The sequence below is a fragment of the Streptococcus sp. V913 genome, from assembly GCF_054353455.1.
Map to the genome: position 1 here is coordinate 342,652 of NZ_JBTHHX010000002.1, position 57,671 is coordinate 400,322.

58 protein-coding genes, 1 pseudogene and 1 other annotated feature (2 of these 60 only partly in view) are annotated in these 57,671 nt (G+C 41.6%); of the genes and pseudogenes, 55 read left to right on the forward strand and 4 right to left on the reverse strand.

All coding sequences use genetic code 11. The features are described 5' to 3' along the window. The 13 genes and pseudogenes from ACXYSL_RS05670 to ACXYSL_RS05730 all read left to right on the forward strand — a co-directional run. A pseudogene (locus tag ACXYSL_RS05670) lies at nt 1–977 on the forward strand (DNA/RNA non-specific endonuclease) (it extends 44 nt beyond the left edge of the window). Between the two features lie 91 nt (nt 978–1,068). Beyond that, on the forward strand, nt 1,069–1,305 hold the full coding sequence (locus ACXYSL_RS05675; protein WP_000141913.1) for a DUF2829 domain-containing protein: 237 nt from the start codon (nt 1,069–1,071) through the stop codon (nt 1,303–1,305). Then, nucleotides 1,298–1,996, forward strand: coding sequence for a 3-oxoacyl-ACP reductase (locus ACXYSL_RS05680; RefSeq protein WP_458624206.1), 699 nt, complete (start codon nt 1,298–1,300; stop codon nt 1,994–1,996). The genes ACXYSL_RS05675 and ACXYSL_RS05680 overlap by 8 nt, the downstream gene beginning before the upstream one ends. Before the next feature lie 36 nt (nt 1,997–2,032). Then, nucleotides 2,033–2,368, forward strand: a complete 336-nt coding sequence (locus tag ACXYSL_RS05685) for a hypothetical protein (RefSeq protein ID WP_045616953.1) — start codon at nt 2,033–2,035, stop codon at nt 2,366–2,368. Nucleotides 2,369–2,386: 18 nt separating this feature from the next. Beyond that, nucleotides 2,387–2,806: an SMI1/KNR4 family protein gene (locus tag ACXYSL_RS05690; protein ID WP_061588103.1), complete on the forward strand. Its 420-nt coding sequence runs from the start codon at nt 2,387–2,389 to the stop codon at nt 2,804–2,806. A 19-nt stretch (nt 2,807–2,825) separates the two neighbouring features. Next, complete coding sequence (locus ACXYSL_RS05695) at nt 2,826–3,164, forward strand: DUF7716 domain-containing protein (protein ID WP_007521599.1); 339 nt, start codon at nt 2,826–2,828, stop codon at nt 3,162–3,164. 52 nt (nt 3,165–3,216) lie between these two features. Next, nucleotides 3,217–3,588 (forward strand): Imm51 family immunity protein, encoded by a 372-nt coding sequence (locus ACXYSL_RS05700; RefSeq protein WP_007521602.1) that lies wholly within the window; start codon nt 3,217–3,219, stop codon nt 3,586–3,588. Between the two features lie 51 nt (nt 3,589–3,639). Then, nucleotides 3,640–4,245 carry a DUF6707 family protein gene (locus ACXYSL_RS05705; protein WP_007521604.1) on the forward strand — a complete coding sequence of 202 codons (606 nt, stop codon included), beginning with the start codon at nt 3,640–3,642 and terminating at the stop codon, nt 4,243–4,245. Nucleotides 4,246–4,284: 39 nt separating this feature from the next. Beyond that, complete coding sequence (locus ACXYSL_RS05710; protein ID WP_007521606.1) at nt 4,285–4,782, forward strand: NUDIX hydrolase; 498 nt, start codon at nt 4,285–4,287, stop codon at nt 4,780–4,782. Beyond that, nucleotides 4,779–5,219: an ASCH domain-containing protein gene (locus ACXYSL_RS05715; RefSeq protein ID WP_458624207.1), complete on the forward strand. Its 441-nt coding sequence runs from the start codon at nt 4,779–4,781 to the stop codon at nt 5,217–5,219. Before ACXYSL_RS05710 ends, ACXYSL_RS05715 begins: the two co-directional genes overlap by 4 nt. A 122-nt stretch (nt 5,220–5,341) precedes the next feature. Next, on the forward strand, nt 5,342–7,888 hold the full coding sequence (locus ACXYSL_RS05720) for a M1 family metallopeptidase (protein WP_458624208.1): 2,547 nt from the start codon (nt 5,342–5,344) through the stop codon (nt 7,886–7,888). Between the two features lie 109 nt (nt 7,889–7,997). Continuing rightward, nucleotides 7,998–8,672 carry a two-component system response regulator CiaR gene (gene ciaR / locus ACXYSL_RS05725; RefSeq protein ID WP_000590630.1) on the forward strand — a complete coding sequence of 225 codons (675 nt, stop codon included), beginning with the start codon at nt 7,998–8,000 and terminating at the stop codon, nt 8,670–8,672. Beyond that, nucleotides 8,662–9,999, forward strand: coding sequence for a sensor histidine kinase (locus ACXYSL_RS05730; protein WP_007521609.1), 1,338 nt, complete (start codon nt 8,662–8,664; stop codon nt 9,997–9,999). The genes ciaR and ACXYSL_RS05730 overlap by 11 nt, the downstream gene beginning before the upstream one ends. Nucleotides 10,000–10,062: 63 nt before the next feature. Here the strand turns inward: ACXYSL_RS05730 and ACXYSL_RS05735 are convergent, their stop codons facing one another. Further along, nucleotides 10,063–10,347 carry a DUF3270 domain-containing protein gene (locus tag ACXYSL_RS05735; protein ID WP_009730037.1) on the reverse strand — a complete coding sequence of 95 codons (285 nt, stop codon included), beginning with the start codon at nt 10,345–10,347 and terminating at the stop codon, nt 10,063–10,065. A gap of 385 nt (nt 10,348–10,732) precedes the next feature. Between ACXYSL_RS05735 and ACXYSL_RS05740 the strand changes: the two genes are divergently transcribed. The 11 genes from ACXYSL_RS05740 to ACXYSL_RS05790 all read left to right on the forward strand — a co-directional run bounded on the left by ACXYSL_RS05740 (nt 10,733) and on the right by ACXYSL_RS05790 (nt 20,691). Further along, nucleotides 10,733–11,788: an ABC transporter permease gene (locus tag ACXYSL_RS05740; RefSeq protein ID WP_458624209.1), complete on the forward strand. Its 1,056-nt coding sequence runs from the start codon at nt 10,733–10,735 to the stop codon at nt 11,786–11,788. Between the two features lie 13 nt (nt 11,789–11,801). Then, nucleotides 11,802–12,482, forward strand: a complete 681-nt coding sequence (locus ACXYSL_RS05745; protein WP_458624210.1) for an ABC transporter ATP-binding protein — start codon at nt 11,802–11,804, stop codon at nt 12,480–12,482. Nucleotides 12,483–12,607: 125 nt separating this feature from the next. Beyond that, nucleotides 12,608–13,537 carry a peptidase U32 family protein gene (locus ACXYSL_RS05750; RefSeq protein ID WP_458624211.1) on the forward strand — a complete coding sequence of 310 codons (930 nt, stop codon included), beginning with the start codon at nt 12,608–12,610 and terminating at the stop codon, nt 13,535–13,537. A gap of 105 nt (nt 13,538–13,642) precedes the next feature. Further along, complete coding sequence (gene rpiA, locus ACXYSL_RS05755; RefSeq protein WP_458624212.1) at nt 13,643–14,326, forward strand: ribose-5-phosphate isomerase RpiA; 684 nt, start codon at nt 13,643–13,645, stop codon at nt 14,324–14,326. Between the two features lie 20 nt (nt 14,327–14,346). After that, nucleotides 14,347–15,558 (forward strand): phosphopentomutase, encoded by a 1,212-nt coding sequence (locus ACXYSL_RS05760; RefSeq protein WP_000033119.1) that lies wholly within the window; start codon nt 14,347–14,349, stop codon nt 15,556–15,558. 1 nt (nt 15,559) lies between these two features. Beyond that, complete coding sequence (locus tag ACXYSL_RS05765; RefSeq protein WP_458624213.1) at nt 15,560–16,120, forward strand: DUF1697 domain-containing protein; 561 nt, start codon at nt 15,560–15,562, stop codon at nt 16,118–16,120. Continuing rightward, nucleotides 16,117–16,926 carry a purine-nucleoside phosphorylase gene (locus ACXYSL_RS05770; RefSeq protein ID WP_458624214.1) on the forward strand — a complete coding sequence of 270 codons (810 nt, stop codon included), beginning with the start codon at nt 16,117–16,119 and terminating at the stop codon, nt 16,924–16,926. The genes ACXYSL_RS05765 and ACXYSL_RS05770 overlap by 4 nt, the downstream gene beginning before the upstream one ends. Nucleotides 16,927–16,930: 4 nt before the next feature. Further along, nucleotides 16,931–18,166, forward strand: a complete 1,236-nt coding sequence (locus tag ACXYSL_RS05775; protein WP_458624215.1) for a chloride channel protein — start codon at nt 16,931–16,933, stop codon at nt 18,164–18,166. Next, a complete protein-coding gene (locus ACXYSL_RS05780) occupies nt 18,163–18,873 on the forward strand; it encodes a type 1 glutamine amidotransferase (protein WP_268713505.1) in 711 nt (236 codons plus the stop codon). Before ACXYSL_RS05775 ends, ACXYSL_RS05780 begins: the two co-directional genes overlap by 4 nt. 222 nt (nt 18,874–19,095) lie before the next feature. Next, nucleotides 19,096–19,806, forward strand: coding sequence for a purine-nucleoside phosphorylase (gene deoD / locus ACXYSL_RS05785; protein WP_006145774.1), 711 nt, complete (start codon nt 19,096–19,098; stop codon nt 19,804–19,806). A gap of 153 nt (nt 19,807–19,959) precedes the next feature. Next, nucleotides 19,960–20,691, forward strand: coding sequence for an NAD-dependent protein deacylase (locus tag ACXYSL_RS05790; RefSeq protein WP_009730048.1), 732 nt, complete (start codon nt 19,960–19,962; stop codon nt 20,689–20,691). Nucleotides 20,692–20,890: 199 nt separating this feature from the next. On the opposite strand, the gene pavA is transcribed toward ACXYSL_RS05790, so the two are convergent. Further along, a complete protein-coding gene (gene pavA, locus ACXYSL_RS05795) occupies nt 20,891–22,546 on the reverse strand; it encodes an Rqc2 family fibronectin-binding protein PavA (RefSeq protein ID WP_458624216.1) in 1,656 nt (551 codons plus the stop codon). 104 nt (nt 22,547–22,650) lie between these two features. Between pavA and ybeY the strand changes: the two genes are divergently transcribed. The 30 genes from ybeY (at nt 22,651) to ACXYSL_RS05945 (ending at nt 52,266) form a co-directional block, all read left to right on the forward strand. Beyond that, entirely contained in the window at nt 22,651–23,148 is a 498-nt protein-coding gene (ybeY, locus tag ACXYSL_RS05800) for an rRNA maturation RNase YbeY (protein ID WP_000275169.1), read from the forward strand. Then, nucleotides 23,129–23,524 carry a diacylglycerol kinase family protein gene (locus tag ACXYSL_RS05805; RefSeq protein ID WP_000378177.1) on the forward strand — a complete coding sequence of 132 codons (396 nt, stop codon included), beginning with the start codon at nt 23,129–23,131 and terminating at the stop codon, nt 23,522–23,524. The genes ybeY and ACXYSL_RS05805 overlap by 20 nt, the downstream gene beginning before the upstream one ends. A gap of 16 nt (nt 23,525–23,540) precedes the next feature. Further along, nucleotides 23,541–24,440 (forward strand): GTPase Era, encoded by a 900-nt coding sequence (gene era / locus ACXYSL_RS05810; protein ID WP_084938559.1) that lies wholly within the window; start codon nt 23,541–23,543, stop codon nt 24,438–24,440. Between the two features lie 48 nt (nt 24,441–24,488). Continuing rightward, a complete protein-coding gene (gene mutM, locus ACXYSL_RS05815; RefSeq protein ID WP_084938558.1) occupies nt 24,489–25,313 on the forward strand; it encodes a DNA-formamidopyrimidine glycosylase in 825 nt (274 codons plus the stop codon). Continuing rightward, nucleotides 25,313–25,918: a dephospho-CoA kinase gene (gene coaE, locus ACXYSL_RS05820; protein WP_458624217.1), complete on the forward strand. Its 606-nt coding sequence runs from the start codon at nt 25,313–25,315 to the stop codon at nt 25,916–25,918. The genes mutM and coaE overlap by 1 nt, the downstream gene beginning before the upstream one ends. After that, complete coding sequence (locus ACXYSL_RS05825) at nt 25,905–27,104, forward strand: multidrug efflux MFS transporter (RefSeq protein ID WP_458624218.1); 1,200 nt, start codon at nt 25,905–25,907, stop codon at nt 27,102–27,104. The genes coaE and ACXYSL_RS05825 overlap by 14 nt, the downstream gene beginning before the upstream one ends. After that, nucleotides 27,104–27,253, forward strand: a complete 150-nt coding sequence (rpmG, locus tag ACXYSL_RS05830; protein ID WP_007519517.1) for a 50S ribosomal protein L33 — start codon at nt 27,104–27,106, stop codon at nt 27,251–27,253. Before ACXYSL_RS05825 ends, rpmG begins: the two co-directional genes overlap by 1 nt. Before the next feature lie 39 nt (nt 27,254–27,292). Next, on the forward strand, nt 27,293–27,526 hold the full coding sequence (gene secG / locus ACXYSL_RS05835; RefSeq protein WP_000282517.1) for a preprotein translocase subunit SecG: 234 nt from the start codon (nt 27,293–27,295) through the stop codon (nt 27,524–27,526). 94 nt (nt 27,527–27,620) lie between these two features. Continuing rightward, nucleotides 27,621–29,975, forward strand: coding sequence for a ribonuclease R (rnr, locus tag ACXYSL_RS05840; protein ID WP_458624219.1), 2,355 nt, complete (start codon nt 27,621–27,623; stop codon nt 29,973–29,975). Further along, nucleotides 29,938–30,405 (forward strand): SsrA-binding protein SmpB, encoded by a 468-nt coding sequence (gene smpB, locus ACXYSL_RS05845; RefSeq protein ID WP_084938555.1) that lies wholly within the window; start codon nt 29,938–29,940, stop codon nt 30,403–30,405. Before rnr ends, smpB begins: the two co-directional genes overlap by 38 nt. 14 nt (nt 30,406–30,419) lie before the next feature. Continuing rightward, entirely contained in the window at nt 30,420–31,280 is an 861-nt protein-coding gene (gene tehB, locus ACXYSL_RS05850) for an SAM-dependent methyltransferase TehB (RefSeq protein WP_084938554.1), read from the forward strand. Between the two features lie 177 nt (nt 31,281–31,457). After that, nucleotides 31,458–32,606 carry a PDDEXK family nuclease gene (locus ACXYSL_RS05855; RefSeq protein WP_458624220.1) on the forward strand — a complete coding sequence of 383 codons (1,149 nt, stop codon included), beginning with the start codon at nt 31,458–31,460 and terminating at the stop codon, nt 32,604–32,606. 74 nt (nt 32,607–32,680) lie between these two features. Continuing rightward, a complete protein-coding gene (locus tag ACXYSL_RS05860) occupies nt 32,681–33,637 on the forward strand; it encodes a competence protein CoiA (RefSeq protein WP_458624221.1) in 957 nt (318 codons plus the stop codon). A gap of 18 nt (nt 33,638–33,655) precedes the next feature. Further along, complete coding sequence (gene pepF / locus ACXYSL_RS05865) at nt 33,656–35,458, forward strand: oligoendopeptidase F (protein ID WP_458624222.1); 1,803 nt, start codon at nt 33,656–33,658, stop codon at nt 35,456–35,458. Nucleotide 35,459: 1 nt separating this feature from the next. Next, the gene (locus tag ACXYSL_RS05870) at nt 35,460–36,173 is read left to right on the forward strand and encodes an O-methyltransferase (RefSeq protein ID WP_084911026.1); all 714 of its coding nucleotides are present in this window, start codon (nt 35,460–35,462) and stop codon (nt 36,171–36,173) included. 67 nt (nt 36,174–36,240) lie between these two features. Further along, nucleotides 36,241–37,188, forward strand: a complete 948-nt coding sequence (gene prsA / locus ACXYSL_RS05875) for a peptidylprolyl isomerase PrsA (protein ID WP_268699037.1) — start codon at nt 36,241–36,243, stop codon at nt 37,186–37,188. A gap of 188 nt (nt 37,189–37,376) precedes the next feature. Further along, nucleotides 37,377–38,600 carry a cell division peptidoglycan polymerase FtsW gene (ftsW, locus tag ACXYSL_RS05880; RefSeq protein ID WP_458624223.1) on the forward strand — a complete coding sequence of 408 codons (1,224 nt, stop codon included), beginning with the start codon at nt 37,377–37,379 and terminating at the stop codon, nt 38,598–38,600. 24 nt (nt 38,601–38,624) lie between these two features. Next, nucleotides 38,625–41,321 (forward strand): phosphoenolpyruvate carboxylase, encoded by a 2,697-nt coding sequence (gene ppc / locus ACXYSL_RS05885; RefSeq protein WP_458624224.1) that lies wholly within the window; start codon nt 38,625–38,627, stop codon nt 41,319–41,321. 96 nt (nt 41,322–41,417) lie between these two features. After that, nucleotides 41,418–41,633, forward strand: a binding site (T-box leader). Nucleotides 41,634–41,751: 118 nt separating this feature from the next. Continuing rightward, on the forward strand, nt 41,752–42,747 hold the full coding sequence (gene trpX / locus ACXYSL_RS05890) for a tryptophan ABC transporter substrate-binding protein (protein WP_458624225.1): 996 nt from the start codon (nt 41,752–41,754) through the stop codon (nt 42,745–42,747). 65 nt (nt 42,748–42,812) lie between these two features. Beyond that, nucleotides 42,813–43,679: an ABC transporter permease gene (locus ACXYSL_RS05895; protein ID WP_061409118.1), complete on the forward strand. Its 867-nt coding sequence runs from the start codon at nt 42,813–42,815 to the stop codon at nt 43,677–43,679. Further along, on the forward strand, nt 43,676–44,434 hold the full coding sequence (locus ACXYSL_RS05900; RefSeq protein ID WP_000125426.1) for an ABC transporter ATP-binding protein: 759 nt from the start codon (nt 43,676–43,678) through the stop codon (nt 44,432–44,434). The genes ACXYSL_RS05895 and ACXYSL_RS05900 overlap by 4 nt, the downstream gene beginning before the upstream one ends. A 195-nt stretch (nt 44,435–44,629) precedes the next feature. Beyond that, a complete protein-coding gene (dnaG, locus tag ACXYSL_RS05905; RefSeq protein WP_458624226.1) occupies nt 44,630–46,390 on the forward strand; it encodes a DNA primase in 1,761 nt (586 codons plus the stop codon). A 2-nt stretch (nt 46,391–46,392) separates the two neighbouring features. Then, on the forward strand, nt 46,393–47,502 hold the full coding sequence (rpoD, locus tag ACXYSL_RS05910) for an RNA polymerase sigma factor RpoD (protein WP_181186965.1): 1,110 nt from the start codon (nt 46,393–46,395) through the stop codon (nt 47,500–47,502). Nucleotides 47,503–47,515: 13 nt separating this feature from the next. Beyond that, nucleotides 47,516–47,845, forward strand: coding sequence for a metal-sulfur cluster assembly factor (locus ACXYSL_RS05915; RefSeq protein ID WP_000331930.1), 330 nt, complete (start codon nt 47,516–47,518; stop codon nt 47,843–47,845). A gap of 114 nt (nt 47,846–47,959) precedes the next feature. Beyond that, the gene (locus tag ACXYSL_RS05920; RefSeq protein ID WP_458624227.1) at nt 47,960–49,003 is read left to right on the forward strand and encodes a glycosyltransferase family 4 protein; all 1,044 of its coding nucleotides are present in this window, start codon (nt 47,960–47,962) and stop codon (nt 49,001–49,003) included. Between the two features lie 8 nt (nt 49,004–49,011). Next, nucleotides 49,012–50,337, forward strand: coding sequence for a glycosyltransferase family 4 protein (locus ACXYSL_RS05925; RefSeq protein WP_001219470.1), 1,326 nt, complete (start codon nt 49,012–49,014; stop codon nt 50,335–50,337). Nucleotides 50,338–50,357: 20 nt separating this feature from the next. Then, nucleotides 50,358–50,546 (forward strand): PspC domain-containing protein, encoded by a 189-nt coding sequence (locus ACXYSL_RS05930; RefSeq protein ID WP_198014356.1) that lies wholly within the window; start codon nt 50,358–50,360, stop codon nt 50,544–50,546. Nucleotides 50,547–50,576: 30 nt separating this feature from the next. Next, nucleotides 50,577–50,711 (forward strand): DUF4044 domain-containing protein, encoded by a 135-nt coding sequence (locus ACXYSL_RS05935; RefSeq protein ID WP_458624228.1) that lies wholly within the window; start codon nt 50,577–50,579, stop codon nt 50,709–50,711. 70 nt (nt 50,712–50,781) lie between these two features. Beyond that, the gene (gene obgE / locus ACXYSL_RS05940; RefSeq protein ID WP_009730069.1) at nt 50,782–52,092 is read left to right on the forward strand and encodes a GTPase ObgE; all 1,311 of its coding nucleotides are present in this window, start codon (nt 50,782–50,784) and stop codon (nt 52,090–52,092) included. A 9-nt stretch (nt 52,093–52,101) separates the two neighbouring features. After that, entirely contained in the window at nt 52,102–52,266 is a 165-nt protein-coding gene (locus ACXYSL_RS05945; protein WP_000502578.1) for a hypothetical protein, read from the forward strand. Nucleotides 52,267–52,301: 35 nt separating this feature from the next. Here the strand turns inward: ACXYSL_RS05945 and ACXYSL_RS05950 are convergent, their stop codons facing one another. Next, nucleotides 52,302–52,772, reverse strand: coding sequence for an arginine repressor (locus tag ACXYSL_RS05950; protein ID WP_001043015.1), 471 nt, complete (start codon nt 52,770–52,772; stop codon nt 52,302–52,304). Nucleotides 52,773–52,790: 18 nt separating this feature from the next. Further along, complete coding sequence (locus ACXYSL_RS05955) at nt 52,791–55,064, reverse strand: Xaa-Pro dipeptidyl-peptidase (protein ID WP_458624229.1); 2,274 nt, start codon at nt 55,062–55,064, stop codon at nt 52,791–52,793. A 386-nt stretch (nt 55,065–55,450) separates the two neighbouring features. Here ACXYSL_RS05955 and ACXYSL_RS05960 point away from each other — a divergent pair, with 386 nt between their 5' ends. Beyond that, nucleotides 55,451–57,671, forward strand: partial view of a DNA polymerase III subunit alpha gene (locus tag ACXYSL_RS05960; RefSeq protein WP_458624230.1) — the 5' portion only. It continues 881 nt past the right edge of the window; 2,221 of the gene's 3,102 nt are visible here — the first part of the coding sequence; the start codon lies at nt 55,451–55,453; its stop codon lies beyond the right edge, outside the window.

Genomic DNA, 57,671 nt, shown 5'->3' on the forward strand with positions numbered 1-57,671 from the left:
AACACTTGTTGCTTGTTCTGGTCATAAGGTAGAACAAGCGGTTCCAGAAGAAAAAGTCGAACAGAAGCAAGTCAAATTCGATGAAAAATTGTTTAAAGAAGCTGGACTCTTGCCTTTTAAAAATGAAAAGCAGCTAGAACTTGGAGAATTGGATTCCAAATCACGCGCGACGTTTGCTCATATTCAACTCAAGGACAGCGATGAGCCAACTGAGAAGAGAGAGCCTAAGATAAGTTATAACCCAGTTGGTTGGCTTTTACTATGGAGATGGTTCTAAAAAGGCTTGGTTAATGAATCGAGGCCATTTGATTGGGTACCAATTTAGTGGATTGAATGATGAAAAGAAAAACTTGGTTCCGATGACTAACTGGCTCAATGCTGGAAATTATTCTGGAACAGATGACCAAAACCAAAGTGGTATGCTTTATTATGAAAATCGGTTGGACTCTTGGTTGGCCAATCACCCAAACTACTATCTTGACTACAAGGTGACCCCGATTTATCAAAAGGACGAATTGATTCCAAGACAGATTGAGTTGCAGTATGTGGGAATTGATGAAAATGGCAAACTCTTGGAAATCAAGTTAGGTGGTAGTAAGGAAAAGGTTGATCAGTATTCTGTGACGCATGTTATTCTAGACAATGTTTCAGCTAATGCGGAAATCAATTATTTGGATGGTACTGCTAAAAATACAGTTGAAGATGCAAAGATAAAAGAAGAAAAAGAAAAGGCTAAGAAGGAAGCTGAGGAAAAATCCAAGAAAGAGGCTAAAGAAAAAGAAGCAGCTGAAAAGAAAGCGAAAGAGGAAGAAGAAAAAGCACGTCAGGCTGCACAAGAAAAAGAAGAAAGTCAGAAATCAAACTCGCAATCAAAAAATTCAGGTGGCTACTTTAGGGATAGAAACGGAAGATGGCACAGACCAAATGGTAAATTTGCTTCCAAGAAAGAAATTAGAGAAGCCGGATTGCAGTGGTAGGAAGAATTTAGTGGATATACAGTCAAAAAGCCGTTGGAAAACGGTTTTTTGTTATAATTAAATTAAGAATGTAGCATTAAAGGAGAAGAACATGACATTTGAAGAAATCTTGCCTGGATTAAAGGCTAAGAAAAAATATGTACGAACTGGTTGGGGAGGGGCTGAAAACTATGTGCAGCTTTTTGATACCATCGAGCAAAACGGGGTTGCACTTGAAGTGACACCTTATTTCCTCATCAACGTGTCTGGAGAAGGGGAAGGGTTTTCGATGTGGAGTCCGACACCTTGTGATGTTTTGGCGACGGATTGGGTAGAAGTGCATGACTAAACGTGTATTGATTACGGGAGTAAGTTCAGGGATCGGTCTAGCTCAAGTTCGCCTCTTTTTAGAGAATGACTATCAAGTTTATGGTGTAGACCAAAGAGAAAATCCACTCCTACAGGGTGATTTCCACTTTTTACAGAGAGATTTAACTCTTGACTTGGAACCAATTTTTGACTGGTGTCCTCAAGTTGATATTCTTTGTAATACAGCGGGAGTGTTGGATGACTACAAGCCTTTACTAGAACAATCAGCGAAGGAAATTCAAGAGATTTTTGAAATCAACTATGTGACTCCAGTTGAGATGACACGGCATTATTTGACACAAATGTTGGAAAATAAAAAAGGAATCATAATCAATATGTGTTCGATTGCCTCAATCCTAGCAGGAGGTGGTGGTCACGCCTATACTTCCTCTAAGCATGCCCTGGCTGGCTTTACCAAGCAGTTGGCACTAGACTATGCTGAAACTGGGATTCAGGTCTTTGGTATCGCTCCAGGAGCAGTAAAAACTGGAATGACCGCAGCTGACTTTGAGCCAGGTGGACTAGCTGACTGGGTAGCTAGTGAGACACCCATCAAACGTTGGATTGAGCCAAGTGAAATTGCTGAAGTTAGTCTCTTTTTAGCAAGTGGAAAAGCAAGCGCCATGCAGGGACAAATCCTAACGATTGATGGAGGATGGAGCTTGAAGTAGCATAGTTGCTATTCTGTAAATATGTGGAGGTAAACTATGAAAAGAGATGAATTTGGATTTGTCTTGCCCAATCTCTACTATCAGTTTTTAACGGAGTGGAAAGAGATTGACCCCTTTGAAATTGGAGATACAGGTATCTGTTTGTATGCTAAGGAGGATCTTCAAGAGCGTAATGAGACTTATCAGATTGAGGAAGTAGAGCCAGATTATTTTATGATTGGACAGGAAGGAGATTTGGCCTGCTTTATCGAGAAAAATGCTGATGATTGCATTTATGAAAATGACTTGGGTGCTTTTGGCTCCTTGGAAATACAAAAAGTTGCTACAAACGTCTATGACTTTATTGACAAGATTTTAGAGGAAGGATTGTAAAAATGGGAGGGAGAAATCATGTTTAGGGTGCTAGATGCAGATTCGCCGATTTCAAAAGAAGAACTTTTACAATTTGAGGAGTTTCTTGGAAAGAAATTGCCGGAAGCTATGAAGGATTTTTATCTCAAGTACAACGGTGGGCAACCCCAGGTAATAGGTGTCCACGATGACCGTCATCTCTTTCCTTTCAATTCCTTTAATTCAGTAGGGGAGATGAGAAATTCTCTTACATGGTTTGACGATGAGGTTGTGCCTGAAGGATTTAAGGCAATAGACCTTCTCCATTTTGCCTATGATCCTGGATCTGGCAACTATGCTCTTTCCTTAAGGGAAGAGGATTATGGAAAGGTTTACTTCTATGTTTTAGAAGAAAAAGCTGAGTTGTATGGTCAATGGCCATCTTTTGAGGATTTTTTGAATTCCTTTGTTGAAGAGTGATACGAAAAAAGGAGAAGGGATGCGAAAATACCAAGAACTTTCACTAGAGCAGATAATCGAGCAAATGCGCGTGGACGAGTCTTCTTCAGATGATTTTTGCCTCTATGGCAAGGAGGATGGAGAGCTAGCACTAGATAGGCTCTATTTGGTATCAGATTATCCGGATGTCGTAGAAGACCGTGATGTCTACCCGACGGATGTAGTGGAGCAAAGTCTTCAACTAGTCTACTATGGAGAGCAGTTGTTCGATGTTCTCTCGGTTGCACTTGAGGAAAAGCCAGATGCAAGTCTCCAAGACTTGGTTGAGGCTTTGAATTATTATCATCAGCACGATAGTTTCATGCCATTTGAACCCTAGTTACAAACATAGAATGTTGCAGTCCATTGACAATATAAAAAGAAGTTAAGAAATGATAGATTACGAAAACATAAATGAAAAAATTTCCCCCTTTAACTTGCTTGTATATGATGAGGATCCTCAAAATGTTCGCGGATCGCTCATTTATTACCCTGATGGAGAATATAGACAGGAAGTGTTTGACACTCGAGAAGAGGAGGGATTTGAAGGAAATGGCTACGATTGGGCATCCTTGGCTTTGGTATTTTTGGAGGAAAAAATGCCGGAATTAAGCGATGCTATCGACTTTGATCCTGAAGGAAGTATGTTTTGTGCCTATTCTTCCAAGGTAGATGCCTTGTCTAAATTTGCTCAGGGTTTTAAAGAGTTTTGCGATGATATTGAAGCTATGAAAGACTTGTTCAGTAGAGCAGAGTTGGATTAATTAACTAAAATAGTTTTGAAATTTTTGAGAAGATAATAGAAAGGAATTCAGATGAAGCTATCAGAAGTAGTTGAGCTAGTGGAAAATCATCCAGACCTACATCTCTATATAGATAAAATTTTAAAAAAGCATAAAAAGACTCAAGCTGGCTATCTCGAATCACTGAGTCATCTGGCCTATTTACTTTATCTGGATGGTCAAGAGGAAACGGCTAATGAATTATTAGATAGGATCATACAGGTTCCATTTGAAGGGAATCATAACACCTGGACCTTTGTTGACAGTTCTCTGGTTTTATTGGCCTATCTGGAAAGAGAAAAAGAAAATCAGGTACTTGTCTATAAAAAACTTCTTTTATCTCCGCTAGAACAAGGGGAGGAATCCACTCAAAAAATAAGAAGGAGAGTTCATCAGAGATTTTTGAATGGCGATAGCTTAGAGCAAAAGCTTGAAAAAATCGAGCAAGCTCTAAGTCCTGAATCAGAAATGGAACGTCGTCTGCTATACTTGGCAGATTTATTGAAGATTCACCTTTTTATTGATGAGTCAACTTGTGAAGAGACAGATATCCAGACAAAAATCGAAGAGAATATGGAGATACTAAAGAAGTATATCAAGGAGCATGAAATCTATAGCCTCTTTCCTTTTAAAGGATAAGGTGAGGTAGCAATCTTGGATTGTTAGAAAGAGTAGGAAATGGAAATCAAAAAACACTTTGGTGTTTATGGCGTTTGCCTTGAGAATGGGAAATTGCTTTGCATTGAGAAAACAAGAGGACCTTATCAACATCGTTTTGATTTACCTGGTGGTAGTCAAGAACTAGGTGAGGGGTTGACAGAAACTCTCAAGAGAGAAGTTCTGGAAGAGACAGGATATGCTCTTAGCGATTATTCAAACCCTAGAATCTATGATGTGTTGGTTCAAGAAGAAGGGCAAGATTTCGCAGTACACCATATCATGGCTTTTTATGATGTGGTGCTCGATTTCGGGAGCTCTCAAAAATCTCTTCCTCATGAAGTTCTTGATGGAAGTAATGATTCAGTAAATGCAATTTGGCTTCCTATCGAGCAGATGACCGAAGAAAATGCCTCACCCCTAGTATTAAAAGTTAAGGCAGAGTTAGGAGGATTTCCAGAATTGGACAAGACCTCTTACATGAATTGGAAGGTAAAAGAAAAGCAGGAGAAGAAATGACACCGCAAGAAATGTGGAATAAATACAAACAAATCAATCCCTTGATCGGAGATGAAATCGATGCCTGGACTTTTGGAGTGGAAGCCGATCTCTTGGCAGATTTGGTTTTAAAAGGTGAAAAGACGGCAACTGCATCAGCCTATGATCTTTATGCAGTTGATAACGAACTCCTGCCACAAGAAGGGACCTTTGATGTCATTTTAGATAGTCAAGATCGGGCTGTCTGTATTATCGAAATTACAAAGGTTTCCGTTCAGCCTTTTCATCAAGTGTCAGCTGACCATGCCTTCAAGGAAGGGGAAGGTGACAAATCTTTAGCCTATTGGCGTCAGGTTCATGAGGACTGTTTCGTCGAGTGGCTGAGAGAAGCAGGTCTGACTTTTACACCTGATAGTAAGGTTGTATTAGAAGAATTTCGCAAGGTTTACCCTCTGTAGACAGATGGAAGGAAGAAAGTTTTGGAAATCACCGTCCAATCCTTTTTTCTCAAGCAAAACATGATATAATAAGTTTGTTTGAAGAAGAGTAGCAGCTCTTAAACTTAGAATAGGAGAAAACTATGCAAGCAGTTGAACATTTTATTAAGCAATTTGTTCCTGAACATTATGATTTATTTTTAGACTTGAGTCGTGAGACCAAAACGTTTTCTGGTAAGGTGACCATTACTGGTCAAGCACAGAGTGACCGTATTTCCCTTCACCAAAAAGACTTGGAAATCACTTCTGTAGAAGTCGCGGGTCAAGCTCGTCCGTTTACAGTTGACCATGACAATGAAGCCCTTCATATTGAATTGGCTGAGGCTGGTCAAGTTGAACTGGTTATTGCTTTTTCAGGAAAAATCACAGACAACATGACAGGGATTTACCCTTCTTATTACACAGTTGATGGTGTCAAGAAGGAAGTCTTGTCTACTCAGTTCGAGAGCCATTTTGCGCGTGAAGCTTTCCCATGTGTGGATGAGCCCGAAGCCAAAGCAACCTTTGACCTCGCTCTTCGTTTTGACCAAGCGGAAGGTGAAGTGGCCTTGTCGAACATGCCAGAAATCGATGTGGAAAACCGTAAGGAAACAGGCATCTGGAAGTTTGAAACAACACCTCGCATGTCATCTTATTTGTTGGCTTTTGTCGCTGGTGATTTGCAAGGGGTAACCGCTAAAACTAAAAACGGTACCCTCGTAGGTGTCTACTCAACCAAAGCTCATCCACTTTCTAACCTTGATTTCTCACTAGATATTGCCGTTCGCTCAATCGAGTTTTACGAAGATTACTACGGAGTTAAATACCCAATCCCTCAATCTCTTCATATCGCCCTCCCTGACTTCTCAGCAGGTGCTATGGAAAACTGGGGTCTGGTAACCTACCGTGAAGTTTACTTGGTTGTGGATGAGAACTCAACCTTTGCTAGCCGTCAACAAGTTGCCCTAGTTGTAGCACATGAGTTGGCTCACCAATGGTTTGGTAACCTCGTTACTATGAAATGGTGGGATGACCTTTGGCTTAATGAAAGCTTCGCTAACATGATGGAATACGTCTGTGTGGATGCCATCGAACCAAGTTGGAATATCTTTGAAGATTTCCAAACAGGTGGTGTTCCAGCGGCGCTTAAACGCGATGCGACTGATGGCGTTCAGTCTGTTCACGTTGAAGTCAAACACCCAGATGAAATCAATACCCTCTTTGATGGCGCTATCGTCTATGCCAAAGGAAGCCGTCTCATGCACATGCTTCGTCGTTGGCTCGGTGATGCTGATTTTGCTAAAGGTTTGCATGCCTACTTTGAAAAGCACCAGTACAGTAATACCGTCGGTCGTGACCTTTGGAATGCCCTTGGACAAGCATCAGGCCGTGATGTCGCAGCCTTCATGGATTCTTGGTTGGAGCAACCTGGTTACCCAGTCCTTACTGTCAAAGTTGAAAATGATGTCTTGAAGATTTCACAAAAACAATTCTTTATCGGTGAGCACGAAGACAAGAACCGTCTCTGGGTTGTGCCACTCAACAGCAACTGGAAAGGTTTGCCAGATACACTCGAAACTGAAAGTATTGAAATCCCTGGCTACGCAGCTCTTCTTGCTGAAAATAAAGGAGCTCTTCGTCTCAACACTGAAAATACAGCCCACTACATTACCGACTATCAAGGAGACTTGTTAGATGCCGTTCTTGCTGATCTAGAGACACTTGATAACACAAGCAAACTGCAAATCGTTCAAGAACGTCGTTTGTTGGCTGAGGCAGGTCATATTTCTTATGCAGACTTGCTCCCAGTCCTTGATAAACTAGCTAAGGAAGAGTCTTACTTGGTGGTTTCAGCTGTATCTCAAGTGATTGCTGCCCTTGAGCGCTTTATCGATGAAGGAACAGAAACTGAGAAAGCCTTTAACACACTCGTTGCTAAATTGGCTCGTCACAACTATGACCGTCTTGGTTTTGAAGCCAAAGATGGTGAATCAGATGAAGACGAATTGGTCCGTCAGTTGGCTGTTTCTATGATGATTCGCTCAAATGATGCAGAAGCTAGTCAAGTCGCTAGTCAAATCTTTGCAGCTCACAAGGAAAATCTTGCAGGACTTCCAGCAGCAATTCGTGCTCAAGTGCTCATCAATGAAATGAAACACCATGAGACTAAGGACTTGGTCGCAACTTATCTGGACCTCTACACTCATGCGACGGATGCGGTCTTCAAACGCCAGTTGGCAGGAGCTCTTGCATACAGTACAGATGCGGACAATATCCAAACCTTGATCGGCTCATGGAAAGATAAATTTGTGGTGAAACCACAAGACTTGTCTGCTTGGTATTACCAGTTCCTAGATCATCAAACAACTCAAGAAACTGTTTGGGTATGGGCGCGTGAAAACTGGGATTGGATCAAGGCAGCTCTTGGTGGGGACATGAGCTTTGATAGCTTTGTTATCCTACCTGCCCATGTATTTAAGACAGAGCAACGCTTGGCAGAGTACAAGGAATTCTTTGAACCACAACTCTCTGACCTTGCTCTTAGCCGAAACATCCGTATGGGAATCAAGGATATCGCAGCGCGTGTTGACTTGATTAAGCGTGAGAAAGCAGCAGTCGAAACTGTTGTAGCCCAATATGCCAAAGCTTAATTCGTTCAAAATGTAAACAAAAACTCAACTTTCTATCTGAAAAGAAGAGAGAGTTGAGTTTTTTTTAAGGCAATTTTGGTATAATAATCATAATAAGGAGGAGTTTCTGATGATAAAAATCTTATTAGTAGAAGATGACCTAGGTCTGTCAAACTCAGTATTTGACTTTTTAGATGATTTTGCAGATGTCATGCAGGTCTTTGATGGAGAAGAAGGTCTCTACGAAGCTGAAAGTGGCGTCTATGACTTGATTCTGCTTGACCTCATGTTACCTGAAAAAAATGGCTTCCAAGTCTTGAAAGAATTACGTGAAAAAGGAATTACAACCCCTGTCCTTATCATGACCGCTAAGGAAAGTTTGGATGACAAGGGTCATGGATTTGAATTGGGTGCGGATGACTACCTCACCAAACCTTTCTATCTAGAAGAACTCAAAATGCGGATCCAAGCCCTTCTCAAACGTTCAGGTAAGTTTAACGAAAACACCTTGACCTATGGGGATATTGTCGTCAACCTTTCAACGAATGAGGTTAAGGTGGAAGACACGCCTGTGGAACTACTCGGAAAAGAGTTTGAGTTATTGGTTTACTTCCTTCAAAATCAAAATGTTATTCTTCCTAAGACGCAAATTTTTGACCGTCTATGGGGATTTGATAGCGATACGACGATTTCCGTTGTAGAAGTCTATGTTTCAAAAGTTCGTAAGAAATTGAAGGGGACAGCCTTTGCTGAAAATCTTCAAACCTTGCGTAGTGTCGGGTATATATTAAAAGATGTTCAATAAACTAAAAAAAACATGGTATGCGGATGATTTCAGCTATTTCATTCGAAACTTCGGAGTGTTCACCCTGATTTTCTCTGCTATGACCTTGATTATCCTTCAGGTCATGCACTCGAGTCTCTACACCTCTGTAGATGAAAAACTACAAGCCCTTAGTAGTAGTCCTCAAGCGGTTATCCAGTTAGCCCTGAATCGGGCCACCGAAGAGGTCAAGGATATTCAACCCGCAACAGCGGATGCCAGCAAGGCTGAAATCAAGACCAATGTTAGCTCTAATACAGAAGTTTTGCTTTTTGACAAGGATTTTAACCAACTCTTACTGGGCAATCGCTTTTTAGGCTTGGACAAGATCAAGCTGGACAAGAAAGAGTTGAATCACATTCGCCAAATCCAAGTTGTCAATAGCTATGGTCAGGAAGAAACCTACCGAATGGTCTTGATGGAAACCAATTCATCCACTGTTTCAAGTAATGTCAAATATGCGGCGGTTTTAATCAATACCAGCCAGCTTGAGCAAATCAGCCAAAACCACGAGCATTTAATTGTTGTAGTTATGGCTAGTTTCTGGCTCCTGTCTTTAATTGCCAGTGTTTACCTGGCACGTGTCAGTGTCAAACCTCTGCTGGAAAGTATGCAAAAGCAGAAGTCCTTTGTTGAAAATGCGAGTCACGAACTGAGAACGCCTTTGGCCGTTTTACAAAATCGTTTAGAGACTCTCTTTCGAAAACCAGAGGCAACGATTATGGAATCCAGCGAAAGCATTGCTTCTAGTCTTGAAGAAGTTCGCAATATGCGCTTCCTCACGACCAATCTTCTCAACCTTGCACGTCGAGATGATGGAATCAAACCAGAAATAGCAGAAGTTTCTCCACAATTCTTTAAAACAACCTTTGCCAACTATGAGTTGATTGCTTCTGAAAATGATCGTGTTTTCAACTATGAAAATCGAATTTATCGTCCATTCATGACCGATCAGTTGCTCCTAAAACAGCTCATGACCATCTTGTTTGATAATGCCATCAAGTATACCGAAGAAGATGGAAAGATTGAGTTTGTGGTCCATGCTACGGATCGCCACCTCTATCTATCCGTAACGGATAATGGAATTGGGATCTCAGCTGCCGATAAGAAGAAAATCTTTGACCGTTTTTACCGTGTAGACAAGGCGAGAACCCGTCAGAAAGGTGGGTTTGGTCTGGGACTATCTTTGGCCAAGCAGATCGTAGATGCCTTACGAGGAACGATTACCGTTAAAGATAACAAGCCTAGAGGAACAATTTTTGAAGTTAAGATTGCTATTCAATCTCCTCCCAAACGTAAGAATAAATAAAAAGACAGTTTTAAAACTGTCTTTTTTGTTAACTAGAAAAGAGGTTGGTAGTGGTACCAACCTTTATTTTGAAATTTTTCGTTTAATAATCTTTCGTTGGAGTTGGAGGAGTGTCAAGCTTGCCCCCATAGCAGCAACAAACGATAAAGCTGTGTTCAATTTTAAGGCTAAAAAGATAAAACTAAAAAACACCATAAAAATACAAAAACAAGCAATATTTACAAAAAATAAAATCTCTTTTAAATTGGAGCTAACAGGTGCTTCCAGTGTATAGTCTTGATAAAGCGGAGTTTGATTCGATTCGGGAGTTTGTTCAAACTCATAAGCTTCTAATTTTCTTGCGGGCATGATTCTCTCCTTAACAGTACCTAACTATTTTATCATTTTTTATGGAGAGAATTATTACAGAATTATTACAAAACTACTAAAGTCTCTTATCATCTTCTAAGTCACTCTTCTTGACACCCACTGGGGAAAGTGATAGCATGGATGTTACACTTAAAACAGATGATCCGACCTTCTCTATTATAAATTTAATGAGAAAAGAAGAGATAACTTATATAAATTGATAGCAAGCTGAGGCTTTTTCCTAAGATGATTTGTTGAGTTGCTACCTGGATACTTTTGAAGAGTATTGGTAGGAATTGTTTTGAATGGATGGAAGGACAGAGATCCTGTCTATTGGTCTGGGTGGCTTTTAAACTACCTCTGGGAAATGTTAAAGGAGATAAGCATGTATCTTGCTATCAAAGAAATAGTACGAAACAAACTTCGATATAGTTTGATTCTAACTACCATTTTTCTTATCGCTTTTATGGTCTTTTTTATGACCAGTCTAGCTCTTGGCCTTGTGCGAAATAACCGAGCAGCTATTGATAATTGGCAAGCAACGGGTGTCGTTTTATCCGACTACGCAAATGATAATTTGACAGCATCCTTTATTCCTGAAAAGGACTACAAGGATAAGAGTTCTAAAGAGGTTGCTCCACTGGGCTATATGTTCGCTGTGACCAATCTAGTCGATGGTAGTGAAAAGGTCAATGTTTCCATTTTTGCTCAAGACTGGGACGCTTTTATCTCACCTAGTTTGACGGAGGGTCGTTATCCTGAAGGAGATGATGAGGTTGTCGTGGATCAGTCTTTTGAAAACTATGGAATGAAGCTAGGCGATGCCATTCAGCTCAATGGAAGCGATTCAAGTTACAAGATCGTAGGCTTGACTCAAGGAAATAAGTTTTTCACCGAGCCTGTTGTCTTTACGAGTCTGACAACTTATTGGACCTTACAAGGAACCTTGAAAGCCAATCGTTCCGTCTCTGCCTTGGTATTGAAAAATGATATAGAAGTTGTTGGGGATGGACTGAAACAGATTTCCATTCCAAAAATGATATCGAAAATTCCTGGTTACACACCTCAGGTTAATGTATTTTCAGGAATGATTCTTGCTATGATTGTCATTACAGGCTTGATTGTGGGTATTTTTGTTTATATCATTACCATCCAAAAACTAGGACTTTATGGAATAATGCGAGCTCAAGGAATACAGATCAAAACCATTGTATGGTCTCTTTTCTGTCAAATCTTTCTCCTAGCTGGTATGGGGATTGCTTTAGCCTTGCTGGCAATCGGAGGAGTGATTTTGGTTTTACCAGCTACCTTCTTTTTCTACCCAAGCTGGATAGCTTACTCTGTCCTAAGCTTGGTAATTTCCTTGATGGCCCTTCTAGGTGGTGTCATTTCACTTCCACGCTTGCTAAAGGTGGACCCGATTACTGCGATTGCAGAGTGATAAGGAGAATAGTATGACAGCATTGATTGAAATGACTCAAGTTACAAAAACCTACGGGGAAGGAAAGATGAAAGTCGTTGCCCTGCATGAGACGAATTTTCAGCTAAATGCAGGAGAGTTCGTAGCTATTGTTGGGCCTTCAGGCTCTGGAAAGACGACCTTTCTAACAACTCTTGGACAACTTCAGGAAGCATCGAGTGGAAAGATTCTAGTCAAGGGGAAGGAAACAGGTAGTTTGACGGAGAAGGAGAAAACAGACCTCCGTTTTAGAGAGTTTGGCTTCATTCTTCAGGCTTCAAACTTAATTCCTTTTCTAACGGTCAAGGAACAGCTGGATTTGATTGACAGACTAGATAAGGGAAAAAATAGCAAAAGTGACCGAAAAGAGCTCTTTGACTTGTTGGATTTGGAAAAAGTACAAGATCATTATCCCAAGGCTCTATCGGGTGGCGAACGTCAACGTGCGGCGATTGCTAGAGCGCTTTATAATAATCCGAGCATCGTTCTTGCAGATGAGCCGACAGCCAGTCTAGATACCCAGCGTGCTTACCAAGTAACAGAAATGTTGGCTGCCATTGCCCATGAACAAGGTAGAGGAGTTGTCATGATTACACATGATACACGCCTTCTTGATAAGGTCGACCGTATCTATGTTATGAACGATGGCCACCTAGTTGAAGAAACACATGCATAAAATAGAGTGAATGGTACAAGTTACTGTTCACTTTTTTGATTGGGAAAGATAGAAATAAGTTTAACTTTTTGTGAAACTCTCAGTACCCATAGCTGATTTTTGAGAAATGTGGTATAATTTTTCTTATGGAAAAGATTATCATTACAGCAACTGCTGAAAGTATTGAACAAGTTGAACAACTACTCGAAGCTGGCGTAGATCGTATCTATGTTGGTGAGAAAGATTTTGGCCTTCGTCTGCCAACAACCTTTAGTTATGAAGAGTTACGCACCATCGCTAAGCTCGTTCATGATGCGGGTAAGGAATTGATCGTTGCAGTCAACGCCCTCATGCACCAAGATATGATGGACCGTATCAAGCCCTTCCTAGACTTCTTGGAAGAAATCAAGATAGACTATATCACTGTTGGAGATGCAGGTGTCTTTTACGTGGTAAACCGTGATGGCTATTCCTTTAAGACTATCTACGATGCTTCAACCATGGTGACAAGTAGCCGTCAGATTAACTTCTGGGGTCAAAAGGCTGGCGCATCTGAGGCGGTTTTGGCGCGTGAAATTCCATCGGCTGAACTCTTCAAAATGCCAGAGATTTTGGAAATTCCTGCTGAAGTCTTGGTTTATGGAGCTAGTGTTATTCACCATTCTAAGCGTCCGCTTTTACAAAACTACTATAACTTCACGCATATCGATGACGAAAAGACGCGTAAACGTGACCTCTTCTTAGCAGAACCGAGTGACCCTGAGAGCCATTATTCCATCTTTGAAGATAATCATGGTACTCATATTTTTGCCAACAATGACCTTGATCTGATGACTAAATTGACAGAATTGGTAGAGCATGATTTTACTCACTGGAAGCTAGAGGGGCTCTACACACCCGGTCAGAATTTTGTAGAAATTGCCAAACTCTTTGTCCAAGCACGCAGCTTGATTCAAGAGGGGAATTTCAGTCATGACCAAGCCTTCTTATTAGATGAGGAAGTGCGCAAGTTACACCCTAAAAACCGTTTCCTCGATACGGGATTCTATGATTACGATCCTGACATGGTTAAATAGGACATAAAAACCCGAAATAAAAATGTTCGGGTTTTTCAAGTGTATTCATGAAATAAAAACGGATACATGTTATAATAAAAATAGCTCTTTAATGGAGGTGTTTAAGTGGAGAATCTGAAAAAGATGGCAGGTATCAAGGCTGCTGAGTTTGTCAAGGATGGCATGGTAGTCGGACTTGGAACGGGCTCTACTGCCTACTATTTCGTAGAAGAAATCGGTCGTCGGATTAAGGAAGAAGGTTTGCAGATTACTGCTGTGACGACTTCCAGTGTTACTAGTAAACAGGCCGAAGGTCTTAATATCCCGCTCAAGTCGATTGATCAAGTGGACTTTGTCGATGTGACAGTCGATGGAGCGGATGAAGTAGATAGCCAGTTCAACGGGATCAAAGGCGGTGGTGGTGCCCTTCTCATGGAGAAGGTTGTCGCAACGCCCTCAAAAGAATACATTTGGGTGGTAGATGAAAGCAAACTGGTAGAGAAACTAGGTGCTTTTAAATTGCCAGTAGAAGTGGTTCAGTATGGATCAGAACAGGTCTTTCGTCGGTTTGAGCGAGCTGGCTACAAACCAAGTTTCCGTGAAAAAGACGGCCAACGTTTTGTAACCGATATGCAGAATTTTATCATTGACCTAGCCTTGGATGTCATTGAAAATCCAATTGCCTTCGGGCAAGAATTGGATCATGTCGTTGGTGTCGTAGAGCATGGCTTGTTCAACCAAATGGTGGATAAGGTCATCGTAGCGGGACGAAATGGCGTTCAGATTTTAACTTCAACAAAAGGAAAATAGAAAATAAAAGGAGACACACTATGTCAAAATTTAATCGTATTCACTTGGTGGTACTGGATTCTGTGGGAATCGGTGCTGCGCCAGATGCCAATAACTTTGTCAATGCAGGGGTTCCAGATGGAGCTTCTGACACACTAGGACACATTTCAAAAACAGTTGGTTTGAATGTGCCAAACATGGCTAAAATCGGTCTAGGAAATATTCCTCGTGAAACTCCTCTTAAGACTGTACCAGCAGAAAGCAACCCAACAGGTTATGCGACGAAATTGGAAGAAGTATCACTTGGGAAGGATACCATGACTGGACACTGGGAAATCATGGGACTTAACATTACGGAGCCTTTCGATACTTTCTGGAATGGATTCCCGGAAGAAATCTTGACGAAAATCGAAGAATTCTCAGGACGCAAGGTCATTCGTGAAGCCAACAAACCTTACTCAGGTACAGCTGTTATCGATGACTTTGGACCACGTCAGATGGAAACTGGGGAGTTGATTATCTATACTTCAGCTGACCCTGTTTTACAAATTGCTGCCCACGAAGACATTATTCCTTTGGATGAATTGTACCGTATCTGTGAATACGCTCGTTCGATCACCCTTGAACGTCCTGCCCTTCTAGGCCGTATCATTGCCCGTCCTTATGTGGGTGAGCCAGGTAACTTCACTCGTACAGCTAACCGTCGTGACTTGGCTGTATCTCCATTTGCACCAACCGTTTTGGATAAATTGAACGAGGCTGGTATCGATACTTATGCTGTTGGTAAAATCAACGATATCTTTAACGGCGCTGGTATCAATCATGACATGGGCCACAACAAGTCAAATAGTCACGGAATTGATACATTATTGAAGACCATGGGACTTGCTGAGTTTGAAAAAGGATTCTCATTCACAAACTTGGTGGACTTTGATGCCCTTTATGGACACCGCCGCAATGCTCATGGTTACCGTGATTGCTTGCATGAGTTTGATGAACGCTTGCCTGAAATTATCGCTGCCATGAGAGAGAATGACCTTCTCTTGATTACTGCGGACCATGGAAATGACCCAACCTATGCAGGAACAGACCACACTCGCGAATATATTCCACTTTTGGCTTACAGTCCTTCCTTTAAAGGAAATGGTGTCATTCCAGTTGGACATTTTGCAGATATCTCAGCGACTGTTGCCGATAACTTTGGTGTGGAAACTGCTATGATTGGGGAAAGTTTCTTAGATAAATTGGTATAAGATGACGCGGTATGCTTTACTGGTACGAGGCATTAATGTCGGTGGGAAAAATAAGGTTGTCATGGCGCAACTTCGTCAAGAACTGACAGAGTTGGGGCTGGAAAATGTTGAAACCTACATCAACAGTGGCAATGTTTTCTTTACTTCGACAGACTCAAAATCTCAATTGGTTGAAAAGTTAGAGGCTTTCTTTGAAGCCCATTATCCATTTATTCAGAGCTTTTCCTTGCTGAGTCTTGAGGACTTTGAAGCGGAAATTGAAAATCTGCCTGAATGGTGGACCAAAGATCTGGCTCGAAAAGATGTCCTCTTTTATACAGAAGGCTTGGATGTGGATCAAGTCATTGAGAAAGTTGAAAGTTTGGAACTGAAAGATGAAGTGGTTCATTTTGGAAAACATGGGATTTTCTGGGGGAAATTCTCTGAAAAATCCTACTATGCAACTGCCTATCACAAGTACTTGCTCAAGATGTCTTTCTATCGCAACATCACCATTTGCAACGCAAAAACCTTTGACAAAATCGGTCAAATGCTAAAAAATAATAAAGGAGACACACAATGACATTTTTAGATAAGATCCAAGAAACAGCTGCTTTTCTGAAAGATAAAGGAATCCAAGCGCCTGAGTTCGGTTTAATCCTTGGATCAGGACTTGGAGAATTGGCAGAAGAAATCGAAAATCCAGTTGTAGTAGACTATGCTGAGATTCCAAACTGGGGCCGTTCGACAGTCGTCGGACACGCTGGTAAATTGGTATATGGAGAACTTGCAGGTCGAAAAGTCTTGGCTCTTCAAGGTCGTTTCCATTTCTACGAAGGAAATCCTCTTGAAGTCGTGACTTTTCCAGTACGTGTGATGAAAGTTCTCGGATGTGAAGGTGTCATTGTAACCAATGCAGCTGGAGGTATTGGATTTGGTCCTGGTACCTTGATGGCTATCTCAGACCATATCAATATGACGGGGCAAAACCCATTGATGGGTGAAAACTTGGATGATTTTGGTCCACGTTTCCCAGATATGTCTAAAGCCTACACTCCAGAATACCGTGCTACTGCTCATGAAGTGGCTAAAAAACTCGGTATCAAGCTTGATGAAGGTGTCTATATTGGTGTAACCGGTCCGACTTATGAAACACCTGCAGAAATTCGTGCCTATAAGACATTGGGAGCAGATGCAGTTGGTATGTCCACTGTTCCTGAAGTTATTGTGGCAGCCCACTCAGGCTTGAAAGTTCTCGGTATTTCATGTATTACTAACCATGCTGCTGGATTCCAAGAAGAACTTAACCACGAGGAAGTTGTGGAAGTGACAGAGCGTGTCAAAGGTGACTTCAAAGGCTTGGTTAAAACGATTCTTGTAGAATTGTAATCCTATGAAAGCACGACTCCAAAGTCTGCCCTACGGAGTAAGATTACTTCTAGCCACTTTATCATTGGGAATAGGGGCTGGGCTAGTCGGCATTGCCTGCCATTATCTACTAGAAGGTGTGCAATGGCTGGCCTTTGGCCAAACTAGTTCGGATCTGCTCAAGCAATTCCAAGAAGCTGGGGGTCTCCGTAGATTCCTCGTTCTGTGTGTGACAGGGGTCTTGGCAGCTGGCTTCTGGTATATCCTGCAAAGGCGCCATAAAATTTTCTCTATTCGCCAGCAAATTGACCTAGCTGGAGTCAGGAATCCAGCACCCTTAGCCCACCTCCTTCATGCAGGTATGCAGGTTGCGATTGTCGGAGCAGGGGCATCGGTCGGAAAAGAAGGAGCACCACGCGAGGTTGGGGCTCTTCTAGCTGGTCACTTGTCAAAGGGGTTCTCTCTAGCCCTTAAAGAACGGAAGGTGTTGGTTGCCTGTGGGGCAGGAGCTGGTCTAGCTGCGGTCTATCAGGTTCCCTTTGCTAGTAGCTTGTTTGTCTTTGAGATCTTAGGACTTGCCTATAGTTGGCAGAACTTTTTGATGGTTTTGGCTAGTACTTATCTGGCAACCTGGGTGGCTCAGCCCGTTGTTGGTCAGGATGCTATTTATCACCTATCTGCGGTCTCATGGTCGGTCAGCGGTTTCTTACAAGCTATTCTGATTGCGTTATTGGTCACTCCTCTAGCACTGGTTTTTCGATCTTTAGCCAAGCAAGCTAATCGCAAACGGCGCAAGGATGAGACGATCCTTTGGGTTCTTCCTCTAGCCTTTCTAGTGTTGGCGAGCCTTGTATCCTTTTTCCCTATCTTTATGGGAAATGGTCAGGTACTAGCGCAAGCCTTGTTATCTCGCCAGCCGGTTCCCTATCTTCCACTGGCTCTTGTAATGAAGGGGCTTCTGGTTTATCTCCTCTTACGCAATGGTGCCTATGGGGGAACCTTGACACCATCATTTGCCTTAGGGATTGGGTCTGGTTACTTAGTGACCTTGCTTTTGACAGTAGTTGGCGTCCATCTGGATCCAGCTCTAGGAATGCTACTAGGAGCAACAGTCTTTTTAGGGACGACCTTACACGCTCCTCTGACGGCTATTGCCCTAAGTCTTGGATTTACAGGTCAGGATTGGAGTTTGACAATACCGCTTGTACTAGCGGCAGGAATGTCTTATGCGATTCGAAAGAGATGGGAGAGAGGACAATGAAGGTACATTTTGTACTGCATGAAACATTTGAAGTACCGGGTGCTTATCTAAAATGGGCTCTGGAACGAGGTCATCACATTACATCAACAAAGGTTTATGAAAAAGAACCTCTTCCTGAAACAATTGACGGAATTGATTTTCTGATTGTTATGGGTGGTCCTCAATCACCTGATGAGGATAGAGAAAACTTCCCATACTATGATCCAAAGGCTGAGCTTGCTTTTATGAAAGAAGCGATTGCTGCAGATATTTATATTGTTGGTGTCTGTCTTGGTGCGCAGCTCCTGTCTGTTGCCTATGGTGCGAAGTATGAACATAGTCCAGAGCGCGAGATCGGCGTTTATCCTGTGACATTGACGATGCAAGGTCTAACAGATCCTCATGTCAGCTTGTTCGAAAAAACCTTAGAAATCGGCCACTGGCACGGTGATATGCCAGGGCTGACAGAGGATGCTGTCGTCCTGGCGACCAGTCAAGGTTGTCCACGCCAAATTATTCGCTTCAGTCCAAAACATTATGCCTTTCAGGCTCATTTGGAATTTGATCCCGAAGCAGTAGAACTCTTAATTACTGCGGATGGTGAGGAGCAATTAAGAGAGCAAAGTGAAAAGTTCACTTTCGTTCAAACACCAGAAGAATTACGTAGAAACGATTACTCTGAAATGAATGCAAAACTGTATGCATTTTTAGATTCATTGGTAAACTAGGAACTACAGAAAGGCAGAGTATCTGAGTTATAGTCAAACTCGGGCTAACTGTTCTGTGAAATATTTAATTTTAAAATCAAGAAAGAAAGGATGGGTAAACCGTATTCGCTGAACTGAATACGGGCGGAGAACTGTGTAAAAAAGATAAACTGTCTAGCATCTGCGATGCGTCGTCAGTTTCCTATTTTTACTTTGTTCTCTGTCACCCTTTATATCTTAACTATGTCTATCCATATTGCTGCTCAGCAGGGTGAAATTGCTGATAAAATTCTTCTTCCTGGGGATCCTCTTCGTGCGAAATTTATTGCGGAGAATTTCCTTGAAGATGCTGTTTGTTTTAACGAAGTGCGTAACATGTTTGGTTACACTGGTACTTACAAGGGTCACCGTGTATCGGTCATGGGAACTGGGATGGGGATGCCATCCATTTCGATTTATGCGCGTGAGTTGATTGTGGACTACGGTGTGAAGAAATTAATCCGTGTGGGAACTGCGGGTTCTTTGAATGAAGATGTCCACGTTCGTGAATTGGTTTTGGCACAGGCTGCTGCAACCAACTCAAACATCATCCGCAACGACTGGCCACAGTACGATTTCCCACAAATTGCTAGCTTTGATTTGTTAGACAAGGCTTACCACATTGCTAAAGGACTTGGTATGACTACCCACGTTGGGAATGTTTTGTCATCTGATGTCTTTTACTCAAACTACTTTGAAAAGAATATCGAGCTTGGTAAATGGGGAGTCAAGGCTGTAGAAATGGAAGCAGCAGCTCTTTACTATCTTGCTGCCCAACACCACGTTGATGCACTTGCTATCATGACCATTTCTGATAGCTTGGTCAATCCAGATGAAGACACTACTGCAGAAGAACGCCAAAACACCTTCACTGATATGATGAAGGTTGGTTTGGAAACCTTGATTGCAGAGTAAACATCGTATTACTTTGAGATAAGGTTATTTCTAAGATTGATTCAAATGCTTTAATCTCAAATATATCAGTAATGATAAAGGAAGAGTTGAAAATCAGATTGCTGGAGCTATTGGTTTTCAACTTTTTTAGAACCCAGCTTAAGGAGAAATGTGATGGATAAAATTGAACAATTACAAGACTTGATAGATCAAAGCCAACGGATTGTTTTCTTTGGAGGGGCAGGAGTGTCAACCGAGTCTAATATCCCAGATTTTCGTAGTTCAGATGGTGTTTATAGTCATCAGTTAGGCCGTCATTTTACGGCAGAGCAACTCGTTTCTCGAACCATGTTTGAGCGCTATCCAGAAGATTTTTTTGACTTCTATAAAAAATACCTGATTTATCCAGAAGCAAAGCCTAATGCTGCTCACACTTATCTGGCTACTTTGGAAAAGACAGGTAAGCTAAAGGCTGTTGTGACACAAAATATCGATAGTCTTCATGAAATGGCTGGCTCCCAAAAAGTCTTTAAATTGCATGGGAGTGCGGACCGGAATTACTGCCTAGGTTGTCAACATTTCTATGACTTAACTGCTTTTCTTGCCCTCGAGGGACCTGTTCCCCACTGCTTAGACTGTGGCAAGGTGGTCAAGCCTGACGTGACCTTGTATGAAGAATCACTTGACATGGATGTTTTTAGTCAAGCTGCACAAGCTATTCGGCAAGCAGACTTGCTGATTATTGGTGGGACTTCCTTGGTTGTTTATCCTGCAGCTAGCCTAGTAAACTATTTTTCTGGGACAAATCTGGTCCTTATCAATAAAACCAGTATTCCACAAGACAGCCAAGCTACATTGGTCATTGAAGGCAAGATTGGGGAAGTCTTTTCGAAATTGAGACAATAAAAGAATTTTAGAAGATAGCAACAAAACCTTGTTACTTGAAAGAGAAAACTATCTCATTTATTGACCACTATCTCGCTCTTTTAGAGTTATTAAAAACTGGCTGAGAAAATCAAAACACCTTCACTGATATGATGAAGGTTGGTTTGGAAACCTTGATTGCAGAGTAAAATGTAAAAGAAAATCCTGATTTCAAGTAAAATCAGGATTTTTTCATAGATGCGATTTTTTCTGGGTCTGGTGTAACTCGGAGGGTCTTTTGTCCTGTGTAGGTTACAAAACCGGGTTTGCCACCAGTTGGTTTATTGAGTTTTTTCACTTCAATCATATCTACCTGAACTAGATTTGACAAGCGCCCTTTGGAAAAGTAGGCTGCTAGTTCGGCTGCATCTGTCTTAACTTCGTCAGAAGGATTGAGATTTCCTGAGATGACGACGTGGCTTCCAGGGATGTCCTTGGCATGGAACCAAAGTTCCTCCTTGCGGGCCATTTTAAAGGTCAATTCCTCATTTTGAAGATTGTTTCGACCGACATAGATGATAGTTTTGCCATCACTCGCCAGATACTGTTCTGGTTTTTTGCGTTTCTGAATTTTTTCACGTTGGCGTCTACGGATAAATCCTGTTTGGATCAATTCTTCACGGATTTCAGCGATTTCCTCCAGTCCAGCTTGGTTGAGGACGGTTTCCACGCTTTCTAGATAGAGAATGGTAGCCTTGGTTTCTTCGATTAGCTCAGTCAGGTATTTGACAGCTTCTTTAAGTTTCTGATAGCGTTTAAAGTAGCGTTGGGCATTCTGGCTGGGAGTTAGTGCCTTATCAAGAGCAATGGTGATAGGCTGATTCGTGTAGTAATTATCCAAGACTACCTGGTCTTGGTCATTCGGAACTTGGTGGAGGAAGGTTGTCAACAATTCTCCTTTTTGGCGAAATTCCTCAGCATTGTCTGTCGCTAGTAACTCTTTTTCTTGTTTTTTAAGCTTATGGCGATTTTTTTGAAGCTCATTTTCAACACGACGAATGAGTTCACTGGCTTGCTGTTTAACGCGGTCGCGCTCGGCCTTATCCTTATAATAGGTATCTAAGAGATCCGAAAGACTGGCAAAAGGCTCTCCTACACGATTCGCAAAAGGAACTGGACTGAAGGAAGTCTCTGTTAAGCATGGCTTGGTTTCTTGCCTGAAGAAGTTTCGAAAAGTAGACAGTTTATCACTGACAAGAATGTTTTCCAATTCATTTGCCGTATCACGTCCTAGACCTTGAAAGAGACTTTGAAGATTTTTTGCTGTTAGTTCTTGGGTCTGCAGGATTTCAAAGAGCTTTTCATCCTTGACAGTAAAAGGATTGAGAGATTCTGTACTTGGCGGAGCGATATAGCTTGAGCCTGGTAGCAAGGTGCGGTAACTATTTTGTGAAAAGCCGACGTGTTTGATAACTTCGAGGATTTTATGGCTGCTTTTATCAACTAGTAGAATATTGCTGTGTTTGCCCATGATCTCGATAATCAAGGTAGCCTGAATGTGGTCCCCAATCTCGTTTTTATTGGAAACGGTAATTTCCACAATACGGTCGTTTTCCACTTGCTCAATCGACTCAATCACGGCACCCTGCAAATACTTTCTCAAAACCATGATAAAAGTCGAAGGTTGGGCTGGATTTTCAAAAGTCGTTTGGGTTAGCTGGATGCGCCCAAAAACAGGATGGGCAGAGAGGAGCAGGCGATGGCTTTGGCGATTGCTGCGAATTTGCAAGACCAACTCTTGTTCAAAAGGTTGATTGATTTTCTGGATGCGACCATTGACCAACTCGCTTCGCAATTCCTCAATCATGTGGTGTAAAAAAAATCCGTCAAATGACATCGTTCTCTCCTTGTGATTGTGTTCCATAGTATTATATCAAAAAGGTAGAATAAAATCATGGAAATGTGGTATAATAAAGCCAAGTAAAGAGAATCGAGAAGTACATGTATATTGAAATGGTAGATGAAACTGGTCAAGTTTCACAAGAAATCTTACAACAAACCCAAGAAATTTTGGAATTTGCAGCCCAAAAAATAGGAAAAGAAGACAAGGAGATGGCAGTCACTTTTGTGACCAACGAGCGTAGCCACGAACTCAATCTCGAGTACCGTGATACCGATCGTCCGACGGATGTCATCAGCCTTGAGTATAAGCCAGAGTTGGACATTGCCTTTGACGAAGAGGATTTGCTGGAAAATCCAGAATTGGCAGAAATGATGTCTGAGTTTGATGCCTACATTGGGGAGCTTTTTATCTCTATCGATAAAGCGCATGAGCAGGCTGAGGAATACGGTCACAGCTTTGAGCGTGAGATGGGCTTCTTGGCAGTACACGGCTTTTTACACATTAACGGCTATGATCACTACACTCCGGAAGAAGAAGCGGAGATGTTCGGTTTACAAGAAGAAATTTTGACAGCCTATGGACTCACAAGACAATAAACGAAAATGGAAAAATCGTGACCTGGTATCTAGTTTAGAATTTGCTTTGACAGGTATTTTTACCGCTATCAAGGACGAACGTAATATGCGCAAACATGCAGTGACGGCACTAGTAGTCGTCCTTGCAGGTTTTGTTTTTCAGGTGTCACGGATTGAATGGCTCTTTCTCCTAATGAGCATTTTCTTAGTAGTAGCGTTTGAGATTATGAACTCCGCTATCGAAAATGTGGTGGATTTAGCCAGTCATTATCACTTTTCTATGTTGGCAAAGAAAGCCAAGGACATGGCAGCAGGTGCCGTGCTTGTGGTCTCTCTTTTTGCTGCAGTGACAGGTGCACTTATCTTTATCCCACGTATTTGGGATATACTTTTTTAAACAATAAGAGGAAAATATGACATTTAAATCAGGCTTTGTAGCTATTTTGGGACGTCCTAATGTTGGGAAGTCGACCTTTTTGAATCACGTCATGGGGCAAAAGATTGCTATTATGAGTGACAAGGCGCAGACAACGCGCAATAAAATCATGGGGATTTACACCACAGATAAGGAGCAAATCATCTTTATTGACACACCAGGAATTCACAAGCCTAAAACAGCCCTTGGCGATTTTATGGTGGAATCTGCCTACAGCACCCTTCGTGAAGTGGATACTGTTCTATTCATGGTGCCAGCTGATGAGCCACGTGGTAAGGGCGACGACATGATTATCGAGCGTCTGAAAGCTGCCAAGGTTCCTGTGATTCTGGTGGTGAATAAGATTGACAAGGTCCATCCAGACCAACTTCTGGCTCAGATTGATGACTTCCGTAACCAGATGGACTTTAAGGAAATTGTTCCTATCTCAGCCCTTCAGGGAAATAACGTTTCTCGACTAATCGATATTTTGAGTGAAAATCTAGAGGAAGGTTTCCAGTATTTCCCAGCTGATCAAATCACAGATCATCCTGAGCGTTTCTTGGTTTCAGAAATGATTCGTGAGAAGGTTCTTCATTTGACACGTGAAGAGATTCCACACTCAGTTGCCGTAGTGGTTGACTCTATGAAACGGGATGAAGAGACAGACAAGGTTCACATCCGTGCAACCATCATGGTGGAGCGAGATAGCCAAAAAGGCATTATCATCGGAAAAGGTGGCGCTATGCTCAAGAAAATTGGGACTATGGCCCGTCGTGATATCGAACTCATGCTAGGGGATAAGGTTTTCCTAGAAACTTGGGTCAAGGTCAAGAAAAATTGGCGTGATAAAAAGCTAGATTTGGCTGACTTTGGCTATAATGAAAAAGAATACTAAGTAGAGGTGGGCTCATGCCTGCTTCTTGTTTTTACAGAAGGAGGATTTATGCCTGAATTACCTGAGGTTGAAACGGTTCGTCGTGGCTTAGAAAAATTGATTATAGGAAAGAAGATTTCGAGTATAGAAATTCGTTATCCCAAGATGATTAAGACAGATGTGGACGAGTTTCGAAAGGAAGTGCCTGGTCAGATTATCGAGTCAATGGGACGTCGTGGTAAATACTTGCTTTTTTACTTGACAGACAAGGTCTTGATTTCTCATTTGCGGATGGAGGGCAAGTATTTTTACTATCCGGACCAGGTACCTGAACGCAAGCATGCCCATGTTTTCATTCATTTTGAGGATGGCGGCACTCTTGTATATGAGGACGTACGCAAGTTTGGTACTATGGAACTATTGGCACCCGACCTGTTGGATGCCTACTTTATTTCTAAGAAACTAGGTCCTGAGCCAAGAGAGCAGGACTTTGATTTGCAGGTCTTTCAATCTGCCCTAGCCAAGTCTAAAAAGCCTATCAAATCCCATCTCCTAGACCAGACCTTGGTAGCTGGCCTTGGCAATATCTATGTGGATGAGGTTCTCTGGCGAGCTCAGGTTCATCCAGCAAGACCTTCCCAGACTTTAACGTTAGAGGAGGTGTCAGCTATACATAAGCAGACTATTGCTGTTTTGAGTCAGGCTGTTGAAAAAGGGGGTTCAACTATTCGAACCTATACAAATGCCTTTGGGGAAGATGGAACCATGCAGGATTTTCATCAGGTCTATGATAAGACTGGTCAAGCATGTTCACGCTGTGGCGCCATCATTGAGAAATTCCAGCTTGGCGGAAGGGGAACTCATTTTTGTCCTCAGTGTCAAAGGAGGGACTGATGGGAAAAATCATCGGAATCACTGGGGGAATTGCCTCTGGTAAATCAACTGTGACAAATTTTCTAAGAGAGAAAGGCTTTCAAGTGGTGGATGCTGACGCAGTCGTCCATGATCTACAAAAACCTGGGGGTCGTCTTTATCAGCTCTTAGTTCAGCACTTTGGGCAGGAAATCATCCTTGAAATTGGAGAACTCAATCGCCCTCTCCTAGCTAGTCTCATCTTTTCAAATCCTGAGGAGCGAGAATGGTCTAAGCAAACACAAGGAGAGATAATTCGTGAGGAACTGGCTACTTTGAGAGACCAGTTGGCTCAGACAGAAGCAATTTTTTTCATGGATATTCCCCTGCTTTTTGAACAGGACTATAGTGCTTGGTTTGATGAAACGTGGCTGGTCTATGTGGATCGAGCTGTTCAGGTGGAACGTTTCATGAAAAGGGATCAGCTGTCCAAGGATGGAGCTGAATCTCGTCTGGCGGCCCAGTGGTCTTTGGAAGAAAAGAAAAAACTAGCGACTCATATACTAGATAATAATGGCAGTCGTGATCAGCTTGTGAGTCAAGTAGTGAGGTTACTTGAAGGAGGCGATAGCTGTGCAAGAGATTAGTTGGAAAGATAATCTTCGTGTCGCCTGGTTTGGTAGTTTTTTAACGGGAGCCAGTATATCCTTAGTCGTCCCTTTTATGCCTATCTTTGTGGAGCAGTTGGGAATCGAAAGGGATCAAGTTGCTTTCTACGCTGGATTAGCCATCTCAGTTTCAGCTGTTTCCGCAGCTTTAGTTTCTCCAATCTGGGGGATTCTTGCTGACAAGTATGGTCGAAAACCTATGATGATTCGAGCAGGGCTTGCCATGACTATCACTATGGGAGGTTTGGCCTTCGTACCGAATATCTATTGGCTAATCTTTCTTAGATTACTCAATGGTGTATTTACTGGTTTTGTCCCCAATGCAACGGCCTTGATTGCTAGTCAGGTACCTAAAGATAAGTCTGGAGCGGCTCTAGGAACTCTATCTACAGGTGTTGTTGCAGGAACACTGACGGGTCCCTTTGTTGGAGGCTTTATTGCTGAAATTTTTGGCATTCGTAATGTCTTTTTATTGGTAGGTGCTTTCTTATTTTTAGCTGCAATCCTAACCATTTTCTTTATCAAGGAAGATTTTCAGCCAGTGGCTAAGGAGAAGGCTATCCCAACGAAAGAAGTATTTTCTTCTTTCAAGTATCCTAGACTTTTAGTGAATCTATTTTTGACGAGCTTTGTCATTCAATTTTCAGCTCAATCAATTGGTCCCATTCTAGCTCTCTATGTGCGGGACTTAGGGCAGTCCGAAAATCTCCTCCTTGTATCAGGATTAATCGTATCCAGCATGGGATTTTCTAGCATGATGAGTGCTGGAATTCTAGGAAAACTTGGCGATAAGCTAGGGAATCATAGATTGTTGGTCGCGGCGCAGATTTATTCCGTCATCATTTACCTTCTTTGTGCCCACGCAACCAGTCCACTTCAACTTGGCTTGTATCGTTTTCTATTTGGTTTGGGAACAGGTGCTCTCATACCGGGAGTCAATGCCCTTCTCAGCAAAATGACTCCAAAAACCGGAATTTCAAGGATTTTTGCCTTTAACCAAGTCTTTTTTTACCTAGGTGGAGTGATTGGACCTATGGCGGGATCCGCAGTTGCAGGATATTTGGGCTACCATGCAGTCTTTTATGCGACAGCAGCCTGTGTGGCTTTCAGTTGTTTATGTAACTTAGTGCAATTTAGATCATTATTAAAAGTAAAGGAAATCTAGTGCGAGTAAAAATCAATCTCAAGTGCTCCTCTTGTGGCAGCATGAATTATCTAACCAGTAAGAACTCCAAAACTCATCCTGACAAGATTGAGGTTTTAAAGTATTGTCCCAAGGAAAGAAAAGTAACCCTACATCTTGAATCTAAGTAGATTTTATGGTAAAATAATAGGGATTTTAAGGAGTTTGATATGTATAACCTATTATTAACCATTTTATTAGTATTATCTGTTGTGATTGTGATTGCGATTTTCATGCAACCAACCAAGAACCAATCCAGCAATGTATTTGATGCCAGTTCAGGTGATTTGTTTGAACGTAGTAAAGCTCGTGGTTTTGAAGCTGTGATGCAACGTTTGACAGGTATTTTAGTCTTTTTCTGGCTAGCCATTGCCTTAGCATTGACGGTATTATCAAGTAGATAAGAAATGGGCGAGACTAGGTCTTAGCCTATTTTTATTTTTTACGACACTTATAAAGTTATCAATCAAAAAAATTATAAAAATCTAGAAAGAAAACATGAAAGATAAAATAAAAGAATATTTGCAAGAGAAGGGGCGAGTGACGGTCAATGACCTGGCTCAGGCTCTCGGAAAAGATGGATCTAAGGATTTCCGTGAGTTGATTAAAACCCTGTCTCTGATGGAAAGAAAGCACCAGATTCGTTTTGAAGATGGTGGTAGTTTATGCCTGAACCAGAAGAAGAAACATGAAATCACCCTCAAAGGGATTTTTCATGCCCATAAAAATGGCTTTGGCTTTGTTAGTTTAGAAGGAGAAGAGGACGACCTTTTTGTAGGAAAAAACGATGTCAACTATGCTATTGATGGTGATACAGTTGAGGTCGTGATTAAGAAAGTAGCTGACCGCAACAAGGGAACAGCTGCCGAAGCCAAAATTATTGATATCCTAAAGCATAGCCTGACGACAGTTGTCGGGCAAATCGTTCTGGATCAGGAAAAGCCCAAGTATGCTGGCTATATTCGTTCCAAAAATCAAAAAATCAGCCAACCAATCTATGTGAAGAAACCAGCTATCAAGCTGGAAGGTACAGAGGTTCTCAAGGTTTTTATCGACAAATACCCAAGTAAGAAACATGATTTCTTTGTCGCTAGTGTGCTCGACGTGGTGGGACACTCGACTGATGCTGGAATTGACGTTCTTGAAGTCTTGGAATCCATGGATATTGTTTCAGAATTTCCAGAAGCTGTTCTCAAGGAAGCAGAAAGTGTACCAGAAACTCCGTCTCAAAAGGATATGGAAGGTCGTCTGGACCTGAGAGATGAAATCGCCTTTACCATTGACGGTGCGGATGCCAAGGACTTGGACGACGCAGTACACATCAAGGCTTTGAAAAATGGCAATATCGAGCTTGGAGTTCACATCGCAGATGTTTCCTACTATGTGACCGAGGGTTCTGCCCTTGATAAGGAAGCTCTTAACCGCGCGACTTCTGTCTACGTGACAGACCGTGTGGTACCAATGCTTCCAGAACGACTGTCAAATGGCATCTGCTCGCTCAATCCTCAAGTAGATCGCTTGACCCAGTCTGCTATTATGGAAATTGATAAACACGGTCGTGTGGTTAATTACACCATTACCCAAACAATTATCAAGACTAGTTTCCGTATGACCTATAGTGATGTCAATGATATCCTAGCTGGCGATGAGGAAAAGAGACGAGAGTTTAAGAAAATTGTTCCAAGTATCGAGCTCATGGCCAAGCTTCATGAAAGGCTAGAAAGCATGCGTGAGAAGCGTGGTGCCCTTAACTTTGATACCAGCGAAGCTAAGATCTTGGTGGATAAAAAAGGTAAGCCTGTGGATATCGTTCTTCGCCAACGTGGAATTGCAGAGCGGATGATCGAGTCCTTCATGTTGATTGCTAATGAAACGGTGGCCGAACACTTTAGTAAAATGGACCTACCTTTCATTTATCGGATTCACGAGGAGCCCAAGGCTGAAAAAGTTCAGAAGTTTATTGATTATGCTTCGAGCTTTGGATTGCGGATTTATGGAACTGCAAGTGAGACGAGCCAGGATGCCCTCCAAGACATCATGCGTGCGGTTGAGGGAGAGCCTTATGCGGATGTATTATCCATGATGCTTCTCCGTTCTATGCAGCAGGCTCGTTATTCAGAGCACAATCACGGTCACTATGGACTTGCTGCCGACTATTACACTCATTTTACCAGTCCCATTCGCCGTTATCCTGACCTTCTAGTCCATCGAATGATTCGGGACTATGGGCGTTCTAAGGAAGTAGCAGAGCATTTTGAACAAGTGATTCCAGAGATTGCAACCCAGTCTTCCAACCGTGAACGTCGTGCCATCGAGGCGGAGCGTGAAGTCGAAGCCATGAAAAAGGCTGAGTACATGGAAGAATACGTGGGTGAAGAGTACGATGCGGTTGTGTCTAGCATCGTTAAATTCGGTCTCTTTGTCGAATTGCCGAACACAGTTGAAGGCTTGATTCACATCACCAATCTACCTGAATTTTATCATTTCAACGAGCGTGATTTGACTCTTCGTGGAGAGAAATCAGGAATAACTTTCCGCGTGGGACAGCAGATTCGTATTCGCGTAGAAAGAGCGGATAAGATGACAGGTGAGATTGACTTCTCTTATATCCCAAGTGAGTTTGATGTCATCGAAAAAGGCTTGAAGCAAGCTGTGCGCAGAGACAGAGGTCGTAGTTCAAGTCGTCGTTCAGACAAGAAGGAAGACAAGAGAAAATCAGGGCGCTCGAATGATAAGCACAAGCATTCACAAAAAGATAAAAAGAAAAAGGGTAAGAAACCATTTTACAAAGAAGTAGCTAAGAAAGGAGCCAAGCATGGCAAAGGGCGAGGGAAAGGTCATCGCACAAAATAAAAAAGCGCACCACGACTATACAATCGTAGATACGCTAGAGGCAGGAATAGTGCTGACAGGAACGGAAATCAAGAGTGTACGTGCTGCACGTATCAATCTCAAGGACGGATTTGCCCAAGTAAAAAATGGGGAAGTCTGGCTGAGCAATGTTCATATTGCCCCTTACGAAGAGGGCAATATCTGGAACCAGGAACCTGAACGCCGTCGCAAACTTCTACTCCATAAGAAGCAAATTCAAAAATTGGAACAAGAGACCAAAGGGACAGGAATGACCCTTGTTCCCCTCAAAGTCTATCTCAAAGATGGCTATGCCAAGCTTCTTTTAGGACTTGCCAAAGGGAAGCATGACTATGATAAACGGGAGTCAATCAAGCGACGTGAACAAAACCGCGACATCGCGCGTGTGATGAAAGCTGTTAACCAGCGATAAGAAGAGGAAGTAAAATGGAAAAACTAGTTGCCTATAAACGCATGCCCTTGTGGAATAAACAGACCATGCCTGAAGCTGTTCAGCAAAAGCACAATACTAAAGTCGGGACTTGGGGGAAAATCACCGTTTTGAAAGGAACTCTCAAGTTTATTGAATTGACAGAGGATGGTGAGGTTCTAGCTGAGCACCTCTTTGAATCGGGGGCTGATAATCCCATGGCGCAACCGCAAGCCTGGCATCGAGTAGAGGCAGCCACAGATGATGTAGAATGGTACTTGGAATTTTATTGTAAACCTGAGGATTATTTTCCTAAGAAATACAATACCAATCCAGTCCATTCAGAGGTTCTAGAGGCCATGCAGACGGTAAAACCCGGAAGAGCCTTGGATTTAGGTTGTGGTCAAGGACGTAACTCTCTCTTTCTTGCACAGAATGGTTTTGATGTGACAGCTGTGGATCAAAATGAATTGTCCCTTGAAATCTTGCAAAGCATTGTGGAACAAGAGGATCTAGACATGCCTGTCGGACTTTATGATATCAATTCAGCCAGCATCGGGCAAGCCTATGATTTTATCGTATCAACTGTTGTTCTCATGTTCCTACAAGCGGACCGCATTCCAGCTATTATCCAAAATATGCAGGAGCACACCACGGTTGGTGGTTACAATCTTATCGTCTGTGCCATGGATACAGAGGATTATCCTTGCTCAATCAACTTCCCATTCACCTTTAAAGAAGGGGAGCTGGCGGACTACTACAAGGATTGGGAATTGATTAAGTACAATGAAAACCCAGGACATCTGCACCGTCGTGATGAAAATGGTAATCGCATTCAACTACGCTTTGCGACTATGTTAGCTAAAAAAGTCAAGTAAATCAAATATTTACAAACGAATAGAAACCACTTTGCAAGGTTTCTGTTCGTTTTTATTTATGGCGTCAGATTGGGGGAAGCAGGATTTTATGCTATACTAGAAGTAGGAAATATGAGCAGTAGAGCTGTGTTATTTTTTCTCTCGGCTTAAGAAAGTGTAGATGATGGAGGTGATCTAATGACGAGTCTTTTGGTGGAACTGTATGATCGGCATGTATTGGAAAAGAATGTCTACCAAGCCTTTGTCAGTGATTGTGACGAGATTCTCTTCCTTTCTTTGACGAAAATAAGCAATAATGAAAAACTCTCTCTCCGTCAGTTTATCCTAGAAGAAGTCCCCCATATCCAACGTGTGACCTTTCGTCAGCTATCTTTAGAACAACTAGCGAACCAGTTAGATTATTGCCTGGCAGGTTATGACCATGTAATCCTTGATGTTTTTGGCGGAGATTCACTACTAGCCTTATCACTCTATCAATATGGCTTGGATCGCCACCTCCCCATCGTTGCCATGGATGTTGAACGAGGAAAACATTACAAGTGGGTAGCTGGCCAGTTAGAAAAAGAAGATATGGACATTCCAACCCTAAGCATCCAACAGTTGATAGCCTTGCGTGGTGGAAAAATGCTCAAATCAAAACGCCCTATCCACTCAGCTCAGCAAATTGCGACCATTAAAAAACTAGCCAGCTCGGCTATTGCCAATCCCGCCCACTGGTATCAAGTAACTCAATTTTTCTCTCTAGCTAAGACCAATGACCTGCATGCCGAGACAGAAAAGATACTGGAAAACAATGGCAGGTATTATCACTATCCAAAATCCCTTATTCCTTTACTTGTGGAAGCAGGGATGCTTTGTATTGAAAGCGAGGACAAGAAACGAGTAGCATACAGCTTTCCAAGTCAAGAAGCTCAAGTCTTTTGCCGCAATAAGGGACATATTTTAGAGGTATATCTCTATCTCTTGGCGCTTGAATCTCAGCTGTTTGATGAGTGCATGATAGGAGGTGAGATTGATTGGAATGGCATCTTTCCAGAGGCGGATAATGTCCAAAATGAGATTGATGTCATTCTGAGAAAGGGACGCTCGATTACCTTTATCTCCTGCAAGATGACGGATTTATCAGTTGAAGCCATCAATGAACTAGAAGTCTATGCCAATCATTTTGCTGGGGAGAGTTGCCTCAAGTTAATTGTCTGTACGGGGAAAATCAATCCCGTTTATGCCAATCGTTGTCAGGAATACGGTGTGCTCGTCATTAGGAGCGAACAAATCCCCAATCTCATTCCCATGCTGAAAAAATACTCTAAGAGAGTTAAAAGGTAGAAAAGCAATAAGAAAGACTGGATTTCCAGTCTTTTTGACTTCTTTTTCGAATAGAAAAGAAAAGGAGGTAGATCATGTTTGTAGCTAGAGATGCCAAGGGAAAATTGGTAAATGCACTCGAAAAAGACGTTATCAAGCAAGCTTATACCTGCCCCGCCTGTGGTGGTGGACTACGATTACGCCAAGGACAGAGCATTCGAACGCACTTTGCCCATGAAAGGTTAAGAGATTGTATCGCTATTTTTGAGAATGAAAGTTCAGAACACTTGGGAAATAAAGAGGCCCTCTATCATTGGGCCAAGAAGGACAATCAGGTTGCCTTAGAATATAGTCTGCCTGCGATTCAGCAGATTGCGGATGTTCTCGTCAATGAGAAATTAGCTCTGGAGGTTCAGTGCAGTCCCTTGTCTCAAAAGCTTTTAGGCTATAGAAGTCAAGATTACCGTAGTCAGGGATACCAAGTTATCTGGCTATTGGGAGAAAAACTCTGGTTAAAAGAGCGACTTACACAACTGCAAAGGGGATTTCTCTATTTTAGTCAAAATATGGGTTTCTATGCCTGGGAACTAGATTTTAAAAAGCAAGTTTTGAGACTGAAATATCTTCTGCATCAGGATCTACGTGGCAAGCTTCATTTTCAGGTAAAGGAATTTCCATTTGGTCAAGGAAATCTCTTGGAAATTCTACGATTCCCTTATCAAAAACAAAAGCTAGCTAGTTTTTCAGTTTTTCAAGATTCAACTATCTGTCACTACATTCGCCAACAGTTGTACTACCAAACGCCTTACTGGATGAAAAAACAGGAGGATGCTTATCAACGAGGAGACAATCTATTAAACCGTCAACTGGACGACTGGTATCCCCAAGTCAGACCAATAGAATCGGGTGATTTTTTGCAGATTGAAACGGATTTGACTAGCTATTATAGAAATTTTCAGGCTTACTATCAAAAAAATCCGAAAAATAATCGCCAAAAGCTCTATCCACCAGCCTTTTATCACTTATATTTCTCAAAAAATGTGGTAAAATAGAAAGGGTGGAGGAATCTTATGGTATTACAACGACATGAAATAAATGAAAAAGATACATGGGATCTTTCGACAATCTACCCAACAGACCAGGCTTGGGAAGAAGCCTTGAAAGATTTAACTGAAAAAGTACAAACATCATCTCAGTATGAGGGACATCTTTTGGACAGCGCAGACAGTTTGCTTGAGATCACAGAATTCTCACTCGACTTGGAACGCCAAGTTGAAAAGCTTTATGTCTATGCACATATGAAAAATGACCAAGACACACGTGAAGCCAAGTATCAGGAGTACTATGCCAAGGCAATGACCCTATACAGTCAGTTAGAACAAGCCTTTTCATTCTATGAACCTGAGTTTATGGAGATTAGCGAAGAGCAGTATGCGGCCTTCCTAGAAGCTCAACCAAAACTCCAAGTTTACAAGCACTTTTTTGACAAGCTCTTGCAAAAGAAAGACCATGTTCTTTCGCAACGTGAGGAAGAATTACTTGCTGGAGCAGGAGAAATCTTTGGCGCTGCTAGTGAAACCTTCGCTATTTTGGACAACGCGGATATTAGCTTCCCATATGTCCTTGATGACGAAGGCAAGGAAGTGCAACTCTCACACGGTACTTACATCCATTTGATGGAGTCTAAAAACCGTGAAGTGCGTCGTGGTGCCTATGAAGCCCTTTATGCGACTTACGAGCAATTCCAACATACTTATGCTAAGACTTTGCAAACAAATGTTAAGGTGCAAAACTACCGAGCGAAAGTTCGCAACTATAAGAGTGCTCGTCATGCAGCCCTTGCAGCCAACTTTGTTCCAGAGAGCGTCTATGACAATCTAGTAGCAGCAGTTCGCCAGCACTTGCCACTCTTGCATCGTTACCTTGAACTTCGTTCTAAAATCTTGGGGATTTCTGACCTCAAAATGTACGATGTCTACACACCGCTTTCGTCAGTAGATTATAGCTTTACCTACGAAGAAGCCTTGAAAAAGGCAGAAGAAGCTTTGGCAGTTTTAGGTGACGACTATTTGAGCCGTGTTAAACGTGCCTTCAGTGAGCGTTGGATTGATATCTATGAAAACCAAGGCAAGCGTTCTGGTGCCTACTCTGGTGGTTCTTACGATACCAATGCCTTCATGCTTTTAAACTGGCAGGACAATCTAGATAATCTCTTTACCCTTGTCCATGAAACAGGTCACAGTATGCACTCAAGCTATACTCGTGAAACCCAACCTTATGTTTACGGAGATTACTCTATCTTCTTGGCAGAGATTGCCTCAACGACCAACGAAAATATTTTGACAGAGAAATTACTAGAAGAAGTAGAAGACGACGCAACACGCTTTGCTATTCTCAATAACTTCCTAGATGGTTTCCGTGGAACAGTCTTCCGTCAAACTCAATTCGCTGAGTTTGAACATGCTATCCATCAAGCAGATCAAAATGGAGAAGTCTTGACAAGTGATTTCCTCAATAAGCTCTACGCTGACTTAAATCAAGAGTACTATGGACTCAGCAAGGAAGATAATCCTCAAATCCAATACGAGTGGGCACGCATTCCACACTTCTACTATAACTACTATGTTTATCAGTATTCAACAGGTTTTGCAGCTGCTTCAGCCTTGGCTGAAAAGATTGTCCATGGAAGTCAAGAAGATCGTGACCGCTATATCGACTACCTCAAAGCAGGTAAATCTGACTATCCGCTCAATGTCATGAGAAAAGCGGGTGTTGATATGGAAAAAGAAGACTATCTTAACGATGCCTTTGCAGTCTTTGAACGTCGCTTGAACGAGTTTGAAGCTCTTGTTGAAAAATTGGGACTAGCTTAAGATGGTAGAGTCTTATAGTAAAAATGCCAATCACAATATGCGTCGTCCCGTCGTCAAGGAAGAAATCGTTGAACTCATGCGCCAGCGTCAAAAGCAGGTGACAGGTTCTTTGAAAGAATTGGAAGTCTTCGCTCGCAAGGAAAATATTCCCATTATTCCCCATGAAACGGTCGCTTACTTTCGATTTCTCATGGAAAGTCTGCAGCCTAAGAATATTTTGGAAATTGGGACAGCTATCGGTTTTTCAGCTCTTTTGATGGCGGAGCATGCGCCAGATGCTAAGATTACAACCATTGACCGCAATCCTGAGATGATCGGTTTTGCCAAGGAAAACTTTGCTCAGTTTGACAGTCGTAAGCAAATCACCCTCTTAGAGGGAGATGCCGTCGATGTTTTGTCTAGCCTGACAGAAACTTATGACTTTGTCTTTATGGATTCGGCTAAGTCCAAGTACATCGTCTTTCTACCTGAAATCCTCAAACGACTTGAAGTTGGTGGAGTGGTTGTCTTGGATGATATTTTTCAAGGAGGAGATGTTGCCAAGGACATCATGGAAGTCCGCCGTGGTCAACGAACCATTTATCGTGGTTTGCAAAGACTTTTCGACGCAACTTTGGACAATCCAGGTCTAACAGCAACTCTAGTTCCTCTTGGTGATGGCATTCTCATGCTACGAAAAAATGTAGCAGATGTACAGCTACCTGATGAAAAATGATTTTCAGAAAAATTTAAGAAATTATAGTAAAATAGATAAAGTAACACTTACCGTAAAAGGAGTAAACATGAAGAAAAAACTTATGGCAGGAGCCATCACACTTTTATCAGTAGCAACACTTGCAGCTTGTTCAAATAGTTCTGAAGGAAAAGATTTGATCAGCATGAAGGGTGATGTGATTACAGAACATCAATTCTTTGAAGAAGTAAAGAATAATCCAACTGCGCAACAAGTCTTGCTAAATATGACCATCCAAAAAGTATTCGAACAACAATATGGATCAGAGGTAACGGATAAAGATGTGGATGACGCCGTTGCTGAGGAACAAAAGAAATACGGTGATAGCTATAACAGCGTCCTTCAACGTGCAGGTATGACTCCTGAAGCTCGTAAAGCTCAAATCCGTACCAACAAATTGGTTGAATTGGCAGTTAAGAAAGCTGCCGAGAGTGAATTGACAGATGAGGCTTACCAAAAGGCTTTTGAGTCTTATACACCAGATGTGACAGCTCAAATCATCCGTATGGATAATGAAGACAAGGCAAAAGAAGTGCTTGAGAAAGCCAAAGCAGAAGGTGCAGATTTTGCTCAGTTGGCGAAAGACAACTCTAACGACGACAAAACAAAAGAAAATGGTGGAGAAATCACTTTTGACTCTGCTTCAACAGAACTTCCAGAACAAGTCAAAAAAGCAGCCTTTGCCTTGGATGTGAACGGTGTTTCTGATGTGATTACGGCTACTGGAACACAAGCCTACAGCAATCAATTCTACATCGTTAAAGTAACGAAGAAGACAGAAAAATCTTCTAACTTAGAGGATTACAAAGAAAAATTGAAGACCATCATTTTGACTCAAAAACAAAATGATTCAGCCTTTGTTCAAGGAGTAATTGGTAAAGAATTACAAGCTGCTAATATCAAAGTCAAAGATCAAGCCTTCCAAAACATCTTCACCCAATACATCGGTGGTGGTGACTCAAGCTCAAGTTCAAGCAGTAGCTCTTCATCTAACTAAGCAATGAAAATACAAATCTCATTTGAGGTTTGTATTTTTTATGCTTGAAGACAAAAAATAAGTAAAATTCGAAGGATTAAAGGATAATAGTTTTTTTCTTTCTGAAAAAGTGGTATAATAACAATCAAAACTAGAAAATAAAACGGAATTAGGAACAACTGCCTCTGTTCCTATTAGAGTGGTGAAATATGAAAATTAGTAAAAGGCACCTACTAAACTATTCCATTTTGATTCCTTACTTCCTTTTGTCGATTTTGGGGCTGATTGTGGTATATTCGACAACGAGTGCAACCCTGATTGAAGAAGGGAAAAGTGCATTTCAATTGGTACGTAACCAGGGGATCTTTTGGATAGCTAGTTTGGTTTTGATTGCCTTAATCTATAAATTAAAATTAGGTTTCCTGAGAAATGGACGTCTCATTTTTATCGTGATGATTGTGGAGATGATTCTTTTAGCCCTAGCGCGTCTGGTCGGAACACCTGTCAATGGAGCATACGGATGGATTTCTGTAGGACCTGTAACGATTCAGCCGGCTGAATACCTTAAGATTATCATCATCTGGTACTTGGCACATCGTTTTTCAAAACAGCAAGATGAGATTGCGGTTTATGATTTCCAGGTGTTGACCCAAAATCAATGGCTACCTCGAGCTTTTAACGACTGGCGTTTTGTTCTGCTGGTTCTGATTGGTAGCTTGGGGATTTTCCCCGACTTGGGAAATGCGACCATCTTGGTCTTGGTGGCGCTCATTATGTACACCGTTAGTGGAATCGCCTATCGTTGGTTCTCGACTATTCTAGCTCTCTTGGCAGGGAGTTCAATTTTATTCTTATCTGTCATTCGTCTTGTTGGGGTTGAAAAATTTTCTCAGATACCGGTATTTGGTTATGTTGCTAAACGTTTTAGTGCCTTCTTTAATCCCTTTAATGACTTGGCGGGTGCAGGACACCAGCTTGCAAATTCCTACTATGCCATGGTTAATGGAGGCTGGTTCGGACTAGGATTGGGAAATTCGATCGAGAAGCGTGGTTATCTGCCGGAAGCCCATACGGATTTCGTGTTTTCGATTGTCATCGAAGAGTTTGGATTCGTAGGAGCGAGTATGATTTTGGCTTTACTCTTCTTCTTAATTTTGCGAATCATCTTGGTTGGTATTCGAGCTAAGGATCCCTTTAACTCCATGGTTGCTATCGGTGTCGGAGGGATGATTCTTGTTCAGGTCTTTGTCAATATCGGTGGGATTTCTGGTTTGATTCCTTCTACAGGGGTGACCTTCCCCTTCCTTTCACAAGGTGGGAACAGTCTCCTGGTATTATCCGTAGCCATTGCCCTTGTATTAAATATCGATGCCAGCGAGAAACGTGCTAAACTCATTAGAGAATACGAATCTCAAACTGTTGAAGGTCTGTAAGGATTGTATGGAAAGGAAAAATATATGTCTCTTCAGAAATTAGAAAACTATAGTAATAAAGCCGTCATCCAAGAAGAAGTCTTGATTTTGACTGAGCTGCTAGAAGATATCACAAAAAATATGCTAGCGCCAGAGACCTTTGAAAAAATCATGCAGTTGAAGGAATTAGCAACAAATGAAAACTATCAAGGGCTCAATGAACTGGTGACTAGCCTTTCCAATGAAGAAATGATTTACATTTCTCGTTATTTCTCTATCCTTCCACTCTTGATTAATATATCTGAGGATGTGGACTTAGCCTATAAAATTAACCACCAGAACAATGTGGACCAAGACTATCTAGGGAAATTGTCTACAACCATAAAGATGGTAGCTGAAAAAGAAAATGCAGCTGAAATTTTAGAAAAGTTAAATGTCGTTCCTGTCTTAACCGCCCATCCAACGCAAGTACAACGCAAGAGTATGCTGGACTTGACCAACCATATCCATACGCTCTTGCGTAAGTACCGTGATGTCAAACTAGGCTTGATTAATAAAGAAAAATGGAACATGGATCTCCGTCGTTACATTGAAATTATCATGCAAACAGACATGATTCGTGAGAAGAAGTTGAAAGTAACTAACGAAATCACCAACGTGATGGAGTACTATCAAAGTTCATTCCTGAATGCTGTTCCGCGTTTGACGGCTGAATATAAGAAACTAGCTAAAGAACAAGGAATTGAGCTCCAACATCCAAAACCAATTACTATGGGGATGTGGATTGGAGGAGACCGTGATGGAAATCCTTTCGTAACAGCGGAAACCCTCAATAAATCAGCTTTGACCCAGTGCGAAGTCATCATGAACTACTACGATGAAAAGATTTATAATCTTTATCGTGAATTTTCACTGTCAACCAGTATTGTGAATGTCAGTGATAAAGTTCGTGAGATGGCGCTTAAGTCACAAGATAACTCCATTTATCGTGAAAAAGAACTCTATCGTCGTGCTCTTTTTGATATCCAAGCTAAGATGCAGGCAACTAAGGCTTATCTCATTGAAGATAAGGATCTTCAGCCTAGATATGCTACTGCAGATGAATTTTATCAAGACTTGTTGGCCATTCGAGATTCTCTCCTTGAGAATAAAGGAGAATACCTGATTTCAGGAGAATTTGTTGAACTGATGCAAGCCGTTGAAATCTTTGGCTTCTACCTTGCTTCTATCGATATGCGCCAAGACTCTAGTGTTCATGAAGCCTGTGTGGCTGAATTGTTAGCATCTGCTGGCGTCAACGACCACTATAGCGATCTCTCTGAAGATGAAAAATGCGCCCTCCTCTTAAAAGAGTTGGAAGAAGATCCTCGTATCCTCTCAGCTACTCATGCTGAAAAGTCAGAACTGCTTGAGAAAGAATTGTCTATCTTCAAAACTGCTCGCAAGTTGAAGGATAAACTGGGGGAAAATGTCATTCGCCAAACCATCATCTCTCACGCGACAAGTGTATCTGATATGCTAGAATTAGCCATCATGCTCAAGGAAGTCGGCTTGGTGGATGCTCAAAAAGCGCGCGTTCAGATTGTTCCCCTCTTTGAAACGATTGAAGACTTGGATCACTCGGAAGAAACCATGAGAAGATATTTCTCTCTTCCATTGGCTAAAAAATGGATTGCTTCAAAAGACAACTACCAAGAAATCATGCTTGGCTACTCCGATAGTAATAAAGATGGTGGTTATCTATCATCATGTTGGACACTCTACAAGGCTCAACAACAACTGACTGCTATTGGAGATGAATTTGGTGTTAAAGTCACCTTCTTCCATGGCCGTGGTGGTACTGTTGGTCGAGGTGGTGGTCCAACTTATGAAGCTATCACATCTCAACCGCTCAAGTCTATCAAGGACCGTATCCGTCTGACTGAGCAAGGAGAAGTCATTGGAAACAAATATGGTAACAAAGACGCTGCCTACTATAACCTTGAAATGTTGGTATCCGCGGCCATTAACCGTATGATTACCAAGAAAAAGAGCGATACCAATACCTCAAATCATTATGAGTCTATCATGGATCAAGTAGTGGACCGTAGCTACGATATCTACCGTGATTTGGTCTTTGGAAACGAACATTTCTATGATTATTTCTTCGAGTCAAGCCCAATCAAGGCTATATCAAGCTTCAACATTGGTTCACGTCCTGCAGCTCGTAAGACTATCACTGAAATTGGTGGTTTGCGTGCCATCCCTTGGGTCTTCTCATGGTCACAAAGTCGTGTCATGTTCCCTGGATGGTATGGTGTAGGATCAAGCTTTAAAGAGTTTATTGATCAAGATCCAAAGAATATTGAGTTTCTTCGTGATATGTACCAAAACTGGCCTTTCTTCCAATCTCTTCTTTCCAATGTAGACATGGTCTTATCTAAGTCTAACATGAACATTGCTTTTGAATATGCTAAGCTCTGTGAAGATGAAGAAGTGCAGGCTATCTACTACACTATTTTAGATGAATGGCAATTGACTAAGAACGTTATTCTAGCTATTGAAGGTTATGACGAACTCTTGGCAGAAAACTCTTATCTAAAAGATAGTCTAAACTATCGTATGCCTTACTTTAATATCCTTAACTATATCCAGTTGGAGTTGATTAAACGTCAACGTCGTGGTGAATTGTCGGTAGACGAAGAAAAACTAATCCATACAACTATCAACGGAATTGCAACCGGTTTGCGTAATTCAGGCTAATATTCTACAAACTTCCTCTTTTTTCAAGGGGAAGTTTTTGAATTGTTTGAAAAATTCTAAAAATAGTATTGACAAGTAATTGAAAAATGATATAATTTAAACATTCAGAAAGTAATCATGCTCATTTTTTAGAGAGTCTGTGGTTGGTGGAAGCAGATAGATGGAAGTGATGAAATTGGGCTGAATCTTATTAAGAATTTGAAATCATAAAAATTCGGTGAGCACACCTTACAGTGCAACTCGTTATTGCGAGAAAGAGCGATAGGGATATTCCCTATAATTGAGGTGGCACCGCGCATCGACGTCCTCACACAAGTTTTTTGTGTGAGGACTTTTTCTATGGGGAGGAAAGATATTGGAGTTTAAACGATGGCGTCGTTTGATGATGTGATTTAAAAAGTTAAGATAAAAGAATTAAGGAGAAAGAAAAATGAAAAATAAACGTTTGATTGGAATTATCGCTGGATTAGCAGTATTGGTAGTGGCTAGCTTGATTTATTCATCAATGAACAAGCCAGCAGCTAAGGAAGAGCAAAAGGTTGCTAAGGTTGGTGTCCTTCAATTTGTTAGTCACCCATCCTTGGACTTGATTTACCAAGGGATTCAAGATGGACTTGCTGAAGAAGGATATAAGGACAACCAAGTAAAAATCGACTTTATGAACTCTGAAGGCGATCAGAGCAAGGTTGCTACCATGAGTAAACAATTGGTGGCAAACGGAAATGATCTTGTCGTTGGGATTGCAACACCAGCTGCTCAAGGACTTGCAAGTGCTACTAAAGACCTTCCCGTTATCATGGCGGCTGTAACAGATCCAATTGGTGCTAACTTGGTCAAAGATTTGAAAAAACCAGGTGGCAACATTACAGGAGTATCAGACCACAACCCAGCAGAACAACAAGTAGAACTCATTAAAGCTTTGACACCTGATGTTAAAACAATCGGAGCCCTCTACTCAAGTAGCGAAGATAACTCAAAATCACAAGTTGAGGAATTCAGGGCTTATGCTGAAAAAGCAGGTTTGAAAGTCGAAACCTTTGCCGTGCCATCAACCAACGAAATTGCTTCAACTGTTAATGTTATGACCAGCAAGGTCGACGCTATCTGGGTTCCAATTGACAACACCATCGCATCAGCCTTCCCAACAGTTGTATCAAGCAACCAAACAGCTAAAAAACCAATCTATCCAAGCGCAACTGCCATGGTAGAAGCAGGAGGTCTGGCATCTGTAGTAGTTGACCAACACGATCTTGGAGTGGCTACTGGTAAGATGATTGCCAAAGTTTTGAAAGGTGAAAAACCAGCTGATACTCCAGTTAATGTCTTTTCAACTGGTAAGTCGGTTATCAACAAAAAACTAGCGCAAGAACTTGGTATCACCATTCCTGAGTCTGTTCTAAAAGAAGCAGGGCAAGTGATTGAATAAGGATAAAGGAGGAGTTGGGGACATCTCCTCCCGTTTTTACTAAAGAAAGAAATGAGTGAAAGATTATGATAGTATCCATTATTTCTCAGGGCATGGTCTGGGCAATCTTAGGTCTGGGAATCTTTATGACTTTTCGAATTTTGAATTTTCCAGATATGACGACTGAAGGTTCTTTCCCACTAGGGGGAGCAGTAGCTGTAACCTTGATAACACAAGGAGTCAATCCGTTTTTAGCGACCTTGGCTGCAGTAGGAGCAGGCTGTCTAGCTGGAATGGCGACAGGTCTCTTATATACCAAAGGAAAAATTCCAACTCTCTTATCAGGGATTTTGGTCATGACTTCCTGCCATTCCATCATGCTCATGATTATGGGACGTGCCAATCTGGGGCTTCTTGGAACCAAGCAAATTCAGGATGTCTTGCCTTTTGATTCGGACCTTAATCAACTCTTGACTGGCTTTATCTTTGTTGCCCTTGTTATTGGCCTTATGCTCTTTTTCCTAGATACCAAACTAGGTCAGGCCTACATAGCTACGGGTGATAACCCTGATATGGCTCGTAGTTTTGGAATTCATACTGGTCGTATGGAACTCATGGGTTTGGTTCTTTCAAATGGGATTATCGCGCTTGCAGGAGCCTTAATTGCTCAACAAGAAGGATACGCAGATGTTTCTCGAGGAATTGGAGTGATTGTCGTAGGTCTTGCTAGCTTGATTATTGGTGAGGTTTTGTTCAAGAGCTTGACCTTGGCAGAGCGACTCATGACCATCGTTGTAGGCTCTATCGCTTATCAGTTCCTCGTTTGGGGAGTGATTGCTCTTGGATTTAATACAAGTTATCTGCGTTTGTATAGCGCCTTGATTTTGGCAGTTTGCCTCATGATTCCAACCTTCAAAAGCAAATACCTGAAAGGAGTCAAGTTTAGCAAATGACAGCAATTGTAGAATTAAAAAATGCTACCAAAGTCATCACGAATGGCTTTGACGAGGAAAAAATCATTCTGAATGATGTTTCTCTTGAAATTTTTGAACATGATTTCATTACCATCCTAGGTGGAAATGGAGCAGGGAAGTCAACGCTTTTTAACACTATTGCAGGTACCCTACCTTTAACAAGTGGAAGTATCCGTATCATGGGGGAGGATGTGACGCATTTTTCACCTGAGAAGCGGGCTAAGTACTTGTCTCGTGTCTTTCAGGATCCTAAAATGGGTACGGCTCCTCGTATGACGGTGGCGGAAAATCTCTTGATTGCCAAGTTTCGTGGTGAGAAGAGAGGACTCCTTCCCAGAAGGCTATCAAGTCATCGGGAAGAGTTTCAGACAACCATTGAAAAAGTGGGAAATGGCCTTGAAAAACATCTCGACACTCCGATTGAGTTTCTTTCAGGCGGTCAGCGTCAGGCACTGAGTCTCTTGATGGCAACCTTGAAACGACCAGAGTTACTCTTGTTGGATGAACACACAGCAGCCCTTGACCCAAAGACCAGTGTGGCCTTGATGGAGTTAACAGATGAATTTGTCAGCAAAGACCATCTGACAGCCTTGATGATTACTCACCATATGGAAGACGCCCTCAAGTATGGAAATCGTCTGATTGTCATGAAGGAAGGCCGTATCATCCAAGACCTCAATAAAGAAGAAAAAGCTAAGATGAAAATTTCAGACTACTATCAATTATTTGAATAGATGAGTTAAATTATCATCAAAAATAGTGAAGAAAAACTTAGAATCCTGAAAGTGTTTCTGAGTTTTTTATCTTCCTTTTCTATCCAGAAAAATATGGCAAAGAGAATTCCGGAAAGCGTATGAAATGGTTTACTTTTTTTCAGAAATAAGCTATACTAGTTAACGTAAAACTATGATAAGATGGAGGTATTGTGTATGGTTGACAAGCAAGTTATTGAAGAAATCAAAAACAATACCAACATTGTGGAAGTCATAGGAGACGTGATTTCTTTACAAAAGGCTGGACGGAACTATTTAGGACTCTGTCCTTTTCATGGTGAGAAGACCCCTTCTTTCAACGTTGTGGAAGACAAGCAGTTTTATCACTGTTTTGGTTGTGGGCGCTCAGGAGATGTCTTTAAGTTCATCGAAGAATACCAAGGTGTGTCCTTTATGGAAGCCGTTCAGCTCTTAGGGGAGCGCGTCGGTATTCAACTAGCCATGCCTGTCCAGTCTCGTCCTCAACAGGTTTCGCCTCATCAAGCTTTATATGATATGCATGAAGAAGCTGCCCGCTTTTACCATGCAATTCTCATGACGACCAAGATGGGAGAAGAAGCAAGGGCTTATCTCTACAAACGTGGATTGACGGATGATGTTCTGAAGCACTTCCAGATTGGACTGGCTCCAGCAGAGAGAACCTATCTCTACCAACGTTTGGCTGACAAGTTCGAGGAAAAGGATTTATTGGATTCGGGCTTGTTTTATCTGTCAGATGGCAATCAATTTTATGATACTTTTTTCGGGCGTATCATCTTTCCTTTGACCAACGACAAGGGGCAGGTTATTGCCTTTTCAGGTCGTATCTGGGACGAAACTGATAGTCAGACTGCCAAGTACAAAAATAGTCGCTCGACCGCAATTTTTAACAAGAGTTACGAATTGTATCATTTGGACAAGGCAAAAAAAGCAACTGGAAAGATAGCAGAACTCTACCTTATGGAAGGTTTCATGGATGTGATCGCGGCTTACCGTGCTGGTATAGAAAATGCTGTCGCTTCTATGGGGACAGCGCTGAGCAAGGAACATGTTGATCACCTCAAACGCTTCACCAAAAAGATTGTTCTCAGTTATGATGGTGACAAGGCAGGACAGGCAGCGACAGCCAAAGCTCTGGAAGAATTAAAAGATTTCTCAGTGGAGGTTGTCCGAGTACCTGATGCTATGGACCCAGATGAGTATTTGCAAAAGAATTCTCCTGAAGATTTGGCCTACCTCTTAACCAAGACTCGGATTAGTCCTATAGAGTTCTATATACACCAGCTCAAGCCAGAAAATAGTGATAACTTGCAGGCACAAATCGAGTTCATTGAAAAAATAGCTCCCTTGATCGCCAAGGAAAAGTCTATCACTGCCCAGAATTCTTATATTCACATTCTGGCGGATAATCTACCTTCCTTTGATTACCAGCAGGTGGAGCAGATTGTAAATGAAAGTCGGATTGTTCAGAGGCAGGAGAGAGTCAAAGAGGAGCAACCTCCAGCAGCGATTAGTTTACCTGTAACGCGACAATTGACAGCAGTCATGAGAGCAGAGGCTCATCTCCTTTATAGGATGGCTGAAAATCCAGTTGTGTTAAATGACTACAGATTAAGAGAAGATTTTTTCTTTGATACCCCAGAATTTCAGATTCTTTACGAATTATTAAGTGTAGAGGGACAAATCGGCTCAGAGGAGCTTTCTCATCAGACGCCTGAGGTTGAAAATGCTTGGTACCACGTGCTTAGTCTGGATTTGCCAGCTGAGATGTCGCCTCAGGAGCTAGTGGAAGTCGAAGCGACTCGAAACCGTGCCCTCCTCAGCAAGGACAACTTAAGAATTAAAAAGAAAGTGCAGGAAGCTAGTCATGTAGGAGATACAGACACAGCCTTGGAAGAATTGCAACGATTGATTTCCCAAAAGAGAAGAATGGAGTAATAATGGCAACAAAACAAAAAGAAGTAACTACATTTGATGTGCAAGTAGCAGACTTTATCCGTAACCACAAAAAAACAGGAACAGCAACAGATGATGAAATCAATTCAAGTCTGGTTATTCCTTTTACCCTCGATGCAGACGGCATTGAAGACCTTTTGCAACGGATTCAGGATGCTGGAATTTCTATCACAGATAATGAAGGAAATCCAAGTGCGCGTGTGCTTAGTGCAGAAGAAGAACCAGAACTCAGTGATGAGGACTTGATTGGCTCAACCTCTGCCAAGGTTAATGACCCAGTCCGTATGTATTTGAAGGAAATCGGGGTCGTTCCTCTCTTGACCAACGAAGAAGAAAAAGAATTGGCCCTAGCAGTTGAGGCTGGTGATATCGAAGCCAAACAGCGTCTTGCAGAAGCCAACCTTCGTTTGGTAGTTTCGATTGCTAAGCGATACGTAGGTCGTGGTATGCAGTTTCTTGATTTGATTCAAGAAGGAAACATGGGCTTGATGAAGGCCGTGGACAAGTTTGACTATTCAAAAGGTTTTAAGTTTTCTACTTATGCAACTTGGTGGATTCGTCAGGCGATCACCCGTGCCATTGCTGATCAGGCTCGTACCATTCGTATTCCTGTTCACATGGTTGAAACGATTAACAAGCTTGTACGTGAACAGCGGAATCTCCTTCAAGAATTGGGTCAAGATCCAACACCTGAACAGATCGCTGAGAAAATGGATATGACACCTGACAAGGTGCGTGAAATCTTGAAAATCGCCCAAGAGCCAGTATCACTTGAAACACCGATTGGAGAAGAGGACGATAGCCATCTTGGGGACTTTATCGAAGACGAAGTGATTGAAAATCCAGTAGACTACACAACTCGGATCGTGTTGCGCGAGCAGTTGGATGAGGTTTTGGATACTCTCACAGACCGTGAAGAAAACGTTCTGCGCCTTCGTTTCGGGCTAGATGATGGGAAAATGCGTACTCTTGAAGATGTTGGGAAAGTCTTTAACGTAACTCGTGAGCGTATCCGTCAGATCGAGGCCAAGGCTTTGAGAAAACTACGTCAACCAAGTCGCAGCAAACCGCTTCGTGATTTTATTGAAGATTAGAGTGAGGATGAACATGGCTTATACAGAAGAGCAAATTGAAACGATCAAAACACGCATTTTAAACGCCTTGGAAGAAGTAATTGACCCTGAGTTGGGAATTGATATTGTCAACTTAGGTTTGATTTATGAAATTCGATTTGATGGTGAAACTGGTCACACTGAAATTGATATGACCTTGACAACTATGGGCTGCCCACTGGCTGACCTTTTGACAGACCAAATACACGATGCGATGACAGATGTGCCTGAGGTAACTAATACCGAAGTTAAATTGGTCTGGTATCCAGCTTGGACGGTTGAAAAAATGAGCCGATACGCGCGTATCGCCCTAGGAATTAAATAAAGACTAAAAAAATGAGAGAGAGACGATTGAAAAATAGGGTAAATTTATCCTTTTTCCTTTGGTCTCTTCTTTCTTTTGCTGATTTTCTGGAAATAAAATGGTATAATGAAAGGTATGGAAAACGAAAAATTGCGTATTAATATGCTGAGTTCAAGTGAAAAAGTAGCTGGTCAAGGAGTGTCAGGAGCTTATCGAGAATTGGTTACTCTCCTTCACCGTGATGCCAAAGACCAGTTGATTGTTACAGAGAATCTTCCTGTAGAGGCGGATGTAACTCACTTTCATACCATTGATTTCCCCTATTATTTATCCACTTTCCAAAAGAAACGCTCTGGGAGAAAAGTTGGTTATGTGCATTTCTTACCTGAGACACTCGAAGGGAGTTTGAAAATTCCATTTTTCTTAAAAGGAATTGTCAAACGCTATGTTTTTTCCTTTTACAACCGAATGGAACACTTGGTGGTGGTTAATCCCATGTTTATCGAGGATCTAGTTGCTGCGGGTATTCCACGAGAAAAAATAACTTATATTCCCAATTTTGTAAACAAAGAAAAATGGCATCCATTACCAGCTGAACAAGTTGCACAACTTCGTGAAGAAATGGATCTCGCCAAAGATCAGTTTGTCGTGGTTGGTGCGGGCCAGGTTCAGAAACGAAAAGGGATAGATGATTTTATCCGTCTTGCTGAAGAATTGCCAGAAATTACCTTTATCTGGGCTGGTGGTTTTTCATTTGGTGGAATAACAGATGGTTATGAACGCTATAAGAAGATTATGGACAATCCACCTAAAAATCTAATTTTCCCAGGTATTGTGTCACCGGAGAGGATGCGGGAACTGTATGCTTTAGCTGATTTGTTCTTACTACCTAGCTATAATGAACTATTCCCTATGACCATCTTAGAGGCAGCTAGTTGCGAGGCTCCTATTATGTTAAGGGATTTGGACCTGTATAAGGTCATTCTTGAGGGAGATTATCGTGCTACAAGTGATGTCTTTGAGATGAGAGAAGCAATCCTAGAATATAAAGAAAATCCTGAAGCGTTGAAAGAATTGAAAGAAAAAGCTAAAAGGATATCCAAGCAGTATTCAGAAGAGCGTTTACTGGGAATTTGGTTAAAATTTTATCGGGAACAGGCTGCTCTAGGTAAAAAGTGAGGTAATCTATGCGAATTGGTTTATTTACAGACACCTATTTTCCTCAGGTTTCCGGGGTTGCGACCAGTATTCGAACCTTGAAGACAGAGCTTGAGAAGCAAGGCCATGCAGTTTTTATCTTTACAACAACAGATAAAGATGTGAACCGCTACGAGGATTGGCAAATTATTCGAATTCCAAGTGTCCCTTTCTTTGCATTTAAAGATCGACGATTTGCCTATCGAGGTTTTACAAAGGCACTTGAAATCGCCAAGCAGTATCAACTCGATATCATTCATACCCAGACAGAATTTTCACTTGGATTATTAGGGATTTGGATCGCACGAGAATTGAGAATTCCTGTTATCCATACCTACCATACCCAGTACGAAGACTATGTGCATTATATTGCTAAGGGGATGTTGATTCGTCCAAGTATGGTAAAATATCTGGTACGTGGTTTCCTTCGTGATGTAGATGGAGTAATCTGCCCTAGTGAGATTGTTCGGGACCTTTTATCTAAATACAAAGTCAAGGTTGAAAAGCGTGTCATTCCAACCGGAATTGAGCTAGCTAAGTTTGAACGACCTGAGATTAAAGAGGAAAACTTGCAAGAACTTCGTTCGAAGTTAGGTATTCAGGAAGGCGAGAAAATGCTACTGAGTCTTTCTCGTATCTCCTTTGAGAAGAATATCCAAGCAGTCCTAGATGCTTTTGCTGAAGTATTGAAAGAAGAAGATAAGGTGAAGCTGGTCGTTGCTGGAGACGGTCCTTATCTGGACAGTCTGAAAGAGCAAGCAGTGAAATTAAACCTGCAAAAACATGTGATTTTTACAGGTATGATTGCTCCAAGCGAGACAGCCTTATACTATAAGGCTGCAGATTTCTTCATCTCTGCCTCAACGAGTGAAACTCAGGGCTTAACCTATCTAGAAAGTCTAGCCAGTGGAACGCCTGTTATCGCTCATGGCAACCCCTATCTTGAAAATCTGATCAATGATAAAATGTTTGGTACCCTCTACTATGGAGAACGAGAGCTTGCAGGAGCTATCCTTGAAGCCTTGATTGCTACTCCTGATATGTCTGAACAAAAGTTGGCGGATAAGTTGTACGAAATTTCGGCTGAGAACTTTGGGAAACGAGTACATGAGTTTTACCTCGATGCCATTATCTCAAATAACTTTGAACATGAATTACATGATGGGAAACCTGTTAGTCAGCGCTTTTTGAAAACGATTTTATATCTACCCCAACAGGCTGTTACAAGCCCAGTAAAAGAGTCTAAGCGTATTTTGCGGGCTTCTCGGAAGCAATTATCCAGCATCAGAGATTATTGGAAAGATGAATTCAAATAATAGAATAAGAGGAAAATACTATGAAAAAATTAATGCGAAGTGGAAAAGACCAGAAAATTGCTGGAGTCTGTGCAGGAGTTGCCCATTATTTTGATATTGACCCAACAATTGTTCGTGTTGTTTGGGGTGTTCTTGCATTTTGTTATGGAGCAGGAATCCTTGCTTACATCATTTTATGGGTGGTTGCACCAGTTTCGACAGACTATTAAACTAGAATTATAAAGTGAAAAGGAGAAGTTATGGCTTTTGGAGATAATGGAAAACGTAAAAAAACATTGTTTGAGAAAGTGACACTTGTTGTCGTGCTCATCATGTTGTTTGTAACCCTTGCTGGTATCTTTGCGACAGCGCTTGGAGCATTTAGCGGATTCTAAGCAAGCTGCGTGGATAGAAACAATAACTAATGACTGGGTTCTCCCCAGCCTTTTTAAAGTGAGAAGAAATATGAGTATGTTTTTAGATACAGCCAAGATTAAGGTCAAGGCTGGTAATGGTGGCGATGGCATGGTTGCCTTTCGCCGTGAAAAATATGTCCCGAATGGCGGTCCTTGGGGTGGTGATGGTGGACGTGGAGGTAACGTTGTTTTCGTAGTAGACGAGGGCTTGCGTACCTTGATGGATTTCCGCTATAACCGTCATTTCAAGGCTGATTCTGGCGAAAAGGGGATGACCAAAGGAATGCACGGACGTGGTGCAGAAGATCTTCGTGTTCGCGTGCCACAGGGAACTACTGTACGTGACGCAGAAACAGGTAAAGTCATTACAGACTTGATTGCACATGGTCAAGAATTTATCGTGGCTCATGGCGGTCGAGGTGGTCGTGGGAATATCCGTTTTGCAACACCAAAAAATCCTGCGCCTGAAATCTCTGAGAATGGAGAGCCAGGTCAAGAACGTGAGTTGCAACTGGAATTGAAAATCTTAGCAGATGTTGGTCTAGTCGGTTTCCCATCTGTCGGCAAGTCAACTTTGCTCAGTGTCATTACTTCAGCTAAACCCAAAATCGGTGCTTACCACTTTACGACAATTGTCCCTAATTTGGGTATGGTTCGTACACAGTCAGGTGAATCTTTTGCAGTAGCTGACCTTCCAGGTTTGATTGAAGGGGCTAGTCAAGGTGTTGGTCTTGGAACCCAGTTTCTCCGTCATATCGAACGTACACGAGTTATCCTCCATGTCATCGATATGTCAGCTAGCGAAGGACGTGATCCTTACGAGGATTACCTTGCTATCAATAAAGAATTGGAATCCTACAACCTTCGTCTCATGGAACGTCCGCAGATCATCGTAGCCAATAAGATGGATATGCCTGAAAGTCAGGAAAATCTTAAAACTTTCAAGGAAAAGTTAGCAGCAAACTACGACGAGTTTGAGGAACTTCCAGCCATCTTCCCTATTTCTGGATTGACCAAGCAAGGTTTGTCAACTCTTTTGGATGCGACAGCTGAATTGTTAGACAAGACTCCAGAATTTCCAATCTATGATGAGTCTGATATGGAAGAAGAGGCGTACTACGGTTTTCACGAGGAAGAAAAAGCCTTTGAGATTAGTCGTGATGATGATGCGACATGGGTACTTTCTGGTGAAAAACTCATGAAACTCTTTAACATGACCAACTTTGACCGTGACGAATCAGTTATGAAATTTGCCCGCCAGCTTCGTGGTATGGGGGTTGATGAAGCCCTTCGTGCGCGTGGAGCCAAAGATGGTGATTTGGTTCGCATCGGTAAATTTGAGTTTGAATTTGTAGACTAGGAGATTGATATGGGAGATAAACCGATATCATTCCGAGATGCAGATGGAAATTTTGTTTCTGCAGCAGATGTATGGAATGAAAAGAAACTAGAAGAATTGTTTAATCGTCTCAACCCTAAACGTGCCCTTCGATTAGCACGTACAAAGAAAGAAGAAACACAGTCCAAGAAATAAAAAATTCCCGTGATTTTTTGATCACGGGATTTGTGTTATTCACCAAAGAAAAATGGTGGTGCATATTTTTTAAGACTTTCAAAACAAGCTTGCGCTTTTGTAGCATCCTCACAGATAATCATGCAGACATCATCTCCACAAAGCGTTGCAATGACATCTGGAAAGTCCAAGGAATCAATTACAGATCCAAATGATTGAGCTAAACCGGGTAAGGTTTTCAAAATAACTTGGTGTTGGACAGGACGCAACATAACAAGAGCATCTTCCATATAATTTTCAAGACGTTTTTCCCACTTGGAGATAGAGCCTGTATTTAACACGTAGTAAGAATGATCTTCTTCGCGTACTTTTGAAAGGTTCATGGTTTTGATATCGCGTGATAAGGTAGCCTGTGTAACTTGGATATCGTTTTCGGCTAACAAGGCTTGCAATTCCGCTTGGGTATGGATTTTATTTTTTGAAACGAGGGCACGAATAAGTTGGTGTCTGTGTTCAGATTTGTTCATAAGTGTTAATAGCTCCTTTTATGAGGGAATAGTGATAGTAGATTGTGCTAAATCAACAGTCAAGTGATAGTCTGTATTATCTCGAATTGTAATCTCAAAGTCTGTTGTGTAGAGCACTAAGCGGAGAATGTCTCCTTCCTTAAGTTTGTAAATAGTTGGTTGAAGCTCTAGCTTGAAGTCCATCCATTCATTTGGTTGGATTTCTTCGATTGTCAAGAGATCATCTCGGTTTTGAAGATTGAGGTAGCCTTTAGTGATGACACGTTGAGCACTTGGATTGAATGGCAGTTCACAGAGATTTTCTAACATGTGGTAACGACCATTATCAATTGTTCGGACTGATTGAACCGCTGGATAGGGTTGAAGGTACTTCTGTTGTCCTAGTTGGAGGACTTGAGCAGACAATAAGCCCTTGTTTGTACTTGATTTGACACGAAGTTTCAGCTCCACTCGACCATTTAAGTGAATGTCTTGACTTACTGGGAGGTCAATGGTGATCTGATTAGCTTTTCCTTGGTAAAGTTCAGTGTTGAAGGTCAGGTAAGTCTTTCCATAACGTTCAAAATCTTTTTGATCATACTGGTTTTGAATCACCTTTTCTTCAGTTCCAAGTGGGAAAGTATGCAGTTTATTCTGTTTGCCAAAGTCGTCAAGGCTCTGCCATGTTTGCGGTGCAGTATTGTCCTGCCAGATGATAGTAGGGAGTTGATAGCTTGAGTCAAGTCCTAACAATTTCTTACTTAACAAGGCATTCATGGATTCGCGGAAGTCAATGGACTGCCAGTTGTTCACATAGACATGGGCACCATGATGGAAAAAGAGGTGCTTATTGATATGAGTTGGAAGAGCATGAAACATCTGGTAAACATGAAGAGGTTTGACGTTCCAATCCTGGGAACCATGCGTAAAGACGACCTCAGCTTGAACCTTATGAGCATTGCGCAGATAGTTGCGGTCATGCCAAAACTGATTGTAGTCACCAGTCTTGCGATCGAGTTTCTCTTTTACCTTCTCTAAGTCTGCCTGATGAGCTCCATTACCACGAATATAATCACCAGCTAGGAGATTACGGGAGTAGGTCAATTCAGCAAGTGAGTCAAAATCCTCACCTGGATAACCACCTGGGCTAGTCACCAAACCATTTTCCCGATAGTAGTTGTACCATGAGGAAATACCTGCTTCTGCGATGATTACTTCTAAGCCATCAACACCAGTGGTCGCAAGTCCATTGGACATGGTCCCTAGATAGGAAATTCCTGTTGTTGCGACTTTACCGTTTGACCAATCAGCCTTGACTTGACGTTTGCGCGTGTGGTCCGTGAAAGCCCGGCAACGACCATTAAGCCAGTCAATCACGTTTTTATATGCTTCAATTTGATGGTAGTCCCCATTAGTCATGAGACCTTGGGAATCCCTGGTACCAACACCCGATACATAGAGATTGGCAAATCCTCGTGGGAGTAAGTAGTCGTTGAGGGTGTATGAGCTATTGATATGAGCTAACTTTTCTTCAGCTTCAGAGACGAGTTCAGCTTGGCCGAGAGGCTCGACTAAATTCAGCTTAGGCTCCTCAAGCTCAATGGTGTGGGCAGGTTTGACCTCAAGTTCTCCTTCCATTTTGTAGAGAGCTTTATCGCTAGCTTTGACGTTGGTCCCTTGGTGATAAGGGCTGGCAGTCATAACTGAAGGAATCTGTCCATCATAACGCGGGCGAATAATGCTGACCTTGACTAAGTCAGGGAGACTGTCTTTATCAGTATCCACACGACTCTCGACATACACAACTTCACGAATGACATCATGAGTAGAGAAGGTTGCCAAGCTCTTACCGTTAAAGTAGTGATAGTGATTGTCTTCTAAAATGAGTCCGTCACTAACCAGTTGGTCGATGAGCGTATTTCCTTTTTTAGTTCGTGTATTGAGTAACTGATAAAGATTTTCGATGAGATCTCCATAAACAATAGGAAATCCAGTTTCTTTACGGAATTGTTCGGCGTCCTCAAAGTCAACAAGATAGTTAAACCCTAAAAGTTGAAAAACTACCGTGTAGAAAACATCAGCAGTTAAATTACGCTCTGATTGGAAAAAGGTTAATAGATCTGTTTCGTTATCCGCGGCCAAAGTGGATAAGGCATAATCCGTGTTAGAATAAGTGAAAAAACTCCAACGGATGAAGTCTTCAAATTGCTTTTTTAAGGGCAGTTGAGGTGACAATTCCAGACCAAGACTTACTAGTTCATCTAATTGTTGAGAACTAGTGGTAGGAAGATAGCTAAATTGATTAAAACGCATGGTTCTCTCCTTTGAAAACAGACTGAATTTATTATATCAAAAAATAAGGAAAAATGGAATAAATAAACTTTAATGCAAGAAATTTCGTGAAGCGGAATACCTATTTAGTAAGTTATTATAAAATGATGAATAAATACTATAATAAAAAGCCCTTTCTTAGAATTTTTTATATGTGAAATTGCATATAGAGTCTGACTTTATTATACTTTACTTAGTATAAAAATGTCTAAAATGATATTCAAATCCATCTTATAATATTAAAAATTAAAGGGAAGAAAGACGGAGAGGTTGTAAATGCTGATGTTGAAAAGAAAGCATCCGAGTTGCTTCAATATCCAACTTAAAATGGTATAATAGTAGTAAAACGAAAGCAAGGAGGAGAAGAAATGATTGCACAGCTTGACACCAAGACTGTTTATAGTTTTATGGAAAGTGTGATTTCGATTGAAAAATATGTACAAGCGGCTAAAGAGTATGGCTATTCTCACCTTGCTATCATGGATGTGGATAATCTCTATGGGGCTTATCATTTTTTAGAAGTGACTCGAAAATATGGAATCCAACCTTTAATTGGTCTTGAAATGACCTTGATCAAAGATGAGGAGAATATTTCTCTTCGTTTTCTAGCCCTATCCACTAAAGGTTACCAAGAGTTGATGAAGTTATCCACTTTAAAAATGACTGGACGGAAAAATTGGTCTGACTTCACCTCCCACCTCGAAGATGTGGCCATTATTGTTCCCTATTTTAATGGGGTCGAACAACTGGATTTGGGGCATGATTATTTTATCGGTGTAAGTCCAGATACTCCTCAAGAAGTCTTTAACAGACCGATTCTTCCACTCTATCAAGTCAACTCTTTTGAAAAAGAAGATATACAAGTTTTGCAAATCTTGTCGGCAGTCAAGGACAATGTCAGTCTTAGGGAAGTGGATCTGCATTCACAACAGGGAATCTTTCTACCTGCCTCAGATTTAGAAGCTCGGTTTAAAAATCGCTTCCCTCAGGCTCTTGTCAATCTCCAGGGTTTGATAGAGAATGTAAGTTATCAAATCGACCCAAGTTTAAAACTTCCTCGCTTTAATCCTAAAAGACCAGCGGTCGAAGAACTTAGAGAGAGAGCTGAGCAAGGCTTGAGTGACAAGAGGCTAACCTCAGCTATCTATCATGAGCGACTGGATGAGGAATTAGCTGTGATTCATGATATGGGATTTGACGACTATTTTCTTGTAGTTTGGGATTTGCTCCGTTTTGGACGTTCCCAAGGCTACTATATGGGAATGGGGCGTGGGTCTGCTGTTGGTAGTCTGGTGGCTTACTCACTTGATATCACAGGGATTGATCCGGTTGAAAAGAACCTGATTTTCGAGCGCTTTTTAAATCGTGAGCGCTATACCATGCCCGATATCGATATCGATATCCCTGACCTTTATAGGCCAGAGTTCATTCGTTATGTTCGTGATCGCTATGGCAGTCAACACGTGGCACAGATTGTCACTTATTCGACCTTTGGAGCCAAACAAGCAATTCGTGATGTTTTCAAACGCTATGGTGTTCCAGAGTACGAATTAACAAATATTACTAAAAAAATCAGTTTCCGAGATACGCTAACGACGGCCTATGAAAAGAATTTGCAATTTAGGCAGATAATCAATAGCAAGATTGAATACCAAAAAGCTTTTGAGATTGCTCGTAAGATTGAAGGTTATCCTCGTCAGACATCTATCCATGCGGCAGGAGTCGTTATGAGTGACCAAGACTTGACGGACTATATTCCTCTAAAATATGGTGAGGATATGCTCATCACCCAGTATGATGCTCATGGTGTTGAAGCCAATGGACTTCTAAAAATGGATTTCCTAGGATTACGTAACCTGACTTTCGTACAAAAAATGCAAGAATTACTTGCAAAATCAGAGGGCGTACATCTAAAAATCGAAGAGATTGATTTGGAAGACAAAGAAACCTTGGCTCTCTTTGCAGCTGGAAATACGAAAGGTATTTTCCAATTTGAACAATCTGGTGCCATTCGACTCTTAAAACGAGTCAAGCCGCAAGTCTTCGAAGAAGTGGTAGCAACGACATCGCTCAACAGACCAGGGGCAAGCGATTATATTGATAATTTTGTGGCTCGTAAGCATGGTAAAGAAAAGGTGACGGTACTAGATCCTGCCTTGGAGGACATTTTGTCATCAACCTACGGTATTATGCTCTATCAAGAGCAGGTCATGCAGGTGGCTCAGCGCTTTGGAGGATTCAGTCTTGGTAAAGCCGATATTCTCAGACGAGCCATGGGTAAGAAGAATGCTAAAGAAATGCATTTGATGAAGGAAGATTTTATAACAGGAGCTATGAAACTTGGGCATACAGAAGAAAAGGCCAACCAAGTTTTTGCAGTGATGGAAAAGTTTGCAGGCTATGGATTTAACAGATCCCACGCCTATGCCTACTCAGCACTGGCTTTCCAGCTAGCTTATTTCAAGACGCACTATCCTGCTATTTTCTTTCAAGTTATGTTGAATTATTCTAGCAGCGATTACATTGTAGATGCATTGCAGATGGGCTTTGAAGTGGCTCCTTTAGCAATCAATAGTATTCCTTATCACG

Excerpts from the sequence above, each read along its gene's own strand:
- ACXYSL_RS05955 (WP_458624229.1), bottom strand. The coding sequence starts at position 55,064 with ATGCGTTTTAATCAATTTAGCTATCTTCCTACCACTAGTTCTCAACAA.
- rnr (WP_458624219.1), top strand. The coding sequence starts at position 27,621 with ATGAAAGATAAAATAAAAGAATATTTGCAAGAGAAGGGGCGAGTGACG.
- ACXYSL_RS05895 (WP_061409118.1), top strand. The coding sequence starts at position 42,813 with ATGATAGTATCCATTATTTCTCAGGGCATGGTCTGGGCAATCTTAGGT.
- pepF (WP_458624222.1), top strand. The coding sequence starts at position 33,656 with ATGGTATTACAACGACATGAAATAAATGAAAAAGATACATGGGATCTT.
- rpoD (WP_181186965.1), top strand. The coding sequence starts at position 46,393 with ATGGCAACAAAACAAAAAGAAGTAACTACATTTGATGTGCAAGTAGCA.
- ACXYSL_RS05925 (WP_001219470.1), top strand. The coding sequence starts at position 49,012 with ATGCGAATTGGTTTATTTACAGACACCTATTTTCCTCAGGTTTCCGGG.
- ciaR (WP_000590630.1), top strand. The coding sequence starts at position 7,998 with ATGATAAAAATCTTATTAGTAGAAGATGACCTAGGTCTGTCAAACTCA.
- ACXYSL_RS05710 (WP_007521606.1), top strand. The coding sequence starts at position 4,285 with ATGGAAATCAAAAAACACTTTGGTGTTTATGGCGTTTGCCTTGAGAAT.
- ACXYSL_RS05740 (WP_458624209.1), top strand. The coding sequence starts at position 10,733 with ATGTATCTTGCTATCAAAGAAATAGTACGAAACAAACTTCGATATAGT.
- tehB (WP_084938554.1), top strand. The coding sequence starts at position 30,420 with ATGGAAAAACTAGTTGCCTATAAACGCATGCCCTTGTGGAATAAACAG.
- era (WP_084938559.1), top strand. The coding sequence starts at position 23,541 with ATGACATTTAAATCAGGCTTTGTAGCTATTTTGGGACGTCCTAATGTT.
- ACXYSL_RS05775 (WP_458624215.1), top strand. The coding sequence starts at position 16,931 with ATGAAAGCACGACTCCAAAGTCTGCCCTACGGAGTAAGATTACTTCTA.
- ACXYSL_RS05915 (WP_000331930.1), top strand. The coding sequence starts at position 47,516 with ATGGCTTATACAGAAGAGCAAATTGAAACGATCAAAACACGCATTTTA.
- ftsW (WP_458624223.1), top strand. The coding sequence starts at position 37,377 with ATGAAAATTAGTAAAAGGCACCTACTAAACTATTCCATTTTGATTCCT.
- ACXYSL_RS05950 (WP_001043015.1), bottom strand. The coding sequence starts at position 52,772 with ATGAACAAATCTGAACACAGACACCAACTTATTCGTGCCCTCGTTTCA.
- ACXYSL_RS05770 (WP_458624214.1), top strand. The coding sequence starts at position 16,117 with ATGACATTTTTAGATAAGATCCAAGAAACAGCTGCTTTTCTGAAAGAT.
- ACXYSL_RS05790 (WP_009730048.1), top strand. The coding sequence starts at position 19,960 with ATGGATAAAATTGAACAATTACAAGACTTGATAGATCAAAGCCAACGG.
- ACXYSL_RS05735 (WP_009730037.1), bottom strand. The coding sequence starts at position 10,347 with ATGCCCGCAAGAAAATTAGAAGCTTATGAGTTTGAACAAACTCCCGAA.
- ACXYSL_RS05945 (WP_000502578.1), top strand. The coding sequence starts at position 52,102 with ATGGGAGATAAACCGATATCATTCCGAGATGCAGATGGAAATTTTGTT.
- ACXYSL_RS05805 (WP_000378177.1), top strand. The coding sequence starts at position 23,129 with ATGGACTCACAAGACAATAAACGAAAATGGAAAAATCGTGACCTGGTA.
- smpB (WP_084938555.1), top strand. The coding sequence starts at position 29,938 with ATGGCAAAGGGCGAGGGAAAGGTCATCGCACAAAATAAAAAAGCGCAC.
- ACXYSL_RS05705 (WP_007521604.1), top strand. The coding sequence starts at position 3,640 with ATGAAGCTATCAGAAGTAGTTGAGCTAGTGGAAAATCATCCAGACCTA.
- ACXYSL_RS05715 (WP_458624207.1), top strand. The coding sequence starts at position 4,779 with ATGACACCGCAAGAAATGTGGAATAAATACAAACAAATCAATCCCTTG.
- coaE (WP_458624217.1), top strand. The coding sequence starts at position 25,313 with ATGGGAAAAATCATCGGAATCACTGGGGGAATTGCCTCTGGTAAATCA.
- ppc (WP_458624224.1), top strand. The coding sequence starts at position 38,625 with ATGTCTCTTCAGAAATTAGAAAACTATAGTAATAAAGCCGTCATCCAA.
- trpX (WP_458624225.1), top strand. The coding sequence starts at position 41,752 with ATGAAAAATAAACGTTTGATTGGAATTATCGCTGGATTAGCAGTATTG.
- ACXYSL_RS05870 (WP_084911026.1), top strand. The coding sequence starts at position 35,460 with ATGGTAGAGTCTTATAGTAAAAATGCCAATCACAATATGCGTCGTCCC.
- ACXYSL_RS05780 (WP_268713505.1), top strand. The coding sequence starts at position 18,163 with ATGAAGGTACATTTTGTACTGCATGAAACATTTGAAGTACCGGGTGCT.
- ACXYSL_RS05685 (WP_045616953.1), top strand. The coding sequence starts at position 2,033 with ATGAAAAGAGATGAATTTGGATTTGTCTTGCCCAATCTCTACTATCAG.
- mutM (WP_084938558.1), top strand. The coding sequence starts at position 24,489 with ATGCCTGAATTACCTGAGGTTGAAACGGTTCGTCGTGGCTTAGAAAAA.
- deoD (WP_006145774.1), top strand. The coding sequence starts at position 19,096 with ATGTCTATCCATATTGCTGCTCAGCAGGGTGAAATTGCTGATAAAATT.
- obgE (WP_009730069.1), top strand. The coding sequence starts at position 50,782 with ATGAGTATGTTTTTAGATACAGCCAAGATTAAGGTCAAGGCTGGTAAT.
- ACXYSL_RS05720 (WP_458624208.1), top strand. The coding sequence starts at position 5,342 with ATGCAAGCAGTTGAACATTTTATTAAGCAATTTGTTCCTGAACATTAT.
- ACXYSL_RS05935 (WP_458624228.1), top strand. The coding sequence starts at position 50,577 with ATGGCTTTTGGAGATAATGGAAAACGTAAAAAAACATTGTTTGAGAAA.
- prsA (WP_268699037.1), top strand. The coding sequence starts at position 36,241 with ATGAAGAAAAAACTTATGGCAGGAGCCATCACACTTTTATCAGTAGCA.
- secG (WP_000282517.1), top strand. The coding sequence starts at position 27,293 with ATGTATAACCTATTATTAACCATTTTATTAGTATTATCTGTTGTGATT.
- ACXYSL_RS05765 (WP_458624213.1), top strand. The coding sequence starts at position 15,560 with ATGACGCGGTATGCTTTACTGGTACGAGGCATTAATGTCGGTGGGAAA.
- ACXYSL_RS05760 (WP_000033119.1), top strand. The coding sequence starts at position 14,347 with ATGTCAAAATTTAATCGTATTCACTTGGTGGTACTGGATTCTGTGGGA.
- ACXYSL_RS05855 (WP_458624220.1), top strand. The coding sequence starts at position 31,458 with ATGACGAGTCTTTTGGTGGAACTGTATGATCGGCATGTATTGGAAAAG.
- pavA (WP_458624216.1), bottom strand. The coding sequence starts at position 22,546 with ATGTCATTTGACGGATTTTTTTTACACCACATGATTGAGGAATTGCGA.
- ACXYSL_RS05695 (WP_007521599.1), top strand. The coding sequence starts at position 2,826 with ATGCGAAAATACCAAGAACTTTCACTAGAGCAGATAATCGAGCAAATG.
- ACXYSL_RS05750 (WP_458624211.1), top strand. The coding sequence starts at position 12,608 with ATGGAAAAGATTATCATTACAGCAACTGCTGAAAGTATTGAACAAGTT.
- ACXYSL_RS05730 (WP_007521609.1), top strand. The coding sequence starts at position 8,662 with ATGTTCAATAAACTAAAAAAAACATGGTATGCGGATGATTTCAGCTAT.
- ACXYSL_RS05745 (WP_458624210.1), top strand. The coding sequence starts at position 11,802 with ATGACAGCATTGATTGAAATGACTCAAGTTACAAAAACCTACGGGGAA.
- ACXYSL_RS05680 (WP_458624206.1), top strand. The coding sequence starts at position 1,298 with ATGACTAAACGTGTATTGATTACGGGAGTAAGTTCAGGGATCGGTCTA.
- ACXYSL_RS05930 (WP_198014356.1), top strand. The coding sequence starts at position 50,358 with ATGAAAAAATTAATGCGAAGTGGAAAAGACCAGAAAATTGCTGGAGTC.
- ACXYSL_RS05860 (WP_458624221.1), top strand. The coding sequence starts at position 32,681 with ATGTTTGTAGCTAGAGATGCCAAGGGAAAATTGGTAAATGCACTCGAA.
- ACXYSL_RS05920 (WP_458624227.1), top strand. The coding sequence starts at position 47,960 with ATGGAAAACGAAAAATTGCGTATTAATATGCTGAGTTCAAGTGAAAAA.
- dnaG (WP_458624226.1), top strand. The coding sequence starts at position 44,630 with ATGGTTGACAAGCAAGTTATTGAAGAAATCAAAAACAATACCAACATT.
- ACXYSL_RS05900 (WP_000125426.1), top strand. The coding sequence starts at position 43,676 with ATGACAGCAATTGTAGAATTAAAAAATGCTACCAAAGTCATCACGAAT.
- ybeY (WP_000275169.1), top strand. The coding sequence starts at position 22,651 with ATGTATATTGAAATGGTAGATGAAACTGGTCAAGTTTCACAAGAAATC.
- ACXYSL_RS05700 (WP_007521602.1), top strand. The coding sequence starts at position 3,217 with ATGATAGATTACGAAAACATAAATGAAAAAATTTCCCCCTTTAACTTG.
- ACXYSL_RS05690 (WP_061588103.1), top strand. The coding sequence starts at position 2,387 with ATGTTTAGGGTGCTAGATGCAGATTCGCCGATTTCAAAAGAAGAACTT.
- ACXYSL_RS05675 (WP_000141913.1), top strand. The coding sequence starts at position 1,069 with ATGACATTTGAAGAAATCTTGCCTGGATTAAAGGCTAAGAAAAAATAT.